Raw genomic sequence first — 57671 nt, 5'->3', positions numbered from 1 at the left:
TAAAAAAAAGTAGATTTACGTAACTCCAAATTGATTTGATTAGTCGCAATAGAATCTCCAACCTAACAATTAGGTTACCATAACAATGCATGGGTGATCGGGATTTGGAAAACCAATTGCAAATATGCGTGTTAATAATAAAAGAATCTAACCAAAAAAGTTCCAGTTATGAAAAAGTTAAACAAAAAAAGCTCCACTCAGCAACTTGATGAAGTTAAACAAGGCGATTTGATTAAAGACGATACAGGAAAAACAGGCGAAGTAGAAAATATTGAAATCTTAACCCGAAAAAAAGAAACACAATATTATTATAAGCTAAAGCACGATGGCACCATTCTGGTGATCAAGTAACAGGCAATTTTAAAGAACTTTTTATTCTAACAGAAAAATTATAGTCGCTGAGATTAAATAATGATATTTGCTGCAAAATATAAAGCATGCAAAATATAAAAAACATCATTTTCGATTATGGAAATGTAATTTTCGACATAGATTTTAAAATCGCACAAGCATCATTTCAAAAGCTTGGCATTACTGATATAGAAAATTTCTTTGCACATAAAGCACATAATCAACTGTTTGATGATTTTGAAACCGGTGCCATTTCGCCGGCAGAATTTCGTGCAGGAATAAGAAAAGCAGCCCATAAACCCGAGCTTACTGATGCAGAGATTGATGCTGCCTGGAACAGTTTATTAATTGGAACCATTCAGGAGAATCATGATATTTTACTAAAGGTGAAAGGGAAATACCGGACATTTTTGTTAAGCAATAATAATGAGATACACTACGATTGGATTATAAACTATCTCAAAACAACTTTCGAATTAAATAATTATGATGATTATTTCGAGAAAGCTTATTTTTCTCAGCACATGAAGTTGCGGAAGCCTAATACTAATATTTTTGAACAGGTTTTAAAAGATAATAACCTCAATCCTGCAGAGACTTTATTTATCGATGATAGTCCGCAGCACATTGAGGGCGCTAAAAAGGTTGGATTAAATACTTTGTTAATGACTGAAAAACCGGCTCAATTGGAATCTTTTTTAAAGGCTAACGGAATTATCTAAATGAGCGAAAAAAAGTTTAAATCACTTAAAGAATTTTATCCGTTCTACTTATCCAAACATACCAACACCACTTCCAGGGTATTGCATTTTATTGGTACGGGCCTGGTTGCATTAACTTTTTTCACAGGATTTTTATTTCACCAATGGCGCTTTTTCCTGGCTTTACCAATATTTGGTTTTGGCTTCGCATGGATTGGTCACTTCTTTTTTGAAAAGAATAAACCTACTACATTTCAATATCCGATTTACAGTTTGGCGAGTGATTTCCTTATGTTCTATGATCTGCTTAATGGAAAGCAATCCTTTGTAGTGAAGAAAGATTAACTCTCTAAAAGTTATATAACCTGGCTCACCCTGGCCCACACTCGTTTACAAAGCTCACGCTCCTTTGAAACGAGCGTGAAATATCCTATCGTCTGTGACGATGTTAAAATAATGATCAAATAATCCAAACGCTCATGCGCGTTTGGATTATTTGATCATTAGCCGGATTTAAATAAACTACAGCTTTCTTCTTTTCAATTCTCTTTCAATCAAGCCTAATTCACGTCCCGTTTGTCCGGCAACCGACGTATTTTCCTGTGCTCTTCTAAACAAGTATGGCATTACTGCTTTTATTGGCCCGTAAGGAACATATTTTGCTACATTGTAATTGGCATCTGCCAAATTGAAGCTCAGGTTATCGCTCATGCCAAGCAATTGTGCAAAGTAAACATGAGGATGATTATGCGCTACGTTTTTCTCATCTAAAAGATAAGTTAACAGGCGACTACTATCTTCATTATGTGTACCACAAACAATCGCAATTTCTTCAATATGATCTACACAATAGCGAAGAGATTCATTGTAATCGTGATCAGATGATTCTTTATCTGGCTGGATTGGAGATGGATAGCCCATTTCTGCGGCACGCCTACGCTCTTTTTCCATATATGCTCCACGTACCATTTTAACCCCTAAAATAAAGCCGGCCGCTTTGGCAATAAGGTGATCAGCCTTCATATCGGCCAGTTTATCATGGCGATACATCTGGTAAGTGTTATAAACAATGATACGTTCCTGATTAAATTTCCGCATCATATCTAAAGCCAGTTCATCAATAGTATTTTGAATCCAGGTTTCTTCGGCATCGATCATTATTGGAACACCCTTTTCAAACGCAGTTCTGCAAATCATTTCGCAACGCAATTTCACCTTATCAAATTCGGCCTGTTCAGCTGAAGATAACGTTTTCCTCGCATCCAGCTTTTCCAATAAGGCAAAACGTCCTATTCCCGTAATTTTGAAAACAGTAATGGGAATATTTTTATCACCATCAGCACGAAGGATAGTCAAAATAATCTCCTGACAAGTTGCATCAAAAACAGCTTCCTCCTCTTCACCCTCAACAGAGTAGTCTAATATTGTACCCACGCCGCCTTTTGCCAACTGGGCAATTGCATGATCACATTCCGCGATGGTTTCACCACCACAAAATTGCTGAAAAATAGTCGTTTTAATGGCGCCTTGGATAGGTAGGCCGATGTTTAAAAAGAAATTGGTAATCGGAGGGCCAACTTTCGTCAGAAAGTTACTGCCTATCATTTTAAAAAGCCAGAACGCTTTCTTTAATTCACCGTTAGTTTTCTGACGGAAAGCTACTTCCGTATTGTCGAAATTCGGCTGTTTACTCGGGGATAAATCCATTTTAAGCTATGTAATAAGTCAGTTGGATGCAAAATTATAAAAAGCATCGATTGTTAAAACTAAAAACATGTAAATAATCGTATTTTTGTACCAAAATGATACAATTCAAATTAGAGGGCGAGTTTATTCCATTAATCCAGTTGTTAAAAGCAACGGGATTAGTTGGTACCGGCGGAGATGCTCAGGCAGCCGTAATGGACGGATTAGTAAAATGCAATGGCGAAGTCGAATTTCGCAAGCGCTATAAAGTTAGGGTTGGAGATATCATCACATTTGGACAGGATAAAATCGAGATCATTTAATGGAAACTTTAACAAGCGCAGGCCATTCGGTTTATTTCGAAAGTAATTTTGAAGCCTTAAAAACACTAGTAGAAAGTGGTACATATAGTAAGGTTTTTATCCTTGCAGATGAAAATACCAGTGAAATCTGTTTACCTGTATTTCAATCTTTGATGGATGACTTTGGTGATTTTGATCTGATCGAGACATCTGCAGGGGAGGAAAATAAGAACATTGATTTTTGTATTGGCATTTGGAAAACCCTTTTGGATTTTGAAGCCGATCGTAAAAGTCTGATGATTAATCTTGGAGGCGGAGTCATCACCGATATGGGTGGTTTTATTGCTTCCACCTACAAACGCGGAATTGATTTTATCAACGTTCCTACTACCCTGCTCTCACAGGTTGATGCTTCAATTGGCGGAAAAACCGGAATCGATATCGACAATGTAAAGAATATGGTGGGCACCTTTACGCTCCCACAAATGGTTTTTATTGAAACTGAGTTTTTAAAAACTTTGCCTCAACGTGAGCTTTTATCCGGCTTTGCCGAAATGATTAAACATGGTTTAATTTACGATAAGGCCTACTATGAAAAGTTAAAAACCACCAGTTACTTAATGCCTGCGGCGGAGGATATTTACCGTTCTGTAGAAATTAAAAATGAAGTGGTTACAATTGATCCTCATGAAAAAAACCTTCGGAAGATTTTAAATTTTGGTCATACCATTGGTCATGCAATTGAAGGATATTCACTGGCAAATGACGAAAATCCACTTACCCACGGTGAAGCAATAGCTATTGGTTTTATTTGCGAGGCGGCCTTATCTATTAAAAACAGCGGGCTTGCTAAAGAGGAACTTAAAGATATCAGCAGCTATATCTTATCATTATACCCAAAATACGACATTAAACAAGAAAGTTTTGATGCGCTTTTGGAATTGATGAAAAGCGATAAAAAGAATGAAGATGGCAACATTTTATTTTCTTTACTGGAAACTACAGGTAAATGCACCTTTAACTGCCGTGTAAGTACCACAGATATTTTGAGCAGTTTAGATTATTATAACAGTTTATAAAATGACTTTTACCGGAAGTGATATTTCTGTAGGCGGATTGTTTGGTTTTGTAATCGTTTTAACCTTGGTTGAAATGTATTTTAGCTATGCACACGATAGAAAACTCTATACCAAACGCGATACGTGGACCAATATTTATCTGATGGTTACCGCGATCATAATTAACCTCGGCATGAAAACGGCAACTTTCTTCTTGCTTGAATATTGCTACCAATTCAGATTATTTCAAATTCCTAATATCTGGGTTTATTGGTTAGTTCTAATCCTTGCACAAGATTTTCTTTACTGGTTTTTACACACGGTGGGTCATTATGTGCGCTTCTTTTGGGCAATGCATGTTACGCATCACTCATCTGAACATTTCAATCTGACCACCGGTTTCCGTTCAACCGTTTTCGAACCTTTATATCGTGTTTTCTTTTACTTACCATTGGCATTTATGGGTTTCACAGCAATGGATATTCTTTTTGCGTATCTGGTTACACAGATTTATGGCAATCTGGTTCATACCCAATACAAAATTAATTTCCCAAAATGGTATGAATACGTTTTTGTTACACCTTCACACCACCGTGTGCATCACGCGAGTAACGTTCGCTACTTAGATAAAAATATGGGTATGGTTTTGATTCTTTGGGATAGGTGGTTTGGCACCTTTCAGGAAGAACTTCCTGAAGACCAAATTAAATATGGCTTAACTACGCAACCGACAGATAACGGGCCAGTTAATATTATCTTCCATGAATTTATTGCGCTTAAAGCTGATGTAAAAAAAGCACCAACTTTTATGGATAAGGTGAAATATATTATCAATCCTCCGGGATGGAGCCATGATGGAAGCACCAAAATTGCAAAAATTATGCAGCAGGAATTACACGAGGCTGAAAAGACGGCAAAACAGAGTAACTTGTAAGAGTAATTTATGAAAGCATTTTTATTGTTAATCAGTCGGTGTTTGATAATTCCCACTAATTATAGCTGAAACCAATCTTTTTCACCAGGCAGCTGAAGCAACTGCGATGAATCGAAAGACTAACCCACCTGCATTTTATACTCCCTGCATTTCATAACCATCGCTTTCAAGCGAGGGGAACCAATCTTAGATGCTAAGCAAGGCTGAAGCAACCTGCGATGATCGAAAAACTAACCCACCTGCTTTTTATACTCCACGCATTTCATAACCGTCGCTTTCAAGCGAGGGCTACCAACCTTTCCCACTAATCAAGGCTAAAACCAATCTTTCCACCAGGCAGCTGAAGCAACCTGCGATGATCGAAAAAACTAACCCACCTGCTTTTTATACTCCACGCATTTCATAACCGTCGCTTTCAAGCGAAGGGAACCAAACATTCATGCTAATCAACACTAAAACCAATCTTTCCACCAGGCAGCTGAAGCAACCTGCGATGATCGAAAAAACTAACCCACCTGCATTTTAAACTCCACGCATTTCATAACCCTCGCTTTCAAGCGAGGGGACCAATCTAGATGCTAATCAAGGCTAAAGCCAATCTTTTCACCAGGCAGCTGAAGCAACCTGCGATGAATCGAAAAACCTAACCCACCTGCATTTTATACTCCACGCATTTCATAACCGTCGCTTTCAAGCGAGGGCCGCCAACCTTTCCCACTAATTAAAGCTAAAGCCAATCTTTTCACCAGGCAGCTGAAGCAACCTGCGATGAATCGAAAAACTAACCCACCTGCATTTTATACTCCACGCATTTCATAACCGTCGCTTTCAAGCGACGGTCACCAACTCCAAAACAATCCATTTAGACCTTTCATACCAATTGTCAGAACGGTCTAAATCAAAGAAAATTAAATTTTATTAAAAATAATTTCACTTTCCTATTGACAAATTAAATTTTGTTATTACATTTGGCTCATTCAAAAGGAAAAATGAAATTATTCAACACATATTACTTTGGTTACTTTTACTATTTTAGTAAGAGCCGGGGCTAATATGCAAAAAGATATATAACAATATTAAATGTATAAGAAAGTCCCGGCAAACAGCCGGGACTTTTTTGTTTTACGCAAAAATGGAAACGACAAAACGAGTAGCAATTCAGGGTATTAAAGCATCTTTTCATGAAGAGGCAGCTTACAAGTTCTTTGGTAAAGACATCGAAACGGTAGAATGCAATTCATTTAAAGAAACTTGCGACAAGCTAGAGAAAAATGATGCCGACTTCGTGGTGATGGCTATTGAAAATTCTATCGCAGGAAGTTTGCTTCCCAATTACACGCTGATTCGCGATTATGGTTTTTCAGTAGTTGGAGAGGTTTACCTCGCTATTCAGCTGCACTTAATGGCCTTACCAGGTGTGAAATTTGACGACATTAAAATCGTCACTTCCCACCCTATTGCGATCCGCCAGTGTATCGATTTCTTTTACGATTATCCGAACATAAAAATTGTAGAAAGCAATGATACAGCAGCATGTGCCAAACGGATTCAGGAAGAAAAACTGACTGATACAATGGCTATCGCAAACGCTTTAGCTGCAGAACTTTACGGTTTAAACATTCTAGAACGCCGGGTAGAGTCAAACAAAAAAAACTACACCCGTTTTCTCATCCTTAAAAAAGACAAAACGGATGAGGGAAAGAAAATAAACAAAGCTTCGATCTGTTTCCAGGTTGGCCACAAAGCCGGTTCATTGGCAACAGTGTTAAACATCTTCGCAGAACAAGAGGTAAGCTTAACAAAAATACAATCTATGCCGGTGTTAGGAAAACGAAACGAATATTACTTTTATGTCGATTTAGAATGGCCAAGCACAGAAAAGTATGATAAAGCAATCAGAAAGGCTTTAAAATACACATCGAACTTTAACATCCTCGGCGAATATCAAAAGAACGATAAAGTGTAAATAAACCAGGAGTCCTAAGTCAGGAGTCCGGTGAAATATTAAAACTTAAATAACTTATAATTAAAATATAAATCGGACATAAGACTTCCGGACTAAAACAGCCCCATATCATGAAACTTAATTTAAACATCCAACCCTTAAACACCTGGTTAAACGTTAACAACGAACCACTTATCATCTCCGGACCATGCAGTGCAGAAACTGAAGAGCAATTATTAACCACAGCACATTTATTAGCTGCAACTGGTAAAGTATCGGTTTTAAGAGCCGGCATCTGGAAACCTCGTACCCGTCCGGGAGAGTTTGAAGGCATTGGAAGTATTGGTTTAGAATGGCTAAAACGCGCAAAGGCAGAAACAGGATTACCTACCGCTGTTGAAGTTGCCAATGCAAAACACGTTGAAGAGGCTTTAGCTGCAGGTGTTGATATCCTTTGGATTGGTGCACGTTCTACAGTAAACCCTTTCACAGTACAAGAAATTGCTGATGCTTTAAAAGGTCATGATATCCCAGTATTAATCAAAAACCCGGTTAACCCAGATTTACAATTATGGATTGGTGCCATCGAAAGGATCAACGGCGCTGGTATTACTAAAATTGGTGCAATTCACCGTGGCTTCTCCTCATTTGAGAAAAGCTCTTTCCGTAACGAACCTATGTGGGAATTAGCGATTCAATTGAAAACATTATGCCCTGATTTGCCAATCATTAACGATCCAAGTCACATTTGTGGTAATCGTGAATTAATCCCATACATCTCACAAAAAGCATTAGATTTAGACATGCAAGGGTTAATGATCGAATCTCATGTAGATCCATCAGTTGCCTGGACAGATGCAAAACAACAAGTTACTCCGGCAGCCTTATCAGAATTGGTTGACCGTTTAACTGTTCGTGAGCCGGAAGCACCAAACGAAGCTTTCGCCGATAAATTAGCTGATTTGCGTAAATCCATAGATAAAATTGATGATATCTTATTGCAAAAATTAGGCGAACGTATGGCTATCGTGGAGAAAATCGGAGAGTTTAAACGCGACAATCAGGTTACCATTCTACAAGTTAACCGTTGGGATTCGATTATCAAAAAAGGTCATGCCTTTGCAAAAGCATTAAAGTTAGATTTAAATTTTACAGAGAAATTTTTAGAATTGGTTCATGGTGAATCTATCCGCAAACAAACGGAGATTATGAATGCTGGTAAAGCTGAAAAAGGAATTGCAGCGGAGCAACATACCGAGATAAAAGCTTAAAGACTAAAGCTAAAAGCAAAGTCTAAACCCCCACGTCATTGCGAGGTACAAAGCAATCTTAACACGATAGCAAGGCATCAATGGCAAATAAAAAATATTGATGTTGTTTTTATTTTACGCATTGTCATTCTGAGCTTGACGAAGAACTTGCACCATTTGTTTCGACAAGTTCAGAATGACAACTTATTAAATAACCCATTAAGAATAAACCACAATAAAGATGTCTAAAAATGCCTTAGTTTCTTTTAAAGGAACCAAGAATATAAATACGGAAATCCAATTAACCGGCTCGAAAAGCGAATGCAACAGAGCGCTGATTATAAGCGCTTTAAGTAAAAAATTAGTTCAGGTGAAAAATTTATCGAATGCTGCTGATACGGTAACACTTGATGGTATTTTAAATAAGCTGGGAGTTGAGAGCAATGAGTTGGGAGAAGACTCCAAACTGAAAACTGCAAGTTCCGAATTAGTCGATGTTGGTCCTGCCGGAACCGCCATGCGTTTCCTATCCGCTTACCTTTCGGCGAAAAACGGAAATTTCTTGTTGACTGGAACGGAAAGAATGAAACAACGCCCGATTGGAATTTTAGCGGAAGCTTTGAAAACAATTGGTGCCGATATTTCTTATGCAGAATCTGAAGGTTTTCCACCACTCAACATTACCGGACCATTCAATCAAAAAACGGCAGAAGTTAAAATCAAAGGTGATATCAGCAGTCAGTATATTTCAGCATTGCTGATGATTGCGCCTACGCTTCCGCAAGGATTAACTTTAGAAATCGAAGGGGAATTGACTTCTAAACCATATGTTGATATGACTTTAGATATGTTAGCAGAAGTGGGCATTCAACATTCATGGAATGGAAATACGATCACTATAGAACCACAACCTTTCGAAGCAGGTACATTGGTAGTTGAACCAGACTGGAGTGCTGCATCATATTGGTATAGCATCGCTGCTTTAGCTGAAGAGGCTGAAATCGCTTTACCAGCGCTAAAAGATAAGAGCTTGCAAGGCGATAGCCAGATTCAGAAGATTATGAAAATCTTCGGAATTGCAACAAATAAAACCGAGACAGGAATCTCCATCAGTAATCTGGGCTTGTCCTTAGATACCAATCAAGTTTTAGATTTAAAAACTTGTCCTGACTTAGCACAAACCATTGTTGTGATTGCTGCTGCTTTAGGCAAAAACATGTCATTTACAGGCTTAGAAACTTTAAAAATCAAAGAAACCGACCGCATTGCGGCTTTACAAAATGAACTGGCTAAAATTGGTGTTACCTTAACAGAAGATAATTTAGTCTATACTTTAAATACGGATGAACTTCATTTCCCTGAAAAAGTAACGATTAACACCTACGAGGATCACCGTATGGCCATGGCTTTCGCACCACTTGCCTTATTAATTAATGAAGTGGAAATTGAAGATATGCAGGTAGTCGAAAAATCTTATCCATTCTTTTGGGAAGATTTGAAGAAAGCGGGTTTTGAGGTAAGCGTTAAGTAGTATCAAGTAGCGAGAATCAAGTATCAAGTTTGGATGTAAAACATCTTCAATCATTCAAAATTCATCATTTAATTAATAATTTCAGTAGCGAGAATCAAATATCAAGTTTGGGTGTAGAAACATATTCAATCATTCAAATTCATCATTCAATCAATAATTTTCAGTAGCGAGAATCAAGTATCAAGTTTGGGTGTAGAAACATATTCAATCATTCAAAATTCATCATTCAATCATTAAAATATGGCAGGCAACTCATTCGGACAACTTTTTCGCATTACCACTTTTGGCGAATCTCATGGCGTAGCCATCGGCGTAATTATAGATGGCTGTCCGGCGCAATTGGATATCGACATGGATTTCATCCAGTCAGAATTGGATAAACGGAAACCAGGTCAGTCAAAAATTACTACTCAAAGAAAAGAAAGCGATACGGTTCAGATTTTATCTGGCATTTTTGAAGGGAAAAGTACCGGAACACCTATCGCCTTGCTTATTCCTAACGAAGACCAACGTTCAAAAGATTATGGTCATAATGTGGATGTATATCGCCCGAGTCATGCTGATTATGTGTATGATGCAAAATATGGCATCCGCGATCATCGTGGCGGCGGACGCTCATCTGCCCGCGAAACGGCTGCCCGTGTTGCAGCCGGTGCAATTGCAAAATTATTTTTGAAACAACAAGGCATTGAAATTTTTGCTCATGTTACTTCAGTTGGAACCATTGAAGCACCAAATTTAGAAAGTAACGATTTATCCGCTTTGCTAAATATCAGGGAAGAAAATATTGTTCGTTGTGCTGACCCTGCCACAGCACACGAAATGATTGAATTTATCGATTCCATAAGAAAAGACGGTGATACGGTTGGCGGGAAAATTGGCTGTGTAATTAAAGGTTGCCCGGCAGGTTTAGGTGAACCAGTTTTCGATAAATTACATGCAGATTTAGGCAAAGCAATGTTAAGCATCAATGCGGTTCATGGCTTTGAATATGGTTCCGGCTTTGCAGGAAGTGAACTAAGAGGATCACAACATAACGATATTCCTCAACCAAAAGCAGCCGATGCGAAAGTTTTTAAAACTACAACAAACTTTGCTGGCGGCATTTTAGGCGGCATTTCTAATGGAATGGATATCACTTTTAAAGTGGCATTTAAACCTGTTGCTACCATTATGCACAATCAGCAAACTATAAACGCAGCCGGAGAGGCATCTGAAATTAAAGGAAAAGGTCGCCATGATCCTTGTGTGGTACCAAGAGCCGTAGTGATTGTAGAAGCCATGGCAGCTTTGGTTTTAGCAGATCAATTTTTAAGAAATAAAGTGAGTGTAGTTTAGAAAATTTCGTTTTTTAGATTTGTCGAAGGTTATTTATTAACTTTCGACAAGTTAAAACCCTACCTGAATCATAATCAGGAAATTGCAATGCCTTATTAATTAGAAACACGACGAAATTTTCTATAAATTCGTGTTTTTAAATTATGAAATTCCTTCCCATCTTATTTTTATTTTTCAGTCTTTCTTCATTTGCGCAATCTTATTCAGTGCAAATTGCCAGGCACCGCGAAAGCTATAAACAAGACTTCATTAAAGAAAGTTATGCTCCGTTAAAGGAAGGCGACTTGCAGCATTTGCATTTTTACGATGCCGATAGTGCTTACAGGGTAACGGCAAATGTAGAAATTCTTCAGAATCAGCAGGTTTTTAAAATGCCCACTTATGATGGCACAAGTAAAGAATTTTATCGCTTTGCGAAAGTTACTTTTTCATTAAACGGAACCGCAATAACCATGATACTTTATAAGAGCATTGCTCTGGCAAGTAATCCCGCCTATAAAGACCTGCTTTTCCTTCCGTTTACTGATGAAACAAATACTAAAGCAACCTACGGTGGCGGAAGATATATTGATCTAAGTGCTAAAGAAATTAAAGACCAGAAAATAGAAATAGATTTTAATAAAGCATATAATCCATATTGTGCCTACAGCGATGGCTATCGCTGCCCCGTTCCACCAGAAGAAAATGATCTTCAACTTGAAGTGAAAGCCGGAGAAAAATTATACACCGGAGAAAAGAAGCATAAGCAATAATCAATATGCATCTTTTCTAATGATCAGTGTGTATTTTGAGTTCGCTCAAAAACAAAACGCAGTTAAATCTTTATTATAATAATTAAATAAATCTACCCAAATGCCATATAAATGCCTGGTTATTGATGATAATGAGATTGAAAGAGATGCCTTGGAAATGCATCTTTTAAAAATTTCAACTTTAGAAATTGTGGCAGTTTGCAAAGACGGAATCGAAGCCGCCGATGTGCTATCAAAAACTGAAATTGATATTGTATTCTCTGATATTGATATGCCCGAACTCTCAGGAATTGCCTTATTGAAAAGTTTCAAAAACCATCCGCTGTTCGTATTTATTACAGCGCATAGTGAATATGCTGTAGAAAGTTATGAAGTTGATGCGATTGATTTTGTGGTGAAACCCGCAACTTTCCCCAGAATTTTAAAGGCAGCAAACAAGGCGATAGAATACCTTGACCTTAAAAAGAAAGTGAGTACCGTAACTGAGCAAGTTCATGAAGTATCTACCAGTGATGACGATCATTTTTTCTTCAAAGAGACTAAAGGAATTTCCAAACTTAAATATAATGATGTTATTTATATAGAAAGCCTGGGTGATTTTTCCAAGCTATTTACGGTGAATGATATGCATATTATTCTGGTGAGTTTGAAAAATCTGGAAAAACAGCTGCCGAAAAAATCTTTTGCCAGGGTGCATAAGCAATACATCATTAACATCAATCATATCGTAACGCTGACCAATCACGAAGTACACATGGATCAAAATTTTATTGTGCCGATCAGTGCATCTAACCGTCAGGAGTTATTGGAAAGTGCTATCGATAAAAAGATTTTATCCAGATTTGTAAAAAATTAAATAACTAAACCTATTTATCTAATTTTCAGCACAATTCTTTCGGTAAGCTAATGGTAAATTTAGTTCCCAGAGGATGGTTTTTATCGGCATTGATTTTCCCATCCATAAGGCCGACGAAAGTTCTGCACAATAATAACCCAAGTCCTGTTCCCTTCTCTCTTTCTGTACCTGGCGTACTAATCGCAGTACTACTATAATCTAAATTATTAAAGTGTGCCAATTGGTCATCACTCAGGCCAATTCCATTATCAATAACCGCAATCTGGAGTTCCTTTTCCAGGCATTTCTCAGAGATCGTAATCAAACCGTTTCTCGGCGTAAACTTGGTTGCATTACTGATTAAATTGCGAATAATGAGCGAAAGCATGTTTGCATCTGCATAGCAAACTGTGTTTTCAGCAATGTTGTTTTTAACAGTTATCTGCTTCGCTTGTGCATGGTGATGAACTGAATTGATCACTTCATTTACCAGTTGATGTACATTTAGCGACTCTTTATAAGGATTGAAGCCTTGCATCTGACTTGCCGCCCAGTTCAGCAGATTTTCCATCATCGAGGAAGTATAGGTCAGGTTATTCTTCAAAGTTGCAGCATACCTTGTTAACTTTTCCTGCTCAATGTTTCCACCTTCCAGTAACTGGATGAAAGAGATCAGCGCATTAACCGGTGTCCTCATATCATGGCTCACTACACTGAAAATTTTATCTTTTACGCTATTCAATTGCTCTAATTCAGCTTTCTGAACATTGATTACCCGATTTAAACTTTTTGTTTTTCGTTGATTAAAATAGATCACACTTGCGATCAACAAAACGAACGCAATGCCGATGGTCAGGTAAACTTTAATTCGCCAATCGATCCTAATCTGTTGTTCCTGTTTAGATATTTGCTTATCACGTAGAGAGGTTTCGTACTTGTCCTGAAGTTTCGCCTGCTCAAATTTACTGGCTTGCATTTGCTGCCCAATCTCCAGCCCTAATTGTTTTTTCAAAAACGTAAGTCGCTGCAAACTCTTTTCCTGATCACTTAAGGCCAGTTCCTGCTTTTTTAAATACAACTGCTGTTGCTGTTGTTTTGCTAAAAGAACTTGCTTTTGAAGCTCAACATCCGTTATTTTTTGCTTATAAAGATAGTCTTTCTCCTTTAAGCCAAAGTCTAGCTGCATCTGCCTGCGGGTAATCTCCTTTTCTTTTTCTTCGTTAAAAATCTGGTCTTTTAAAATTACGTATTGCTTATAGAAACTAAGCGATTTATCATAATCCTTTAATGCCTCATATGTATCGCTTAATCCATGTGCCGCATTTTTTTTCCCATCTAAAAGATTAGATTCAAGTGCAATTTTGTAACTATCGGTAAAAAGAAGTAACGCATTTTTGTAATCGCCCTGCTTCTGATAGAATTTACCCAAAGCGTACAAGCAATCTACATAGCTTGATTGATCATCAAGATCTTTGCCAATCTGAGTGGCTTTTTGATAGGCTGCCAAAGCCAAATCATTTTGACCCATTTCGTTATAAATGTCTCCCAAACACTTCCGTACGGATGAAGTGATATTCCGGTCGTCTAAGAATTCAGCTATTTTTAAAGATTTTTGATAATGTTGCAAGGCTTGGTTTAACCGATCGCCGGGCGCAACATCCATCTTTTCTAATTCCGCGAGATTGGCTTCAAAATATGCTGATCCTATAAGTTCCTCTACCACTGCAACACCCCTCGACTTCGGATTTTCGCCGGCAAATATTTTAAGTGCCATCTGTAAATAAATCAGCGACTGGCTCTGGTTCCCCAGATCCTGATAGATGCTCGAAAGGTTAGTGTAACAACTTGCAATGCTGGGATAGTCTCCAAGTTGTTCATAAATTGCAATTGCCTTTTGATTAACTTCGAGGCATTTGGCATAATCCGGAAGGGTTGAATATAAAGCACCTAAATTCAGGTACATTCCGGCAATCATAGCCGAATTTTTGGCGATGTCGAAATCTGCAATCGCCAGATAATAATTTTCTTCTGCCTGGAGAATTGCCGTTTTACCATGAAAATAGCTGGCACGCCGAGAGAAAACATAAGCAGAAAAGTTTCTTAACTTAAGTTTTTGTGCGAGTGTGACTACCTGATTGGAATATTCTTCAAATTTCGCGATATTTCTTTGTTTCAGGTATTCCCTGTAAACTTTCTCAAGAATTACAACCTTTGCAGAATCATTTTGGGTGTGTGCCTGGTTGAGGATTAATAAGCTATCGAGCTTCCTGAATTTGGTATGATTCTGCGCGAAACTATCAATGCAAAAAAACAGAAATAATAGAAATGTGAAAAAGACAAACTTCCCTTTGATTCCTGTGATAAATCGCATTAAAGGCACAAGATTTTCCAAGACTTAACGATATTGGAAATGATGAAGTTCATAGCAGGCAATAATATAGCCTGAACGCCATTGATAGCGACTAACTGATACATACAAAAATGGGATAATAGTAGATAACGCTACTAAGATATTCATTTTACGATCAATTAAGTTATTAATTTTTAACCACAATGATCCCGTTTTTACTGAAGCTTACAATTTTGTTAAAACAGACTTAAAAAATGGGTGGGAATTTCGCTGGATGAGTCTCATGCATCATCCCATAAATGGTTTCAATAATATCATCTACAGATGGCTTGCTGAAATAATCACCGTCAGAACCGAACGGAGGACGATGAGGTTTAGCAGAAAGGGTTTTAGGCTTACCATCCAAAGTAAAATAACCGTTTTGATCTTCCAAAACTTTCTGCAGGATATAGGCTGATGCTCCTCCCGGAACGTCTTCATCTACGACCAATAGCTTATTGGTTTTGGCTAACGAACTGGCACAAACCTTATTCACATCAAAAGGTAACAGCGTTTGTGGATCTACGATTTCTACAGAGATGCCAAAATTTGCCAGTTCTTCTGCTGCTTCCTGCACCAATCTTAAGGTTGATCCATAAGAAACAACTGTAATATCTGAACCTTCTTCCAGCACTTCTGCTTTACCTAAAGGAACGGTAAAGTCGCCAACATTATTAGGAAGTTTCTCCTTCAGGCGGTAACCGTTTAAACATTCAATTACTACGGCCGGTTCATCCGCTCTGAACAAGGTATTGTACATCCCCGCTGCCTGGGTCATATTTCTGGGAACACATAAATGCATACCTCTCAGAGACCCTAACAACATACTGATCGGCGAACCTGAATGCCAAACGCCTTCTAAACGATGTCCGCGGGTTCTCACAATCACCGGTGCTTTCTGAATGCCTTTGGTCCTGTAAGACAGAGAAGCCAAATCATCGCTTAGCACATTTAACGCAAAGATCAAATAATCAAGGTATTGTATTTCAGCAATTGGTTTTAACCCCCTCATGGCCAGGCCTATCCCCTGCCCCATAATGGTCATTTCTCTGATTCCCGTATCGGTTACCCGGAGTTCACCAAATCTTGCCTGTAAGCCTGCGAAGCCCTGGTTAACATCACCAATATTTCCTAAATCTTCACCAAAAGCAACCAGGCGTTGATCTCTGGCAAAGTTTTCATTAAAACAGGCATTTAATACTTCTCTCCCATCAACCATTTTAGAGAGATCGTCATATTCGGCATCAACTACAGCGATTTTATCCGGACTTTCTACTCCATTGGTATGAAGCTTAGAATTATATCGATCAAAACTTAATTCTTCCTGATCCTTGTACCAGGTAAGCAAATCGTTTCGCTCCTGGCTGTTGAATTTTGCCGAAAGGCGAATGGCTTTCCGGGCAGCACTGAAGACCTCCCGGCGTTGCGCATCGGCCGTGGCCGAAAGTTGAGCAGCTATTTTCGCCAGTTCTGGCTGATGTTGAGCTAAAGCACTAATTAAATCGATCACCTTTTTTTGCTCTGGCTTGATGCTATCCAGAAATTCATTCCAGGCTTCTTTCTGTGCGTTACGCACAAATACCTTTGCTTTTTTCTCTGTATCTGCAATTTCCTCTTCTGTAGCAATGGCAGATTCCAACATCCACTCCCTCATTTTCAGCAGGCAATCGTATTCGCTTTCCCAGGTTAACCGGTCTTTAGATTTATACCTTTCGTGAGAGCCGGAGGTAGAATGCCCCTGAGGTTGGGTAAGTTCTGTTACATGAATAAAAACCGGAACATGCTCTTCCCTGCAAATGTGAATGGCTTTTTCATAAACTTCGCAAAGGGCAGGATAATCCCAGCCTTTTACTTTATAAATTTCATATCCAGGCTGATCTTTATCCCGCTGGAAACCTTTTAAAACTTCAGAAATATCTTCTTTTGTCGTTTGATATTTTGCTGGTACAGAAATGCCGTAAGCATCGTCCCAAATGGATATTGCCATAGGGATTTGCAATACGCCAGCGGCATTAATCGCCTCAAAAAAAACACCTTCGGATGTGGAAGCATTTCCAATAGTACCGAAAGCAACTTCATTCCCGTTAACAGAGAAATTCTTTAAATAATCGAGTTCTTTGTTATTTCTGAATAATTTTGATGCGTAAGCCAGGCCAACCAAACGAGCCATTTGCCCGCCCGTTGGTGAAATATCAGAGGAGCAGTTCTTAATCTGTGTTAAATCGTTCCAGCTTCCATCTTCATTTACCGATTTTGTAGCAAAATGGCAATTCATTTGTCTGCCCCCGGAGAAAGGATCTGCACCGTTTGTAGGGTTTGCATATAGTTGTGCAAAGAATTCTTTGATGGTTGAGATACCCGTAGCGAAAGCAAAGGTCTGATCCCGGTAATACCCTGATCGCCAGTCGCCTTTTTTAAATGCTTTAGCCATGGCAACCTGAGGAACCTCTTTACCATCACCAAAAATGCCAAATTTAGCCTTTCCCGTTAACACTTCCCTGCGGCCTAAAACGCTAGCTTGTCTGCTCTCATAGGCTATTTTATAATCATTCATTACGATCGTTTTGAAATCGTTGAATGTTAATTCAGAATCGTCAATAGAATTGGTTATAAATTTTTCATTCTGCATCATAATCAAATATTGGTTGTGGCAAATATATGCAAAATTAAAAGTTTGACTTTATCTTCAATTGTAAAATTATATATGGACAAATAAAATATAATTGGAATAGTTTTTGTTTTAAAATGAAATTGTTAAATTTGTTTTAAGAATTTAAGAAAAATAATTTCGCATATAACATGAAAAAGATCTTAGTATTATTCGCCTTCGTTTTGGGTTTCGGCCTGGTTGCCAATGCGCAATCAAAACCAGCAGATTTTAAATTTGAGTCGGAGACTCATGATTTCGGTAAAATTCCGATGGGTAAGCCAGTAACGTTCGATTTTAAATATACAAACGTTGGTGAGGAGCCTTTAATTATTACCAAAGCTGAAGCAAGTTGTGGTTGTACAGTTCCAAAATATACTTCTACCCCGCTTAAAAAAGGCGAAACTGGTGTAATCTCTGTAACTTTTAATGCAGCTGCCGGTCCATCTGCATTCTCTAAAGCAGTAACTTTAACTTCGAATGCAAAAACTCCTGTTAAAGTTCTTTATATTAAAGGAGAAACTGTAGCAGCAACATCAAAATAATTTCGATAAATAATATTTTTAAAGTCCCGATAATCATCGGGACTTTTTTATTTTTGTACCATGCCAAAGATTTCACAAAAGGGCGTGCAGATGCCTGCATCACCAATTAGAAAGTTAACTCCATACGCTGATCAAGCGAAAAAAGATGGTAAAAAAGTTTATCATTTAAATATCGGTCAGCCAGATATTGAAACTCCGGAAGGAATGCTCAACGCCATTAAAAATATAGACTTTAATGTTTGGGCCTATACCCCATCTGAAGGTACATTGGCCTACCGCCTTAAACTTGCAGAATACTATAATAAATTAGGTTACAACATTACCCCGGAAGATATCCTGGTAACTGTTGGTGGTTCGGAAGCCATTACCATTGCCATGCAAACCTGCGTGAACGAAGGTGATGAGATTATCATTCCAGAACCTTTTTATGCCAACTATAACGGGTTCGCCTGCATGAGTAATGTAGTGGTTAAGCCGATTTTATCGGTAATTGAAAATGGATTTGCACTTCCCCCAATCGCTGAATTTGAAAAGCTGATTACAGATAAAACAAAGGCGATTATCATTTGTAATCCAAATAACCCCACAGGTTACCTGTATTCACGAGCGGAATTAGAGGCTTTGAAAACGCTTTGCAAAAAATACGATTTGTTTTTATTTTCAGATGAAGCTTACCGTGAATTCTGCTATGATGGTCGTGAGTTTATTTCGCCAATGCACTTAGATGGCCTGGAAGAAAATGTAGTGATTATGGACACTGTTTCTAAACGCTATAGCGCTTGTGGCGCCAGGTTAGGTTGTTTAATCACTAAAAATAAGGAGGTAATTGCTTCAGGGTTGAAATTTGCACAGGCGAGGTTAAGCCCTGGAATGGTGGAACAGATTGCGGGTGCTGCTGCTGTTGATACACCAGACAGTTATTTTGAACAGGTAAATACAGAATATACATTACGACGTGATACTTTAGTAGGACGGTTGAATAACATTGAAGGCGTTTTCTGCCCCAATCCTGGTGGTGCATTTTATGTGGTTGCTAAATTCCCGATCGACGATTCCGACCGCTTCTGCCAGTGGATTTTAGAAGATTTTGCGCATGAGAACCAAACGGTAATGATGGCTCCCGCTACTGGATTTTACTCCACTAAAGGCTCGGGTAAACAAGAAGTTAGGATGGCTTATGTATTGAATACAAGTGATCTAAATGCGGCCATGGATTGTTTAGAAATTGCTTTGAAGGAATATCCCGGAAGAACAAAATAGCATCCGGTTGGCAGTTCTCAGTTGGAATTTCCCATTTAAATTTGATAGTTTTCAGTTTGACATTCTTTAATTTAAGATGCCAAATATTAGTTCACAGCTATTATTTGGCATTTTTTTTGTACATTTGTCGTTCAGTTTTACTCGATACTCGATACTCGATACTCGATACTCGATACTCGATACTCGATACTCGATACTTAAAACTAAAACTGGGGCCGTTCTTGGATTTGACAGGGTGGCGAAGGTTATGTTAGCATGCAGTGCGTTGTTCGGAGAGCACTTAAAGTGAACGATCACATTTTAGTTGGCGAAAACACTTACGCCTTAGCTGCTTAGTTTAGAACTAAATAGCTTTTGTCCCTCTAACTGTTGCATTGTTGGGTTAGAAACCGGGGCATCGAAACAACAAAGCTGGCTTCAAGTAGATACGACTTGAAGTGAGATAAAGTATCTAAGGTTATAAACAAGGTCGGTTTTCAGCCCGTTTATAGTTCGAAAATTAATTGAAAAATAAGCATGTAGAAGATATAATTTATCTCACAACTGGACAAGGGTTCGACTCCCTTCGGCTCCACAAAATCAGCATCAATAGCCTGCAAATCAATAATTTGCAGGCTATTTTTTTTTAGATTTTAAGGCTTTTTTACCTGAATATCAACTATACTATATAAAATAACTAAAGAATCAAGTACATAGATTTTAGTCCGGGAATCATCATTATTATTGAACACACTTATTGGAGAAATTTCAACTTCAGCTTTAAACATTATATTAGCGGTTAATTATCTTTATAGCATCAATTCATTACTTACAGATGAAGCAGCTCATTCTGGCGATAACTATACTCTTTTTTAGAATTTCATTTGCAAATGCTCAGGATTTTGTGTTTTCGCCAATTGATGTGATGCAAGGATTGAGCGACAATCAGATTCGTTATATTCTACAATTGCCCGATGGAAGAATGGTTTTTAAAACAAGCGGTAATATCAATATTTATGATGGCGCTCGCTTTAGATATATTCACCAAGGCATTCAAAGTATATATCCTTTAGGTACCTATAAGGGTCACTATCGTATTTATCAAAGCGATGATGCGAGGCTTTGGATAAAAGACGATCACAAATTAATGTGTGTTGACCTCCGTACGGAGAAATACATCACGAATTTGAATTTATATTTCAAGAAAAAAGGTTTCAAACGATCTGTTGACGACATTTTTCTGGATGCCAGGCAACGTTTATGGATACTTGCAGCCAATAGGCTTTCGACGATCGACCAACGTATATCACTTCAAATACCAGCCACCGAAGGAGAACTTCAGGATTTAACATCTGAAAAAGACAGTCTGTATCTTTTCTATAATACGGGTAAAGTGGTATGCTATGATCTCAAAAGCAAAAAAAAACTTTACAGCGCTGCAGCTTATCCAGCAGATCAACAAAAAGTTTTCAAGAGCACCTCATTGGTTGTAAAAGCAAAAGATGGATTTTATCAACTCCGGAATGGCAGCATGGGTGGGTGTTTCTTCTTTGATATTCAGAAAAGGGGCTGGAAGAAAATCATGGAAACCCACTATGCGCTTAACACCCTGGTAGTAGATACTAACGGAAGAGTAGCCATTAGTTCTGCTAAAGGCATTTGGATTATTGATGGCTATGGACGTGAGCAGCGCTACTTTCCAACATTGAAAAAAGCAGACGGAGGCACTTTGAATACAGAAGTGAGTACAATATTTTATGATAAGCAGGGTGGTTTGTGGCTGGGAACTTTAAACCAGGGTCTGTTTTACTATCATCAAACAAGATATTTGTTTACCAATATTGGCAGGCAATATTTTTCAACATCTTTAACCAGTGATGTTATTGTGCAAGCATTTGCACAAGACGATGCAGGATATATTTATATTCAAAGCCAATCGGGGATATATCAATATCATCCGGCTCATAAAAATGGTATTAAACTAAAACCTGTTGATTTTCACGCTATACCAGGAGTAATATTAGATCAGCTCAATCAAAATCATTCTGCTTCGTCTTTTTTTGGTGATAACCAAACCTCGAAACTCACTGATATTCGCGGCTGGGTTTGGACGGGTACTTATGACGGACTAAAAGTCTTTGATCCAGTCAGCCGTAAAGAAAGAATTTTCTATGCCAGGGACGGGTTATCTAATAACTTTATAAAAGCTATTCTTCAGGATCGCTTCCATAATATTTGGGTAACTACAAGTTATGGAATAAATAAGGTGCAGATTGATCCAAGAAATGCACAAATACACTTTACCAGTTTCCGGTCTGATGCCGGAACATTGGATGGTGAATATACTAACGGTGCAGCTTTCGAATCAACCGACGGTACACTCTATTTCGGAGGGATCAACGGCTTTAGCGTTTTGAACTTTAATTCTGTTAAACCCAACAAGCAGCCCCTGAAAGCAATATTGATAAATCTTTTTTTAAGAGGAGAAAAGATCGAAACAGGAAACAAATACGATAAACGCATCATTTTGAAAGAAAGTACACCCTACACCAAATCCATCGAACTTTCTTATGATCAAAATTTCGTTTCGTTCGAGTTTTCTGCCCTAAACTATCAAAATCCAACCCAAACCTATTACCGGTACCAGCTGGAAGGCATCGATAGAGGCTGGAAAGAAACATCAAGCGGGCAGGAAAATGAAAGGTTAACTACGGCTGGTATTCTCGAAGCATCTTATACGAACCTTCCTCCCGGCAATTACAAACTTAGGGTGATGGCTTCAAACAATCGAATTTGGGATGGACCTGTTACCGAAATATACCTAAGTATTCTTCCTCCGTGGTGGAAAACAAATACGTCCTACATCATGTTTACTACCTTAGGTATTTTTATAGTTCTAACTGTTATATCCATCTATGTAAAATTAACTACAAAAAAACTCAGCCAAAATCACCGGGAACAAATTTTATTACTCAGAATCCGGAATTTGGTTGAACAGCAAAATATCCTGCAGACGGAAAAAGGAAGTGATCACGTTCAGCCACGTCCAGGTATTATACTTGAAGAAGACACCAATTACCATAACAAGGCTGAGGCCATATTTCTGGCAAGAGCAATGGAACAGGTTGAAAAAAATCTTGAAGTGCCAAACTATTCTGTAGTGCAGCTTAGCCGCGATCTTAACATGGACCGAACCGGCCTATATCGTAAATTAATTACCTTACTGGATAAATCTCCGTCGCTATTTATTCGGAATATCAGGCTTGAAAAAGCGGCATCTTTGCTACTTGACGGAACGTTCAGCATTTCTGAAATTACTGAAAAAGTAGGTTTTAGCAGTGCCAGTTATTTCAGCAAATGTTTTCAGGAAGTATACGGCTGCAAACCTTCAGAATACGCAGAAAAAGCAAAAAAATCAACCTGATTGCTATTTGTTTCAACGTGATTATTATCTATCTGAAGTTGCTCTGGCGTATTTTTGCGTACTTCAATATCATAATTATGACATTTCACAATAGAACCATGTTGATGTTCGCCATTGCATTATTAATGGTATCCGCCAGGGGAAGCGCACAAGTAGTCCAGCAAACCAAACAGGGATTAAAATTTTCAGCGCAGAAATTGGATATTCAAATCGAATTTTATTCTAACAATATTATTCGGATATTCAAAACCCCTGCTGGCATCCCCTATACTAAAAAAAGTCTTTCGGTAGTTAAAACTGCACAGCCTACGGTGGTGACCTTTTCAAAAAAAGGAAAAAATAGCCTGGTGAAGAGCAGTGAGGTACAAGTGGAGGTAAATCCTGAAACGGGCGGCATTATTTTCTATGATTCATCAGGTAATCTATTACTCAAAGATAAAGATTACGGAACTCAATTTTCGTTGGTAGAGGATGCAGGAACTAACTTGTACAAAGTGAGAAATGGTTTTTTACTAGATAAAAAGGAAGCGATTTATGGCATAGGACAAGTATTGGATAATAAGTTTAATCGCCGCAATTCTTCTCATCACATGCAAAATGAAAACATGTCTACCTATTCACCTTATTTTCAATCCATTAAAGGGTATGCCGTATTCTGGGACAATTATTCCATCTCAGAATTTAAAGATAATCCGCAGGAATTATCTTTTGAAGGATTGGGACATTGTTCTGATTATTATTTTATGTATGGAAAGCATGCAGATGGTGTGATCTCGCAAGTGCGTGACCTTACCGGAAAAGCGCCAATGTTGCCTTTGTGGGCTTATGGTTTTTTCCAGAGTAAAGAACGCTACCATACACAAGACGAAAGTTTAAGCGTGCTAAAAAAGTACCGTGAACTGAAAGTGCCTTTGGATGTTGTTATACAGGATTGGCGCTACTGGCCGGAATATAACAAATCTGATAGTGCGTGGAATTCGCAGCTTTTTGATGCAGAAAGATTTCCTGATCCAAAAAAGTGGGTTAATGAGATACATCAGCTTAATGCAAAACTATTAATTGTAACCTGGCCGGGATTTGGACCAAAAACTGAACAGCGCAAAGAATTCGACAGCAAAAAAATGATCATCAATTTTGATACCTGGCCTCCAAATAGCGGAGCAAGGCCTTACGACGTATTTAACCCAGAAGCGCTGGATATTTACTGGCGTTATCTAAACAAAGGCATTTTTAGCTATATTGGAAATGATGGCTGGTGGCTGGATTCAACTGAGCCCGACCATATAAACATCAAAAAGACAGACTTTAATCTCCCCACTTATTTAGGCAGCTACGGCAGTGTAAAAAATGCATATAGTTTAATGCATAATAAGGGCATTGCAACTCATCAACGCGCGGTGAACGACAATAAACGTGGCGTAATTTTAACCAGGTCTGGCTTTATTGGTCAACAACGCTATGGCTCCAATACCTGGAGCGGCGATGTAGGTTCAACATGGGATATGCTTGAAAAACAGATTCCTGCTGCACTGAATTACACCTTAATGGGAATTCCAAACTGGAACAGCGATATTGGTGGTTTTTTCGCAGGGAGATGGAAAGATGGCGGAGGTAATAAGAACCCAGAGTTTCAGGAGTTATATGTCCGTTGGATGCAGTTCGGAACTTTTAGTCCGATGATGCGCTCCCATGGAACAGATCTTCCCCGTGAAATCTGGAACTTTGGCGATCGTGGAACCTGGTGTTTCGATGCACAAGAAAAATTCATTAATTTACGATACAAACTCCTCCCCTACATTTACAGTACCTCCTGGGATGTAAGCCATAATGACGGTACATTCATGCGTCCTTTGATGATGGATTTTGCCAAAGACGCTAAAACGCACGAAATAGGAAACGAGTATCTGTTCGGACGTTCAATTTTAGTTGCCCCGGTTACAAAATATAAAGCAAAGACATGGCCGGTTTACTTGCCAGAGGGATCTAATTGGTATAACTTCTGGACTAACGAATACCTCCAGGGTGGACAAGTAGCAATTACAGAAACGCCGATAGATATTGTTCCGCTTTTTGTAAAATCGGGATCCATCATTCCGTTTGGTCCGAAAGTACAATATTCAACAGAAAAAAGGTGGGATAATCTTGAAATACGCGTTTACCCGGGAACAGATGGAGAATTTGTGCTTTACGAGGATGAGAACGATAACTATAACTACGAAAAAGGCAAATATTCTACCATAACTTTTAAATGGGACGACAGGCTTAAAACGCTTCACATCCAAGCGCGGGAAGGAAACTTTTCAGGTATGCTGACAACCAGAAAATTTAATATTAATGTAATTAACCCGAACCAAAAGCTAAAAGATAAGCATGTAAACCCTACAAAAGAAATTTCTTATAACGGAAAAAAAATAGAGCTGAAATTTTAATTAGATATTGAAAACGCCTTTAGTATCATTATCGAACGACTGCAAAAATTTAGTCAATTACTTACTCTAATGAACAAGATATCTGGTTCGTATCCGGATGATTAGGAAGAACAACTTATCGATTGGTTAGATAAAGTCAAGCAACTAAGTAAAGATTGAAACGAAAAACGGTTGGTAAGAAAGCTTCAAAGGAGCGAGTAATCCAATCGGAACCAATAATTTAAAAGAAAATTAGTAATGAGCTGATTAAATATTTGCCGAATCCTGCTTTTTTCGAGTCTTATCAATTTGTATATTTATCGATGAAAAAAATAGTTCTCATCGTATTTTCTTTGTTATTGTTTAGTCAGACTTATGCGCAAAAGGCCAAAGTAACATCCATAATAAATTTTACAGGCAATATTGGCGGTTATCCGATAGAGATGAAGCTTAATCTAAACAATTATAACGATAGCATTTCTGGTGAATACTATTATATTAAAAGCGGACGCGATAATCGTATTTATTTAGAAGGAACATTAAAAGATGGCGAATTACGCCTTACCGAACGTACACACAATGCTAAAAAGGGCAGATTAGATAATACAGGATATTTCAGAATGGCTTATGTTGCGCAAACTTCATTAGCCGGTACCTGGGGCACAAAAACACCAAATGCAGAAAACGCATTGACTGTAAAACTAAAGTGCCGGGAAAATTTAACGGCTTTCAATCCGTTAGGCTTTGAGTTTATTATGGTTAAAAACAAAGCCAATTATGAGAATATAACAGAAAGTGCTTCGAAATATGATAACCTGCTTTCTGTACGCATCAATGTAAATAAAAGTGCTCGTTGGTCGCTTGGCGAATTCGATAAATATGATTTGGTTAAGGATGAAATAGAATTGGAAGATGTTAATTTTGATGGTTTCCTGGATATCAAAATACCCATTTACTATCCAGACAGGGCTAAAAACGATTACAACTTCATTTATTTCCTCCACGATATAAAATCTAGAGGCTTCCTTAAAAACAAAACCTTAAACGAATTGGGCGTTTTATTCTTTAATCCAATTAAAAAGGAGGTTTATAAATATGATGCCGATGGTAGCGGAAACGAGGGAACAACTTATTATAAATGGCAAAATGGAAGGCTCCTCCGCACTAAAGAAGAAAAGGTTTACGAAAACGATGAATATACGCATTACGATGAATATAAAATTGAAAATGGACAATCGGTAAAAGTTAAGAGCTATAAAAAGAAAAGCTAATTTGAAACCTAGAAAACTTTTAAGTCAACGCCATCCCATACTCTATTTCTTAGCCGTTTGGACAAGACGATTAAAACGTATAACGGAGTGGTACACGGATGGCAAAAAATATGCAAAAACCCGTTCTATAAATAAACTATCCAACAGGATAAAAAAACATCAATCCGTCTTATTGAAAAAGCTGGGCGATAATAATGCACAACTTCAAATCAACAAGGTTACCAATTTAAAAATCGCAGTTAAAAACATTGATGGCATTTTGATTAAACCAGGCGAAACTTTTTCCTTTTGCAAACTGGTTGGTTTGCCCACTAAAAATAAAGGTTATTTACCCGGAATGGAATTGTCATTTGGCGAAGCCAGGGCAGGTATTGGCGGTGGAATTTGTCAGATTTCTAATCTGATACATTGGTTGGTAATTCATAGTCCGCTAACAGTTACAGAACGTTATCACCATTCTTTCGATCCATTTCCAGATGATGGTCGGGTTTTGCCATTCGGAAGCGGGGCAACAGTTTTTTATAATTATCGGGATTATCAGTTTACCAACCATACCGAACAGACTTTTCAGGTTAATTTGTGGTTTACAGAAAAATGTTTGGAAGGTGAATTGCGCATCAATGAAGAACTTGATTACACTTATCATGTAATAGAAAAAGATCATCAGTTTCTGAAAATAGACCATCAGTTTTATCGAAAAAATGAAATATGGCGGGAGAAAATCCTCAAGTTCGAAGGTGGAAGGGTAATAGAAACTGAATTGCTAACCAGAAACTTTGCAAGAGTAACCTATGAACCGGAAAATTATATTGAAGGATAGTTGTACTTCACAGATGGTGATAACGCTGCCGGGACGTGTTATTGTTTGGTTACTTTGACCGCTAACGAGGATGGAGAAAAAATGAAGACCACTATTGTGGCTGTTACCGGGATGATTACATACGGGAGAAAAACCGATGGCAATTTCGATGAGAATTTTGAAAACAGGTAATTAATTTAAACATAGGGCGCTTATAAAATGTCCCTATGTTTTTGTCTTCAGATTATCTTAAAGCGTTCTCGATTCTACAATAAGAAAATGGGCAATACGTTCTTTAATGTGCCATTTTTCATTTTGAAAAATATATTGGTCATCATATTTCACACTGTAATCCGTTAAAATATCTTTGCCTTCAATTTCTCTGATCATTTTTATCTGACTGTAAGATACACCGGAAGCAGTTTCGCCATCAATTTTCACCGTGTGTTGTCCGTTTAAGGTAAAATACGTTTTTACTTTTGACGCATGATCATTGAATTCTTTTTCCATCGTCTCTCGTCCCGAAATATTGCTCACTAAATTTCCGCCCATATAAACCTTATATGTCACATCGGGAGTGAATAAATCCATAACGTCGGATATTTTCCATTCGTCACTTAGGTAAGCGTAATCATCAATCAGGTTTCTTAATTCTTTTTTTGTTTTTAAAATTTCGAGTGTCATAATGTTGCCTTTTAATTAATTTAAAAAATTACTTTCTGTAATTATTGTTGGACAAAATTATATTATATTTGCTTACCTTTTATTAGTCGTTACCTAAAGGTTATCTACTAACATAAAACGCAATTATGATAGAATCAAAAGAAAATCAGTTAGATAATAAGGCATTTACCGAAGATTGTCATAAGGTTTTGATGGCAGTTTCTGATGCATTATATGCTATTGGAGGAAAATGGAAACTAATGATTATCATCGCAATGGCAAGAGGAAATAAGCGGTTTACAGAAATCCAACGTCAAGTTAGCGGAATTTCTGCAAGAGTACTTTCTAGCGAATTGAAGGAGCTGGAAATGAATGGTTTTATCATCAAAAAAGTAGAAAGCGGTTATCCTGTTAGCATTGAATACGAACTATTACCGTACAGCGATACTTTAGAAGAAGTTGTGGGAGCAATGACGAAATGGGGAATGCAGCATCGTGAAAAAGTGAAAGCTGAGATGGGTTCAGAAAAATTAAAAAATCAATAATTAAGCAATGAAAACCTTCTTGATTTTTATCAAGAAGGTTTCTATCCTTTAAATCAAATCTGTTTTCAAATATTCAATCTTATCATCTTTAAAAGTAAAATCAAAACTTCCTCCGATTTTACATGACTCTTAATTGTTTGCCTTAAGTTATTTTCCATGTTTATTGTTTGAATAATAATTTGCGTTGGATATTTAGTTAACTATTCAGAAATGGATAATCAGTGTAGCCTTGTTCTCCCCCACCAAACATGGTTGCCTTGTCCGGTTCGTTAAGTGTTGCACCTTTTTCAAAGCGTTCTGGCAAATCGGGATTTGCTAAAAACAGTGTACCAAAGGAGACTAGCCCCGCTATACCTTTTTCAAGTTCTGCTTCGGCAGAAGCTTTATCATAGCCTGCATTGGCAATAACCGTTTGCTGGATCATGCTGCCGAACAATGCGATTTCATCATCCGCAGGATAGTGAGCAGGCGAAGGGAAGTACGGGCTGCGCTTCATTAATTCTACATAGGTAAAATCCAATTTGTTCAGCTCTTCAACCAGGTAGGTGTAGGTATCAACAGGGTTATCCACCACCATATCGCCATACGGATGAAATGGTGAAATTTTAATCCCTACTTTATCCCCGCCAACTGTGCTGATCAGTTCTTGCATTACCTCCAGTACAAAACGCACTTTGTTGGGAACGCTGCCACCATATTCATCTGTTCTTTGGTTCGCACTTTCTGCCAGGAACTGACTCGGTAAATAACCATTTGCAGCATGAAGTTCTACCCCATCAAAACCCGCTTCAATGGCATTTTTGGCAGCCTGTCCATAGTCTTTTACAGTTTGCTGTATTTCGGCAATTGTAATCTCACGGGGAGTTTCGTAATCCTTTAAGCCCTGGGAAGTGAAATGCTGCATGCCTCGTATAGCTATAGGTGAAGGCGCAAGAGGCAATTTATCATTCCGGTCAATGGAATGCCCTGCACGGCCTGTGTGCCAGAGCTGGGCGATAATGACACCTCCGTTATCGTGTACCGATTTGGTAACTTTTTTCCATGCCTCGATTTGCTCGGCCGTGTAAATGCCAGGCGTAAGTGGGCTACCGGTTGCTTCCTCACTTATTCTGATGGCTTCGGTAAAGATCAGACCGGCACTCACTCTTTGCGTATAGTATTGAACGGTTAAATCGCCAACGATTCCGTTAATGTCTGCACGGCTTCTTGTCATGGCAGACATGGCCATTTTGTTCTTCAATGCCAGATTTCCTAACTGTATTTTTGCTAATAATTTCATGATATTTATAATTTTTTGCTCCGTTTTGTATGATATAAAGATGCCTCTATAACAGATGAGAAACTTGTATCAAACCACTGTTTTTTTTAAGATTAGGATGAATTAATTCTACCTGGCTGGATAATGTTTAAACAGCCAATGGATTTTATCCTTATTGGTTATTGTAGAGGGGCAGGTAAACCTCAGTTACAAAATCTTCTGCTGTTGTAGGTGTAGTAGTTGAATCATCTCTTTTTTGATAATTCATCATGCCGGATTTGATGGCAACCGCCATACCTAACAGATTATCTACAAAGTCTTCTGCAAAACCATTGCCTAAGAACACTTGTTTTGCCTGCGCTACGGGAATTTGTACATAAGGTAATTCAGGGTTGCCGATCGCTTTGCCAATGATATTGGTGAATTCTCTGTAGGTATAATCCCTGGGACCCATTACCGCATGGACACTTTTACCCGTAAAATCAAGATTTGATAAATGTGCTGCTGCAACTTTAGCTACATCCTGCGTAGCAACCATTGGTATAGCATGATCACCGTCTGCTGCTGTTCCGTTGAGTCCCTTGTTTTTAACGAGCCCGATAATTCTTAAGAAGTTTTCCATGAAGTAAGCCGAACGGATATGTAACACATTTACATCCTTTAGTTGATTTAACCTTACTTCCTGTTCACCGGTGCCACCCATCATGCCATTGCCTTCGTGCATATGAGAGCCAACACTGCTCATATTTACAATGTATTTAATGCCCGACTTTTCAATGGCTTCGATTAAGGTGCTTGTTACCTCCCGTTGATAAGCCCTGGTGTTTTCTGCTTTTACGTTATCAGGTAATAAAATAAAGGCGCTATCGGCAGTTGCAAAGGCATTTATCAGCGTTTCCATATCGGTGATATCTCCTGCGATGATCTCTGCACCCATGCTGCGGTATTTTTCTAACTTTTCGGTGTGTCTCGCTATTAACGTCACCTGATGCCCGTCATTGATAAGATTTTCAGAAATTTTGCTGCCAATAGTTCCAGTGGCTCCGAGTACTACTATTTTCTTTTTCATTTTGTTATTTTTAAATTGTTGTCAATTAATTACTATACAAAGATGTTCTGATTTTAAAAGTGAAACTTGTATCAGATCACTGTTCTCATAGTGGTTGCAGCTGATATCAGTGGAGATTACCGCTGTACATTCCGCCGTCAAAATGAACGGCGTTTGTTTGGGTAATGAACAGCACAATATCAGTTGTTTCAGTTGCCCGGAAGGTTGGATTTTCCATTTCAACCAGCACACTTTCCCCGGTAACAAGCGCCATAGTTTCATTGACGCTTATTTTTCCGTTAAATACATAAAACAGGAAGACCGCATTTTCTGATGGCGCTTCGGGTAGGGTGATTTCTGCGTCCTTTTCTAATCGCAGATCCATCAACCAGGTATTGCTTCTTATTTGCAGCGGGTAATCGTCGCCTTTTCCCGCCATTTTTCGCCAATGGTTGTCACTGTAAGTTTCAGGCAATTGATAAAACTGAACTTGTGGAACCAAACCAGCTGTTTCCGGCCTGATGAATATCTGTAGTCCTTCTAAAACACCACCTTCTTCTAACACTTTTTCTTCGTGATAAAAGTTTACCCCTGCATTCATCACCATCAGTCTCCGGTTTGAGATGGTGTCTGTATGCTTTTCAGAGTCCAGATGTTTGACTTTGCCGCTTCTTAAGTAGGTAATGATCTCATCATTCCTGTGCGGATGCATTGGGATCAGCGTTCCTGGTGTGATCCGGGCGTGGTCTATTCTTCCGATTGTGGAAAAACCAGTATCGTCCAATTCAGGTCGGATGAGTCCTGGATATAAAATTTGTATTCCAAAGCCGCCATGCTGTTTACCATATTTTATGGTATTTTCTATTTTCGTTAACATGATTTTCGATTATATAAATGATTAGGAGTAGCAAAGAATGTTAAGCAACACTTTTCGGAAATTTTAATTAATTTCTACGACAACTTTTCCGATGTATCCGCCCTGCTCAGCATAGTCGTATGCTTCCTTGTATTGGGCAAATGGAAATACTTTGTTGACTTCAATCTGTAAGCCATTCTTTACCGCACTTAGCAAAACGTCTGTGTATTTGGTAGACGGACTTGACAGTACTATGATGTGCTTTTTAGACGTAAATAAATTGCTAAAAAACGAGATGGGAATTTCGATTGGCTTCGGTGTCGGGTTTAGAAACCTGGCTTTGGGCTTCATTACTTGCTTGGCTGTTTTATAACCCATTTTGCCTGATAAATCAATAACGATGTCATAAGTGGCTTTTTGAGAAAGCACATCTTCTTTTGTATAATCTATCACGGAATTTGCGCCCCATTTTTTTGCAAATTCTGCTCCCTTTGTGCTGGCAACTGCTGTTACCTGAGCACCCCGTTGTTTTAATAATTGAAGTAAAAACATACCGAAACCTCCGGTAGCGCCATTTACCAAAATGTTAGTTTGCGAACCGATGTTACCCATTTTCTCTAATGCCGTAACGGCTGCAGTTCCAACTACAGGAATTGAGGCAGCTTGGGCAAAGCTGATGTTAGCAGGCTTTTTCCAGACCAAGGAAGAGGTTATGGCAACATATTCGGCTGATGCACCTTCCTTCATCATGTTTTTTACTACTCCAAAAACTTCATCTCCTTTTTTTATGCCGATTACAGAAGTCCCGATTTCTTCAATAATACCCGCAAAGTCTGCACCTGTCAACTTTGGGAATTTTGAGCCAGACATTAGGGTCATTTCTCCTTTCCTTATTTTCCAATCCATGGGATTAATAGAAAATGCTTTTACTCTGACCAGTACCTGATCTGCTTTAATGGTAGGTTTTGTTTGTTCAACAGTTTGTAAAACAGCTGTGGTTCCGAATTCTTGATATGCTATTGCTTTCATGATATTAATTTTTAATTGTTTAAATTGATATCACAAAGTTGCGAACAAGCTCACCAGCAAACTTGTATCAAATCACTATTATGCCTTGGGACTTGATTTTTAATGAAAGCCCGATATTTGGCATTTTAAGATAGGACATGCTATAAATGATAAAGGCACCTACAATTGAGGTGCCTTTAGTAATCTAACGGTTTGTTTAACTAAAAACAAATTAGATAAACAAGATTAATAAATCTGGATCAGATCGCTATTGTGTTTTAAGGCCTTAGGAGGCATTCCAAACATTTCGTACATATATTTATTAAATTGTGGAAGGTCATAAAAACCGGTGTCGTAGGCAATATCAGTAAGGCTTCTGTCTTTGTCCGAAAGTGTGAGATAAATAGCCTGGCGCAACCTGGTCCATAATAAATATTTAGATAAGCTGCTTCCGGTTTGTTCCTTAAAAAGGGACGCTAAACGAGATGGAGAAAGAAAAACAATGTCGGCAAATGTTTGTGGTGTGATATCTGACTGGAAGTAATTAGCTTTAATGTATTCAACTATTTTGGTAACTCTTTCATCATATTCAATTGACGGTAAATTATGCAGTAAGGCATCAACTATTTTGATAATATCTAAACTGTCACGGGGTGTCTGAAAGAAGGAATTTGTTTCCGGTGGTGTATCGAAAACAATATACTCTTGATCTTCTTTAAATCTGCTTGCCAGTTCCAAACCAATAGTGGAATAGGGTTCTATGTTTAAAACATTCAACGTTCCATTTTCAGCCACGCAAAAATGTGTAACATGAGGTTTTATTAAAAAACCATGGATGCCCTCGTGAAGTACTCCGCTGATGGTTGAATTAAATGGAGTGTCGTTCGACAGTACGATCTGATAAGCCGAATGGTGATGAATTTCTACTGTGAGGTTGCGAGCCTTAAGTGCAAGAATGAACGGGTTATTGATCGGTTTTTTCATATAACATAAATTTTAGCGATGTCAATTGTTGGAAATTTACAAAATTACTGCTCATTATTTCACTATTCAGACTTTACATCATTGTGTGATATCAGCCGACTTAACTTGAGGATAATATAACGTGGCTAACAGTCTAAGAATGGAACTTGAGTTTGTCAATGGCTTTATCAACTTTTCTATTCTCCCCATAGATAATAATTCCTGCCAAATCCAATTCAGAGTCTATGTGTTGGGCGATCTCTGTTAAATTTCCTTCCTCGTTTTTTGTTGCGAAAAGTCCTTTTGTATAAACACCAATATGCAACTCCCTATCCGTTGCCCTGTTGAACGCCCTTTTTATCTGCTCGTCTGTATCGGCTGCGTAAATCAACACCGGATGCTTAAGAAAGGGTAAGTATTGCGTACCAGATGCACTAACAAGTGGCGCACCATGTGTTTCGGGAAATGCTATTGCGACTGAACCTGCCAGGAAAGCGGTAACATTTAATTTTTGCCAGTGGGCCAGATCGTTTAATATCACAACGGCTATCTTATTTTCATACATCTTGATGATTTATTTTATTAACTATATTCTATTATTATCCCTCTTACTAATATCACAGTCCATTTGAATGTTGCACCTTTCATAAGGAGTGGAATGGCCTACAACTTTTTGAAATCCAAGTTTATGATAAAGATTAATCGCCGGCTTTAATATGGTGTTACTTTCCAGGTATATCTTTTTCCCGCCCAGTTTTCTGGCCCTGTCGAGCGCTGCCTGGCCAAGCAGCCAGCCGATATTCTTACCTTGAGCGAAAGGGGAAACGGCCATTTTAGCAAGTTCAAATTCATATTCGCCATCGTTCATTCTGATCAGTGCGCAAACTCCAACAGGTTGATCCTGATATAGGGCGACAAGAATATCCCCTCCTTTTTTCATGATGTAGCCTTCCGGATCATCCAATGACCTATAGTCTGCCTCCTCCATCTTAAAATATGAGGAGATCCATTCTTCATTCAGCGACCTGAATGCCGCTGCATATTGCGGTTCATAGTCCACAATTTGCACATCCCTACTTTCCCGGTGCTTTTTTTCTTCAGTCACTCTACGTAATAGAGATTTTTGTTCGAGCAGGAATTCCCACTCTTCTATGGCCTTCCAAAGGTCATGTGTTGCCTGAGAGTTGACCGCTTCAATAGCCTGCTCCAAATCGGTATATTGATCCTGGATTTTTTCTGCATAGCCAATTCCTCTTTCAGAAAGGCTCACCATGTTTCGCCTTCCGTCAGCGGCATCTTTTTTCTCGATAACAATCCCCGATTTAATCATTTCGCTTACAATTTTGCTCACAGAAGGATGAGAATGTCCAATTTCAGCAGCGATTCCTGTTATGGTCTTTTCTTCACCGTGAGACAGGGAATAGAACACCGGAAACCATTTTGGCTGCATTTCTATGCCGTATAGTTTATAAATGCCCGCAGCATTGTAAGTAATTTTTTCGGTAAGCATTCTTAGCCTGCTCCCTATGGCTTTTATGCCCACCTTATTAAAAAATTGATTATTCATTAATTACGTAATTGGTTACGCAAATATATAATCATTAATTTAAATCATACAATAGTTAAAATATTTTAACAAAAAATGTCATTAAAAGGGAAGATGCAATTTGCTTAGAAGTAATCTTTGACCGTTTAATTTCAGATTATCTTTAGAACTGGTTCAGATCAGGAATGAGCAGCAATAATTAGGCTGCCGGTCATCGGAAGTAACCGGTAGCATCTTTTACAGGTGGAACGAAAGCTGAAACCGTTAATATTCCGATTATTTATCACATGAGTATCTGGTCGATATTGATCCTGTTCATATCCTCCTAGTTGTCCAACACGGATGAACAGAAAAACTACCTTTTTTGCGATCATAGGAACGAAAAGGTTGACTTTCAGCTGAAAGCCCTATCTGAAGTTATCAATTGATAAAAAACAGCTGGAGATAGGCGGAATAATCGGTAACAGAATGTCCGATTAGTCTAAAGTATTTGCTGTTGTGTAGCAGTCATGATCAGTTCAGCAACATTTTTCACACCAAATTTCTGGATCAGGTTTTTACGGTGCGTATCAATGGTAAGCGGGCTCAGAAATAATTCCTGGCCGATCACCTGACTGGTTTTACCTGCTGCGATTAGGGCCAGTATTTCCTTTTCCCGGCGAGTAAGGCGCGGCATATCCTGTATGTGATTTTTAGAGGGCCGGCTGATAATTTCCATTACCTCTTTACTGTAGCAGATGTTGCCTTTCACGGCTTCTGAGATGCAATGCCGTAATTCATCAACCGAACTGTTTTTAAGCAAATAACCGCTCGCTCCGTTTTGAATCGTCTGCATAATAATACTCCTTTCGGTATGGTTGCTTAAGATGAGGACGACAGTTGCAATCGATATATCTTTTATTTGTTGACACAGCTCAATGCCATTAATATCGGGCAAAGTAATATCGAGGAGAATAAGGTCAACTTGATTGGTGCTGATGTAAGACAAAATAGCCGAGCCATTACAGAAACCGCCAACAAGTTGCAGGTTTTCCTCATTCTGAAGCAGAACCTTTAATCCTTCGATCACAATTGGATGATCGTCAACTATAGCGGTTAATAATTTAGCCATCGACGTTTGTATTAAGTTCTATATTAATGGTAGTTCCCTCGCTGATCACAGATTTTAGCTCGAACTTTCCTTTTAAAAACATGATCCTGTTTTTCAGGTTATCTAAGCCCATACCTTTCTTGTTTTCCAGTACGGCGGTGTCAAAACCGTGGCCGTCATCCTCAAAGGTGATAAAAAAGACATAGTTATTCTGGCTGCATTGCAGCATGAGGTTCTTTGCGCGGGCATGTTTAACTGCATTGGACATCAGTTCCTGTACGATCCGATATATGTTTAACTGTATGCTCAAAGGAATGTTTTTCTCGATATTTAAGGGCTGGAAGTCTATATGCAAACCGTCACGCATGTAAAATTCACAAAGATCTTTCAAAGCTATCTCCAGGCCAAACTTCAGCAACGTTTCGGGCAACAGGTTACGGGCGATACGTCTTAACTCGCTAACGGAACTATCCAGTTGGCCAATGATTCGATGCAGGTCTTTATCTTCTGCTATACCTGCATTCGTGTTCGACCAGCCTGACAAACCAATTTTCACGCCGGCCAGCATGCCGCCCAGGCCATCATGCAGGTCGCGGGCAACGCGTTCCCGTTCATGCTCTTCGCCATCCAGCATCGCCTGCGTCACTTTTAATTGCTGCTTTTGTTCCAGGTCACGGAGTTGTTGCCGGTAGTTGATCTCCTTTTGGGCAGACAGCTTTTTGTTATTTTTAGCATTAAGGACAGCCAATCCGAGCATAATGAGCAACGATAAACACCCAATACCCAGTAACCAGTTGTACAAATGCTCATTTTTTGCTTTTAACGCAGCCTGTTTGTTCTGCGCCTGTAAGGCAGCGATCTTTTGCTGGTTTTGTGCCGTTCGGTATTTAGTTTCCAGTTCGTTGATCTTAACTGTGCTTTGGCTTTTATTGATGCTATCTGTTAGGGTCTGATACTTGGTCAGCCAGGAATAAGCTTCTTTATAATCGTTCAGGTTTTTGCTGGTTTTAGCCAGTTCGGCATAGATAGCCGCCCTGTCATTAACGGTTGCCATGAGCGTTCCATCCTTAACAATATCCAGCAATATTACCCTGGCTTTGTTGTAAGCCTTTTGCCGAACATAAACCTCGTATTTTCTAAAAAAAAATTGCTGGTACAACTGCTTTTGATTGTACTTCTTAGCTAAAACAGTTCCCTTATCGGCACTTGCCAGAGCCTGATCAAATGCTTCAATGGTTGTATAGTATAAAGCTTCGTTATAATAATACAAAGGATAATTAACAGATTCGGGATATGGCATTAACAATAATTTTGCCTTTTGTAGTAGAGGCTTTCCTTGTTCGGGTTTTTCATCATAACAATAAATGCTTACGCCACTTAGGTACGCAAACAAGAGATTGGTCGAATGCGGGTCTTCGTTATGCAGCAGTTCGATTGCCTTTTGATTATATAAGGCTGCCTTAGCGAACTGGTAATTGTTCATCAGCAGCGTAGCGAGCTGGGTATAAAAATGCGCAAACATCACTTTATCGCCCGCTTTTTCAGCAAGGGGCAGTGCTTTTTCAAGAATGATATGAGTTACAAACTCGTATCCTTTACTATTCTTATTCATTAAAGCATAATTGAACCAGGCTGCTGCACGCCTGCCATACGCTTTTGGTGTATGAAACGCCGATAATGCCTCCTCCGCTTTTTTAAATGCTACAGCCGCTTTGACCGTGTTCCAGTTAAAATAGTACTGCCCTTCATAAAAATGCGAGAGGGCGCTGAAATACGGATATTTGGCGGCGAGCTTTTTACCTTGCAGTAAATAAATCTTGCTTTTTACCGTGTCCTTAAATTTCCAGTATTCTACCAACTGAAAACTGGCACTCGCTTTTGCACTGTCAGGGTTATTTGTGTGCAGAACCTTATCCAAGCTGTCCAGGTGCCGCTTTTCATTTAGCGGGATTTGTTGCTGCGCAAAAACACGCAAGGCCATGAGCAGGCAAATTGGGATCAGATATATTTTCTTCATTGAAACTAAAATACGTTTATCAGCAACAGGCGAAATAGTCCGGCAAGTAATTTCAAATATCCGCCTAAAAATTTAAAGTACCTAAAGTCTTGATACTTATCACATTAAAATACCTAAAAATCAGTAGAAAAAAAACCACCGATCAGGGGATTTTATATTCAATAACCAAGGGATAGTTTTGCTTTCTATATATCAATAATCAAAATAAACTATGAAAAAGATCATGATCATTTGTGCAGGCCTGATATTATTCAGCTTCACAACGACCCGGGCACAAGCTATTCTGGACAAAATTGACAGGGCAACCGACAAAGCAGATCGGGTTGGCCGTACAACAGACCGTACAAAAAGCACCGGTGACAAAATAATGGGATTATTCGGTAAAAAGAAAGATGGTAACACCTCAGCTGCTAAAACGACGGTGAAACTTATCGGCGTTGACTTTACAACGCTAAAAAATCTGAATGAGAAACTTCAAACTGTTAAAGGTATTGAAAGCACTAAAATGAAATTCAGTGCTTCAGGATCTTTGATCACGATATACCATGCAGGCTCTACTTCCGATATTCTCAAAGCCTTGCAAAAAGCGTCTCCTGATGTATTCGCTGAAAAAAATATCGACGGTATGGACGATGGCGAGATCTCTGTTAAACTTAAATAAATCTTCATCAATGCATGGTGGAACGGCTTGTACACCAAAAATCTGCTGAGGCAGGAGCAAATCAAGCTTCAGCAGATGTTTAATCAATCAATTTCAATTACGACGAAAAAGACAAAATCCAGCGTGCTTTATGGTTGCATGGCCATACTTGTTCTGGTGATGCTCGGGTTATCTGCCTGTAGTAAGAATGGCGGAGAAGCTACCGGAGACGACAAAAAATACCTTACCTGTAAGCTAAACGGTAAGTATTGTGAGTTTAATTACGGTGTGAATGCCAATGATAAACCTACTACCGATACCGTACATTTCGTGGTGATCGGCGGATGGGAAAAGCGAGATATGATCAAAGGATTCGGCATCGATCTGACACTTCCGGACGGAGCAAAGGAAAAGATATACACTGTTTCTGGAACCACGGCCCTATCGCTGCATGGTAAATATTATATACAGAACATGAAAGATGGAAAGATCGTGAGTACCTCTGGTTACAACGGTGGCACCAGTGAAGGTACAAATTTCACGGTAACTATTACCAGCTTATCTGACTTGGGCATAAAAGGGACATTTTGCGGTAAACTGAAATTGGTTGGTGGTGACGATTACGTTACCGAAGGGAAATTTTCAGCACCTTATAATTGATTTTTTTCATTAACCTTTAATCTCTTTCATTATGAAAAAATACTTTTTTATCATCGGACTGTTTATGATTTTTAGCAGTCTTTCTATATTTCAGGCGTCAGCGCAAAATATAGATTTTAACGAAGATTTCTCTAAGTACGAAATTGGCGCAACCCCAAGCAGTATTAAAACAAACGGCGCGGCGACAATTGCACGCCCTGCCGGTCAACAGGGTAAATGGTTATTACTTCAGGATAACATAACCTATAAACTTAACAGCTCTGTTTCTCTTCCTATGAGCTTTACTTTTGAGTTTGATATATTGGCCCAGGCAGAGCAAATTAAGGATATATCACCAATTTCTTTTGGTTTTGTGAAAGATAATGCTGCCCGTGAGTATATCAGCAATGGCGGGGCGTTTGTTCAGCTGCATTATTATGATGCGGACGCTGTTAATATTGGTAACTACGATGTAAGTAAGGAGGAAGCAAACACCAAGTTTGATCTTTCGGCAACAGCTAATCGTCCACTGCATGTCAAGCTTGTAGTGAGCGGCAATCAAATGGCGGTGTATCTGGATAACACCAAACTGGCAGACACTATGCTGTTTCAGCCCCAGGCAGCCAGATATTTTTATATCAGTGGTCCGTTTGAAACTAAACAAGATGCAAAAGTATACGTCAGCAATTTTAAAATTGCTGGTTCGTAATCAATTTCAATACAGCATGAAAGTAAGGCTTAAGCTTTAAACAGAAGATGACTAATCCTAAAGGAGGTGCTTCATTGCGCCAGTAATATCATCTCCCTTTCGTTAGTATCCCCGCTGAATTTAACCCTCTAAAATGATTTCCATCAGAAGATATAAAATATCATCAAGAATACTAGAAACGGGTAATTGCAAATGTTTTATCTATGGCTTCCCATTTTTGATCGCCTTTTCAAATGCCTGTATTAAGCTAAGAAAAATCAATTTTTTAACCATAATTCAATCTATCTGCTATCTAAAATGAAAAAGCAATTATTAATGATGTTCTTCTTTGTAGCAATTTGCGTTGCGGCGCAAGCTCAGTCTAAATCAAAACGTAAGATTTCCCCAAATACTAACAGGGTATTGAAAACCACGGCTAAAGCTTACAGCAAAGGCGATAATCTGCTGAATATAGGTGTTGGTATCGGTAGTCCGTTCTTTGGTTCTGGTTATTCGTCATCATTACCGGTAAATCCAGGTATCTCTTATGAAAAAGGGATTACCAACGAAATCAGTATAGGCGGGCAAGCAGCCTACGCCTCCTCTAAATACAATGTTGACTTACCAGGGGCAAACTACAGCTTTAAAGAAAATGCATTTTACATTGGTGCCCGCGGTTCATACCACTTTAATGAACTGCTTGAACTCGACCCTGAATTTGATGTTTATGGCGGCGCCAGCCTTGGCTATGTAGTTGCCAGTGTGAGCGATAACCAGGGCTTTAACGGCACTACAGGCAGCGGCATTGGTTTCGGCCTGTTTGCGGGTGGCAAGTATTATTTCTCAAATAATACCGGCCTGTTTGCAGAACTGGGTTATCAGAGCCTTGCGGTGCTCAATGTAGGTGTCACTTTTAAACTTTAACCTCCAAACTAAAAAACTTATGAAAACATTACACAAATTACCTTTGCTGCTACTCTTGCTTTCGCTGATGATAACGGCGTGCAAAAAAGAAAAAAAAGATGATAATACCCCTACCGGGCCACTGGGTATCAATTACCCGCAGGATAACGCGATCTACTTAATGATAAAGGAAACCGGTTGATGTTTAGCATAATCACGTTAGCCCTGTATATAATTCATTCTTAGCTATTTTACGGTAACCAGGTTAGGTATAAGCGCGTCATAAACTAAAATCAAAAAATAAAAAAGATCACATTAAAACGCTATGACGCCAAAAATGATGGTTGACTTTTTCAAAAGTAGTGTAACAAAAATATAAACATCTTCTAAAAAAATATGAAAACTTTTATCAAATGGATGAAACGGATAGGCTTATGTTTAATTACATTAGTAGTATTATTACTCATAGTTGGATTTGTTTTTGAATGGAAATCCCGAAATGATGCCGAAAAAATCAATCCAGACGGAAACTTTGTAGAAGTTGAAAATCATCGCCTTCATTATTATAAAAAAGGAAATGGAGGGCCAACTGTTGTATTTGAAACCGCTTTTGATCCGGCCGGACACCTGCAATGGTATAATATTCAACAAGAATTACCAACCTCTTATACAAGTGTTTCATACGATAGATCAGGAATTTTATGGAGTGATAGAGGTAAAAACCCAAAATCAGGTGAGGAAATTGCTAAAGAATTACATCTTTTACTGGAAAAGGCTAACGCCCCAAAACCGTACATTCTTGTAGGGCATTCATTCGGAGGAACACTTAACCGATTTTTTGTCAACAAATATCCTAAAGATGTTTCAGGTGTCATATTTGTTGATAGTCAATGCCCCGATGATGAAAAATATTTATCGCCTGAACTATTCAAAATGGCAAATCAGGGGTTACCAGGTGGTCTTTTAAAATTCGCTAATACTTTTGGACTCGCTAGATTAATGTTCAAAAGTATGTTTCCAAATGGTAAACAATACGAATATCAAAATTCAATAATGCCCGCTTTACTTTACAAAAGTGCTGATGCTGTGTTGGAAGAGCAAGATCATATGAGTTCCATCAAAAACAAGCATCAAAAATAAAATCTTTTGGCTCTATTCCTCTTTATATATTAACGGCAGCGGATGAAAAACGCTATGATTCTTTAATCAAAGACGAAAAATTAAAAAAGGAAATGATAACTGCCTGGAATAAAATGCAAAATGATTTTTTACGTCTTTCAACTGACAGCAAACAAATCTTTGTATCAAACAGTGGTCATTATATCAACCAGGAACAGCCAAAAATTATTGAAAACGCAATCAACGATATGGTGAATAAAATATCAAACCCCCAATAATTACTACAGAAAACGGGGGGAGCGGGTTCAGTGCTTAAAGTCATTGTAAAGTTTTAGGCAACTTTAGGCCATTGCCCTGAAGATTACTTGAAAAATCAACAGTATAATTTAAGTTAAATAACTAGCGAGCTGCCCGGGTCACTTTGTCACACGAGAACCAAATCCTTCTGTTATATCTAACCTAAAGGAAGTCATGCGTCTTTTCCTTGACCGGTATTAAATAAACGGCAGCCAGATCTTTTTGTCCTTTCTTGAGCCCATCTTCAAATAAAGTTGTGACAGGTTGGAGGTTTGTGAGTGTCTAAAAATCCGGCAATTAACAAGATTTTTTTTCCATATCTCTTTTTATAAAAAATAATCAAAAGAAAAGATTTCAAAATACAGAAAGTATTGTTAGCGGAAGACTTATCACCTGATTGTTTTTTTATCATACTAGACTTAGGTGCTTAAACACTTTTATCTTTTTTATGTTCAGCGCCATTAAGCCCTGATAACGGTAATTATCTGCAAAATGCATAATAGACCATTTTACTGTAACCAGTTTAGTTTTCAGCGCGTCATAAGCCTAAAAGTCAAAAAATGATAAAAAAAGATCACATTAGAACGCTATTAATCCTTTCTCTAATTATTTGTAGCTCATTTAATAACCTCTTTGCGCAAAACCTGGAAACGAAGATTGACAGTGCGATAAAAACAGTGTTTAATGACCCTACCGGTCCCGGAGTCGTATTCATGGTCGCTAAAAAAGGAAAAATCATTTATCAAAAAGCTTTTGGTAAAGCTAATCTGGAATTGGATGCCAACCTGCACACCGACAATGTTTTTGAACTGGGTTCGATGACCAAGCAATTTACAGCTGTGGCGGTACTGATGTTGGAGGAACAGGGCAAATTAAATGTAAATGATCCCGTTTCCAAATACATTCCGGACTACCCGTCAGGAGACAAGATAACCATTCATCATTTGTTGACGCATACATCGGGAATCAAAGATTTCACAAAAATGAAATCGCTATCAGACATTTCTCAAAAGGATATGACACCAAAAATGATGGTCGACTATTTCAAAAATGAACCGCTTGACTTCGCTCCTGGTGAGAAGTTTGAATACGATAATTCCGGCTATGTGCTGTTGGGGTACATCATAGAATTAGTATCCGGAGAAACCTACGAAGACTTCATTACAGGGCACATTTTCAAAAAAGTTGGGATGGATCAATCTTTGTATGCGAGTGATAGAAAGGTGATCCGAAAAAGGGCTTATGGCTATCATAAAAAATCTTACGGTTATGTGAACAAGACCGTAATCAGTTTTAGTGTACCCTTCTCCTCAGGCTCACTAATGTCTACAATGGGCGATATGCTGAAATGGCAAAATGCGTTAAACCATAACGTGCTTCTTAATGGCGCGGAAACTAAAAAGGCGTTTAGCAAATATCAATTAAATGACGGGAAAGAATTTACCTATGGTTATGGCTGGCATATCAAAGATATAAATGGCACCCCAACAAGGGAACATGGCGGCAGCATCTTCGGATTTAAGACCATGGGTGTTTATATACCGGAAGAGGACATTTATGTGCTGGGTTTAAGTAACTGCGACTGTAATTCACCGACGAAAGTAACAGGAGACATAGCGGCGTTGACGTTGAAAATGTTCTCCAAATAAAAGACCGTAAATAATTGAAATGCGTGTAAACCCATAATAGGCATTAATAAAATTAGCTTTCACAAAGCTCCGATAAAGCCTTTGTCCGTAATAGCATGGGAAAGCTTTAACCAAGCAAATCGGCAAAATTTATATAATTTCTGTTCTACTCAGCGCACTTACTGGCTTTTATATTGCTTTTTATGCAACGGGAGGTATTGCTGCAGCTTTGGGTTTCATGAGCCTAAGCATAATATGGTTTTATACAACTTTGATGGGATATCTCAATATCATGAAAGGGAAATGGATTCAACATCAAAAGATGATGATTTATAGCTATGCCTCCTGCTTTGCCGCAGTTACCTTACGGCTTTGGCTACCCATTTTAAATATAGTAGTCGGCAATTTTGAAACTGCATATCTTATTGTAGCCTGGTGGTGCCGGATACCTAATTTAATTATAGCATATTTTATGAATAAAAAAACTGACTATGCAGGACCTTCAACAGAAACATACGCATAATTATTAACTCACTCCGTTGAAGAGTTTACCTGGCACACTGCTCGTAACTGGAAGCTGGTAAAGCGCTTCTCGGGATAATCCTTTCTTCCTTGAATATTTTAAGCATTTCCTTAGCTTTACAAAAGCAAAATGAATGTTTATTAGAGCTCTTAAACCGGTACGAACATTGGTTAAATTGCAGGTCGATCAATATTTTGATTGACCATCTTAAACTTTTTACTGCTAACTAATATACTATTACGATGAACGAGCTTGAAAGCCATATCCATCAGCATTTTGGAATTAGTCTGGATGACTGCCAACGGGTGAGCGGATTATTCAGACCCGAGACCCTGGAAAAGGGAAGCTACTTTTTACGAACAGGTAAGTTCTGCAACAAGCTTAGTTTTATTGAAAGCGGCATGATCAGGGTATACGTTAACTTGCCCGAAAAAGAAGTTACCCAATGGATAGGCACAGCCGGGTATTTTATCACGGATATTCAAGGTTTCATGTTTCGTAACCCCTCACGCTTCAATATACAGGCACTGACAGACACACGTTTATTTACAATAGACTACGAAGGATATCTTACAATGGGAAAATTAATACCCAAATGGCATGAATTTGAAAAACTGTTCATGAGTAAATGTTTCGTAATGTTAGAGAATCGCATTTTCGATCTAATCTCTATGCCAGCCGAAGAACGTTATCAGAAATTGTTCGATCAGAACCGTGAACTCTTTAACCAGGTACCCCTGCAATACCTGGCCTCCATGCTGGGCATGACACCAGAGACCTTCAGCCGGATTCGAAGAAAACTGCTTTCTTGATTTTTGTCAAGAGGAGACCTTCGGTTTAACGCCTATGTTTGCCTAACAAAAAATCATTGTTATGAAACCGAAAAAAGTGATGGACTTCGCCATTAAAATCGAAGAAGCTGCAATAACTATAGTTTTTATTTATTTTTTATCTGAATACAACCTCGGTTTGCCTGTTTGGGTTTGGGTACTCCTATTTTTTAGTCCTGACCTTTCTATGCTGGGCTACCTCGTGAATTCTCGTATAGGCGCCTTTACCTACAACTTATTCCATCATCGTGCAATAGCGTTAACCCTGGTGGCTATCGGCTTTTTTATGCACATAGATATACTGATTACTAGCGGGATCCTGTTGGTAGCCCACTCATCGTTTGACCGCATGCTGGGTTATGGCCTAAAGTTTCCAGATGATTTTAAGCATACCCACTTGGGCTGGATGGGGGAAAATGAGTCCCTTAAGTAGTTATAGGCCATTATAGATGCATAAAAGAAGCCCGCTTGGTGTGGATCATGTTTAAAAAACCGGTCTTATTAAATATCAACTTCGACAAGCTGTTTACCTGGAACGACGTATTTTCTATGCATCACGCCCCAATCGATCATGGTGTCAATCACATTAGTCAGGTGTTTTCCGGATTCGGTTAATCTATATTCGATCAGAACAGGAGTCTGATTGAATACTTTGCGTTCAACAATACCATTAATTTCCAATTCTTTCAGTTCCTTCGACAACATACGGGGGGTGATCTTTTCTGTCCTGTCCAGCAAATCTTTAAAGCGAACCACGTCGCGTAAAAGTGACGCGATGATAGGAAGTTTCCATTTACCATTAATAACATTCAGTGTGTCTGTTAAAGCCAATACGTAGCTTCTTGGACAGCGCTCATTCTTTTCACTTTCGATCAACTCTTTAAATTTACTCATCAGGTTTGCTTTATTAGTATACAAAAGTATAGCACTATTTCTTAAATACAAAATATACTTTATATATCTTTAATTGTAGTATTGCCAAACATTAAAATATTAAAGATGATTTTAGTTACAGGTGCTACAGGTCAGTTTGGTGGTAATGCCATTGACCATTTGTTAAAAAAAGGGATTAGCCCTTCAGAAATTTCTGTTTTGGTTAGAAATGCAGGTAAAGTGACGGCTTTGGAAGACAAAGGGGTTCGGATACGCGTTGGAGATTATAACAATTATGATTCACTGATCAAGGCGTTCAAGGGTGTGGATAAATTGATGCTGGTATCCAGTAATGACAAGCAGGCGGTTGAAAACAGGACCGCTCAACACATCAATGCAATCAAAGCTGCAAAGGAAGCTGGTGTTAAACACATTATTTATACATCGTTTATCAGAAAATCAGGTTATAAAAACTCCGCCATTGCTGCATTTCAAGAATCGCATGTGCAGTCAGAGGATTATTTGAAAAGCAGCGGAATTGACTATACCATCCTTCAAAATGGAATTTACCTGGAAATGATTCCAATATTTGCCGGCGATAAGGTAGCAGAAAAAGGCGTTATTTTCTTCCCGGCCAAAGATGGAAAAGCCAGCTATGTGCTGCGTGAGGAACTGGCAGAAGCCGCATCCTATGTGTTAACCACAGCGGGCCATGAAAACAAGGTTTACCAGCTAACCAATATCAGTTCCGTTTCTTTTGGTGACATCACTACTGCATTATCTACTGCAACCGGGAAGGATGTTTCTTATCAATCCCCGTCGGTCGAGGTATTCAAATCAACTTTAAAAGGCTTGGGGATACCGGATTTGTATATTGGAATGTTCACCATGTGGGCCGTAGCGCTGTCACAAGGCGAAATGGATGTGGAGGAGGATACTTTGGAAAAATTCTTAGGAAGAAAACCACTCACAGTTAAGCAGTTTATTGACCGTGTTTATGCATAAAGCAATGCGGCCCCATCTTGGAGGTGCAAACAACAATTACGGATTCACAGAGAACAATAGCAGCGTAATTTAACCCAGTTATAAAGGACTATAACTCTTGTAATTCATCAAAGCATAAAATGTGGTCTGATATTGTTCACATTTTATGTCTTTGGTATTGCCAATCCCGCAACGGCTTTCCATTTCAGGCTTTGTAATCGTACGCTGGTTTTCTTCTAAACCCACGGCCTTTCCCTATATGGAGATGACTGCCGTGTTATTTCGCGGCCATCCCTTGCTGATAATTTTATTGCGAATCCTGATGATTCCAAATGATTAATCAAACGGCACTATAGATCTGATCATCTTTTCAAAACTTAAAACTGGAAAGGAATGTTCAAGTTAAAAAAACGGATATGAAATATAGAACTTTACAATTTGCCTTGATTGCACTTATGGCCTCCGCCGGGCAGGCGCAGGCGCAACGTGGACTTCCACCAAAAGAAGTTACGCGATCGGTATCGGTAACAAAATATGCCCAGATAATGGAATTTAAGCCGGAGATGGTTAGCTTACTTAAAACCCCTCCCGGCTGGCAGGTAAGTCTCGCCGCATCAGGGCTTGGGAAACCCAGAATGCTTTATACCAGTGCAGCTGGCAATGTTTACGTTACCCGCAGAGACGGTGGTGACGTTTTGCTGCTGGAAGATAAAAACAAGGATGGGAAATTCGAAAACCTGGTAACTGTAGTTGCAGAATTTAAAGGCGTGCACGGAATCACTATGAAAGACAACTGGATGTACCTCTGCAATAGCAATGAAGTACGTCGTTATCCGGTTAAACCAGATGGAACACTTAATATTTACGGAAAAGAGACACTGATCAAAGACCTTCCTGATGGCGGTCAGCACCCCAACCGTACCATGGATTTTGGGCCTGACGGGATGCTTTACATTAGCGTAGGATCTTTATGCAACGATTGTAAGGAAAGTGACAAGGAAACCGCTGTTATTTTGCAGGTTGATCCAAATAACTGGAGCAGAAAAATATATGCCAGTGGCCTTAGAAATACGATAGGCTTCGACTGGCACCCACAAACCAGGGAGCTTTGGGGCATAGATAATGGAGGAGATGCAAAGGGAAATGAGTGGCCGCCCGAAGAAGTTAACCACATTACAATGGGCGCAGATTATGGATTTCCCTATGCTTACGGAAAGCGGGAAATAGATAAGAGCCGTGAAGATCCGGCTGGAAACACTAAGGAAGAAGTGGTCAAAAATACCCAGCCTTCAGTTCTGGAACTAACGGCTCACATGGCCCCTATTGGCTTTACTTTTTTTCGCGGCGCAAGTAACATTCCCGCAGACTGGTCGGGAGACGGCCTTGTTGCCTGGCATGGTTCCTGGAATGCGGATAAACCGGTTGGTTTCAAAGTTCAGCGCATTCATTTTGAAAACGGTATGGCCGTAAAGGCTGAAGATTTTCTTACTGGTTTTCTACAGGGCGATTCCCGATTTGGAAGGCCTGCCGGGATTACGGTAACAAAACAAGGTATTATTTATATATCAGATGATGCTTCAGGAAATATTTATGCAGTTAAAAAAACAAACTAAGATGAAAAAGATAAGTTATTTAGCGCTCGGGATTATCGGTATAGCCGGCATTGCAGCCATGAAACCGGAACCTACACCAAGAATAGAATTCGAGGCCGCCGAGGCCTATCCGGAAGGGATCGTTTATGACAAGATACAAGATCTTTACTATGTTTCTTCGGCAAGGCTGGGTAGTATCGGTAAGGTCAGTCCGCAAGGGAGCTATAGCATTCTTCACGCAGACAGCACATTCAAATCAACTTACGGGCTTAAAATCCATCCTGACGGAAAAAGGCTTTTTGCCTGTGTAGGCGATGCAAATTACAGTAAGTATACCAATCCGGCCACCAGAACAAAGATGGCAAGGCTCATTAGTGTTGATCTGTCAAATGGAAAAAAACTTTCTGATGTTGATCTATCGGGCTTACTTCCGGGAAAACACTTCCCAAATGATCTCGCTTTCGACCCGCAGCAAAATGCATACGTGACCGATAGCTTTGCAGGGGCCATTTACAAAGTTGGGAATGACGGAAAAGCAAGTGTTTTTGTAAAAGATGATTTATTTAAAACTGAGGGCGTAGGTCTTAATGGAATAGTGTACCATCCAGCGGGGTATTTAATAGTTGACATCAGTGCCAAAGGGCAACTTTATAAAATTGATTTAAAAACGAAAAATATCAGCAAAATCGAAACCGACCAATTTTTCCTTGGCGCAGACGGCTTGCTGCTAACGGATAACAACACGCTGAATATGGTGGTTAACGGTGGCAGTGATAAAATTTATCAGCTAAGTTCTTCGGATAACTGGAAAAGTGCAAAAGTATCCGCATCAACGCTGTCAAATGACCGCTTCACCTACCCTTCCACCGCAACAATGAATGGAAAGGATATATGGGTAATGAATGCCCAGTTCAACCAACTACTTGACAGCAACGCAGTACCTGTGAAAAAATTCGCGATTCAGAGGGTAATCTATAAACCTGTAAAACCATAAACAATTTAACTAACACTACAAAAAGGGCAGGTGCGATCACCTGCCCTATAGTTGATTTCAAAAAAGAGGTTCTTCTATATGAGCTTTGGCATATGCGGCACGAATCTCACCAGATAAAAACCGGCTCTGGAAATCCGCAGATTTTCCATATTTGGTTGGATAGGTATGATTAGTATAGTTCCATTTAATAATCAAATCTAAAAATAATCCTATAAAATTAATTGAATAAACTCTGCCGGGTCATTTTAATAACCATTGCTGCTATTCACTTTTGTTTCCACTAAAAAACTCGATCATTGTATTTAATGCATTTTGATTGTGCATTTTTTCGCCATTTTCCAGCGATTCTTTTGCTGCCAGAGCAGCCCGGTGCTGCATATTTCTTTCATAAAACGAAATCGCCTCTTTAATAGATTGATGTTGGTTATTAGCTAAACATTCGCTCAGTTCCAACGCATCTAACATTGCCATATTTACACCCTCCCCGGCAAATGGTGGCATTACGTGGGCTGCATCACCAATAATGGTCAGGTTAGGGAGGGCGTTCCAAGCCTGGTTTAAAGGCATACAATTTACAGGCCGTGGAATAAAGGGTGTAGCCGCATTTTCGAACAACTCATGCCAGGCATCACTCCACTCTGCATATGCTGTTTTAAACCAACTTAGCATTTGTGTGGGATTAGAAAAATCTAAACCACTTTTCGCTGCCCAGTTTTCTTCTGCTTTGAAACTTGCATAAAACCCAACCTCTCCATTTGCTTTTTGTCCCATCAAAATATTTTTTTCATTTCCAAAAGCCATTATTTTTCCACCACGAAGTATTGCAGAAATTTGCGGCACATATTTTTCAGCTTCATGTACATTACCTTCAAGCATGGTAATACCCGAATAAAATGTTTTAATGTCGGTGAGGTAAGGCCTGATCTTTGAATTGGCTCCATCTGCTCCTATCACGAGGTCTGCATAGCTACTTTTTCCACCTTTAAAATGTAATAGCCACCCCTCTCCTTGTTTCTCCATTGATAGAAAGTGACTATCCCAGACTATACTAGCTGACTGCAATGAGTCCAATAATATTTTCCTTAATGCTCCCCTATCTATTTCTGGCCGGAATTGTTCATTCTCAAAATATTGAATTTCATTATTTTCATGATCGCTAAAAATTACCTCCGCCCTTTCATTGGTAATCGTAGTTTTGTCGGCGCCAGGCATATAATTTTTTTTGAAATCGTCCAACAGACCTGCCCTTTTTAAGGCTGCCAATCCAGCATTTTCGTGCAAATCGAGAGGTGATCCTTGTACCCTTGCGTTTTTATCTACATCCCGCTCATACACTTTCACATTCAGGTTTTTGAGTTGTAAGAGTCTTGCCAGGATTAATCCACCCGGACCACCACCTACAATGGCTATTTTTTTATTTTTCAACAACATTCTTTTAATTTTATGAAGCAAAATTACTTCTCTTCATAAACCAAAAATTGTAAAAAACGGTCGTTTTTGTTTCGGTATAACTCCTTTGGTGAAACGCCGGAAAATTGTTTAATTTCTTTTATAAAATGAGACTGATCTGTAAAATTAAGCTGTGGATTTAGCTTCCCTTTTTTAATATGAGGAAGCGAGGCTTGAAAACGGAGTATTTTGCAATATGCTTTTACTGACAGGCCAAATTGCTGATTAAAATAACGATTGATTTGCCGCTGGCTCCAAAACACTTTCCCGGAAAGTTCCTGGATTGAAATTTCACCATTTGAAGAAAAAATCAACTGGAATAACTTTTTCTTGCGTTCATCAATTTCTTGCGGTAAAAGGGAATAAATTTTCGCTGACATTTTTTCGCAAAAACTTTTGAAGTTATTTAAGTCTTCAATGTTAAAATCCCAGAAATTATCCGGCAATAATTTCCCTTTATTGATTATTTCTGCCACAGACTGCCCCAGGAGATATTCAACAGCAAGTGGATTAAAGCTTACTGAATACATGTTTGTAACTTCCTGGCTCGTGTACTTTGGTTTAGTTTCTAAACCCAGTAGTGCAATACGGAGTAGATTGCCTTCCGTTTTGGAAAAAATCAAATCAATTCTTCCATTAGGAATGATTACGGCCTCCTGTTGAATTGAGAAATTTTGCAAAGAAGAAAAACAGTATACAAAATCAATAAGAGCTTGATCAGGTTCAATCAGTTGAAAATTTAACATCTCTTTCATTTTACTATTGTAAAATAACAGTGCATAAATGACCCATTTAGCTCAAATATACAAAACTATATCAGTCTCTAAATTGATCAAATCACTTTATATCAATGGAGGTGTACGGCAAAGCGCAAAATAAATGTCTCAAAAAGAAGGATATGTTATAGGCAAAATTGTTGGTAAATAATAGACACTATCCAATTGAATGTACACAGATAGATAAACTCATCAAACAGCTTAGTGTATATATATCTTAGGAATAATGCGTATTTAACTGATTAGCAAAGCAAGGAAGCTTAAAACGAACGTTAATTATGATACGGTACAAGATGAGGGTTCCTTGATCTTTCCTCAAGAAACCCTTAATATCTCCATATGTACTTCGTCAAATCTATTAATTTAGCTCTACATCAACCAAAACAGGGAAATGATCTGACGGATATTTACCAAAATAAGTATCGGTTAAAATTCCCCATCTGGTTGGCAAGAACTGTTTAGAAGTAAAAACATGATCAATCACCGCCTTCCCTCTTGGAGTTTTAAAGGCATTTGCGGAAGAATTGTTGGCATAAGGAAATTTGACTCTTGTAAATGCATCAGTTATCTGACCAGAGGCGGCAAGGGTCTGGTACCATTCACTTTCACGGTTACCATTAAGATCACCCGTTAAAAGTACCGGAGAGGAACCGGCAATTTCCTTGATTTTTTTCAGCATTAATATACTACTTTCATGGCGGGCAACTTTACCCTGATGATCGTAGTGAACATTAAAGGTATAAAACTGCTTTTTCGTCTTGATGTCCGCTAAATAAACCCATGAGCAAATCCGGTTACAGCAGGTTGCATCCCAGCCTTTGCCCGGTTTATCCGGTGTTTCAGATAACCAAAAATCGCCGCTTTTTATAAGTTTGAAACGATCTTTCTTATAAAGAATGGCTGAATGTTCACCTCCATCCTTTCCATCATCCCGGCCTTTACCATAGCATGCATATTCAGGTAATGCTGCACTAATATCAACCAGCTGATTCTTCAAAGCTTCCTGCAAGCCCAAAACATCAAATTCATGAAAACGAATAAGACTGGATACAATCGGCGCACGATCTACCCACATGTTACCTGTATCGTTTGCATTAGCATAGCGTATATTGAAAGTTCCGATGGTAATCTTTTGTGCATTTGCTCCAATTGCTGCTAAAAACAACATCGCCAGAACAAAATATTTTCTTAGTTTCATATTTATATTATTTGAATTTGACATTATTCCCAGCCAGGATTCTGTTTAAGATTAGGATTACGCTGAAGATCATTTAATGGAATAGGATAATAATAATTTCTTTCATTCCATTTTCTTGGAATTTCCTTCATCCAGGTTAACTCACCAGAACTGCCATTTTTCAGTAATTGTGAGTTTATATTATTACCAACTGTCGCCGAAACATCAACATATGTTACACCAGCAGCGCCAGGATTTGGCCTTGTTCCCTGATAAAAAGCAACGTCCAGAATACCATCCTCGTTTAAGTCCATGGGCGTATTCAATGCCGGAACATAAAAACCATTCCACTCTTGCTCCATTAGCGTACCACGTTTCCATCTTAGCAAATCAGCAAAACGAAGTCCTTCCAGGCTTAACTCAATACCACGCTCTCTTCTGATCTCTAATAAGGCAGCATCACTTATTCCAGGAAAATAATTTGTGGTCAAATAAGGATCAGCAACAGTTGGTTTTAAACTCAGGCCTCCGGTAATACCAGCTCTAGACCTTAAAGCACCTACTGACAATGCCCAATCTGCATCTGTTAACGTACCCAGCTCAGCCTTAGCTTCAGCATAGTTTAATAAAACCTCAGCATATCGGAATAAGGCAATTGAGTTGGTATTTAAAGCTCCTGCATCAAAATAAACATCATCCAACGTCCATTTAATTGGTTGATAACCTGTAAAAGTATAAGAGAAAACCGGAGGCGCAGGAACTTGTTGACCACCACTGATACGTTTATAATCACCCAGACGAATGGTTTGTTTCAGTCTCAAATCCCTATTTTTAACCTCGTCTTTGAATACCATCGTTCTGTATACAGGATCATTGGTAAATGGCGTTCCATCTAATTTTAAATAGGTATTAATGAAGGTACGCGTAAAACTGGCCTTTGCGCCATAGGTTCCACTTGTCCACCACCAGTTTGCCTCGTTCAAAACTCCAAGATTAATATCGGCAACTGCGGCTTGCAAAACTTCACCAGCGACCGGTGCATTACTGGTAAAAACCTGCCTGTACGAAACGCCTGGTCCTCCTGCAGTATTAAGGGAATAACCACCTTGTTTAATCACCGCATCTGCAGCAGATGCCGCCTCTTCCAGCCATCTGTTTGCTGTACCACCCAGATTTAATTCAGTATGATATTTTCTAAAGGTGCCTTCAAATAAGCAAATCCTGGATTTATAAGCATGGGCTACCCACTTGGTAATTGTGGTTCTACTGGCATCATTAGTGGACTGAATATTAGCACAGGCAAAGTTGATATCAGCCAGGACAGAATCCATAACCAATGCCCTACTATCACGACCAGCATTTAAAGTTGGATCATCAATATCCTGTGCTTTTCCAATCCAGGGTACATCTCCGAACCGCTTTACCTTCTCCATATAAAAATAAGCCCGGAAATAGCGGGCTATGCCCAAATAATTATTGCGTACCGAAGCGGGTACGGCAGGATCATTGCAATTTTGAATAAAGTAATTAATGTTACGCAAATCTTCCCAACTCCAGCCAGAACTGTTGCTAGCGCCATAACCACCCTCACGAATAAAATCCTGAACGGAGCGCACGGCCAGATAATCTGACATGGCATCCATGCTGGTTGAGTTTTTTGGCAAAAAGTCCATTCCATAAAAGGAATTAGTGTAAAGCTTTAATCCGTTTTCGGTACCAAAAACAGCTTGTCTTGTGGCTGTAGATTCAGGTTTCTGATCTAACTTTTTGCAAGCTGCCAAAGATAGACAAGCCAGTACCGCCCATATATATTGTTTTTTCATGTTAATCTAATTATCTGTTTGTCAAAGGTTAAAATCCAACGTTCAAGCCAAGAGAGAAACTCTTCATCAAAGGATAATTATAACCGTCCCCATTTTTGCTATCTGCATTTAAATCCTGATCTGATGGCACTGCATTTTCTACATCAATTGTATTTTTCACAATTTTATACATTGGTGAATAGGTAAATAAGTTTTCACCGGAGAAAAATACCTTCGCAGTGCGAGCACCAATTTTGTTCATCCATTTGGCAGGCAAAGTGTATCCAACCTGAATATTTTTCATACGTAAATAAGCAACATCCTGTAGGTAACGGGTTTGTGCTACACCCAATGTTCGATTTGTATTATTAGACGCAGCTCTTGACATGGTTCGTGGAAAATAAGCATCAGTGTTAGTCGGAGTCCACATGTTACCTAAATGAAATGTTGGGATATTGTTGTACGGCCTGTTGTATTGCCCCCAAAACATTTCTGTTTCTGTACTTGGATACCATTGTTGTTTTCCAACTCCCTGAAGAAAAACAGCAAACGAGAAACTGTGCCAGTTTGCGCCCAGATTAATTCCATACAGATAGCGGGGTGCAGAATTTCCGATGATTCTTCTATCACCTGATTTGCCTGCTTTATTTTCTCCAACATTGATCAGCCCATCTCCATTCAAATCTTTCAATTTGATATCACCCGGAAACCATTGACCTGTAGGCGATGCCCGCATTTGAGGATCTTGTTTGGCATGAGCAGCAATATCGGCTGCATCAATAAAAAAGCCCTCGGTTTCATAGCCCCATATCTCGCCCAATGTTTGTCCTTCGTAGTAATCGCTTAACAACTTATCAGGATTATTATACTTATCTATTTTAGTCTTGCTATCAGACAAAGTTAATCGAACATTGTAGCTGAATGGCTTATCGGCATTTCCAAACTTATCATTCCAGGTTAAAGAAAGTTCCCAGCCACGGGTAGTTAAATCAGCATAATTACCTTTTGGAACCGTAGCGCCAAATACAGCTGGTGGGGTGAGCCCCAAAGTAAACATATCAGTCGTTTTACGAATGTAGGCATCTCCGGTAAAGCTCAATCGCCCTGAAAGCATGGTTAAATCAAGACCAAAATTTGATGTTGTGGAAGTTTCCCAGGTTAAACCATTTGGAAGCACTGCAGGATTGCGGGTAGTTTGTGGACGGACACCATTTAGAATTACCCCAGACTGACTAACATTGAATATCTCCTGAAAAGCATAGGAATCGATATTACCGTTTCCAAGTGAACCATAAGAAGCCCTCAGCTTTAAATCGGAAATGAGTTTATCGGATACATTCCAGAAAGATTCTTTATTAACTCTCCAACCTGCCGAAACGGATGGAAAAAATCCATAACGCTGATCTGAAGGGAACTTAGATGAGCCATCATATCGGGCGTTAACTTCTACCAGATAGCGATCTTTGAAGGAATAATTTAATCGGGAGAATCCTCCTAGAATAGCCCATTGTTCATACCCTCCTCCTGTTGTAATAGACTGCCCCAAAGCGAGATTAAGGTCTGTCGCATCTTCAAAGATTATTCCATTTCTTTGTACAGCTACCCTATTATAAGTGGATTGCTCATAATTATAGCCTGCCATAGCCTTGAGGTAGTGATCCGTTCCAAAGCGATTCTCAAACTCTGCATAAATATTTGTGGCCAAATAGTTGGTTTCCCGCAAATCGAATAATAAATCATTGGTTGTTGTGCCTACAAAAGCGGTTACCCCCCTGGTACTGCTATAAGGAACCTGCACTCTTCTCTGCTCCCGATCGTTATTGGTATTCCGGAAAGTGAAATCTACATTCACCCTAAACTTGTTATTGAAAAAGTTACTTCTTAAACCTGTAATGTTTCTGAAAACAGAACGCTTTGTATCAATTCCATTTTTACCATAAATAAAATCGCCGACTGTGTATGCAGATGCAAATGTTAACGAGCCATCAGGATTATATATTGGCATCGTAGGTTTCCCCTCATCAGCAATATTTCTCCATATGCCGCCTCCCTCGCCCACATTAATCGGATTATGGTAATTCATGATTGAGTAGTCTGCATTATTTTCGATACTCAGCCAGGGAAATACTTGAACCGACCCCCTGGCCCGGATATTTTTCATATCGTAATCATCACTATTATGTCTAAACAAACCATCTTGTTCTAAAAACCGTCCTGACACTAAAAATGATGCTTTATCACTACCGCCACTAACGGAAAGGTTATTTTCAAATGCTGCTGTATTTTTCTTGTACAATTCCGCATAATAATCCGTACTGCCGTAATAAGTGTATTCTCCGGTTGTCGGGTTTACCTCGA

50 protein-coding genes and 1 other RNA gene (1 of these 51 only partly in view) are annotated in these 57671 nt (G+C 38.8%); 32 read left to right on the top strand and 19 right to left on the bottom strand.

Annotation, left to right across the window (positions count from 1 at the left end; translation table 11 throughout):
- Positions 1–168: 168 nt before the first annotated feature.
- The 3 genes from GJU39_RS06885 (at position 169) to GJU39_RS06875 (ending at position 1397) form a co-directional block, all read left to right on the top strand.
- Entirely contained in the window at positions 169–351 is a 183-nt protein-coding gene (locus GJU39_RS06885) for a hypothetical protein (protein WP_154279976.1), read from the top strand.
- A gap of 86 nt (positions 352–437) precedes the next feature.
- Positions 438–1073 (top strand): HAD family hydrolase, encoded by a 636-nt coding sequence (locus GJU39_RS06880; RefSeq protein ID WP_154279975.1) that lies wholly within the window; start codon positions 438–440, stop codon positions 1071–1073.
- Positions 1074–1397, top strand: a complete 324-nt coding sequence (locus GJU39_RS06875; protein WP_154279973.1) for a DUF962 domain-containing protein — start codon at positions 1074–1076, stop codon at positions 1395–1397.
- Between the two features lie 177 nt (positions 1398–1574).
- Here GJU39_RS06875 and GJU39_RS06870 read toward each other — a convergent pair whose 3' ends face one another.
- Positions 1575–2759, bottom strand: coding sequence for a proline dehydrogenase family protein (locus GJU39_RS06870; RefSeq protein WP_154279972.1), 1185 nt, complete (start codon positions 2757–2759; stop codon positions 1575–1577).
- 95 nt (positions 2760–2854) lie between these two features.
- Between GJU39_RS06870 and GJU39_RS06865 the strand changes: the two genes are divergently transcribed.
- The 9 genes from GJU39_RS06865 to GJU39_RS06825 all read left to right on the top strand — a co-directional run bounded on the left by GJU39_RS06865 (position 2855) and on the right by GJU39_RS06825 (position 12704).
- Positions 2855–3061: an RNA-binding S4 domain-containing protein gene (locus GJU39_RS06865; protein WP_154279971.1), complete on the top strand. Its 207-nt coding sequence runs from the start codon at positions 2855–2857 to the stop codon at positions 3059–3061.
- Complete coding sequence (gene aroB, locus GJU39_RS06860; protein ID WP_154279970.1) at positions 3061–4119, top strand: 3-dehydroquinate synthase; 1059 nt, start codon at positions 3061–3063, stop codon at positions 4117–4119. The genes GJU39_RS06865 and aroB overlap by 1 nt, the downstream gene beginning before the upstream one ends.
- A gap of 1 nt (position 4120) precedes the next feature.
- Entirely contained in the window at positions 4121–5032 is a 912-nt protein-coding gene (locus tag GJU39_RS06855; RefSeq protein WP_154279969.1) for a sterol desaturase family protein, read from the top strand.
- Between the two features lie 1132 nt (positions 5033–6164).
- Positions 6165–6998, top strand: a complete 834-nt coding sequence (locus GJU39_RS06850) for a prephenate dehydratase (RefSeq protein WP_154279967.1) — start codon at positions 6165–6167, stop codon at positions 6996–6998.
- Between the two features lie 110 nt (positions 6999–7108).
- On the top strand, positions 7109–8248 hold the full coding sequence (locus tag GJU39_RS06845; RefSeq protein WP_154279965.1) for a chorismate mutase: 1140 nt from the start codon (positions 7109–7111) through the stop codon (positions 8246–8248).
- Between the two features lie 220 nt (positions 8249–8468).
- Positions 8469–9758: a 3-phosphoshikimate 1-carboxyvinyltransferase gene (gene aroA, locus GJU39_RS06840; RefSeq protein WP_154279963.1), complete on the top strand. Its 1290-nt coding sequence runs from the start codon at positions 8469–8471 to the stop codon at positions 9756–9758.
- 240 nt (positions 9759–9998) lie between these two features.
- Positions 9999–11096, top strand: a complete 1098-nt coding sequence (aroC, locus tag GJU39_RS06835; RefSeq protein WP_154279961.1) for a chorismate synthase — start codon at positions 9999–10001, stop codon at positions 11094–11096.
- Positions 11097–11239: 143 nt separating this feature from the next.
- Positions 11240–11848 carry a DUF1684 domain-containing protein gene (locus tag GJU39_RS06830; protein WP_154279959.1) on the top strand — a complete coding sequence of 203 codons (609 nt, stop codon included), beginning with the start codon at positions 11240–11242 and terminating at the stop codon, positions 11846–11848.
- Between the two features lie 100 nt (positions 11849–11948).
- Entirely contained in the window at positions 11949–12704 is a 756-nt protein-coding gene (locus GJU39_RS06825; RefSeq protein WP_154279958.1) for a LytR/AlgR family response regulator transcription factor, read from the top strand.
- Positions 12705–12729: 25 nt separating this feature from the next.
- On the opposite strand, the gene GJU39_RS06820 is transcribed toward GJU39_RS06825, so the two are convergent.
- Positions 12730–15054: a tetratricopeptide repeat-containing sensor histidine kinase gene (locus GJU39_RS06820; protein WP_154279956.1), complete on the bottom strand. Its 2325-nt coding sequence runs from the start codon at positions 15052–15054 to the stop codon at positions 12730–12732.
- A 226-nt stretch (positions 15055–15280) separates the two neighbouring features.
- Positions 15281–17704 carry an alpha-ketoacid dehydrogenase subunit alpha/beta gene (locus tag GJU39_RS06815; protein WP_154279954.1) on the bottom strand — a complete coding sequence of 808 codons (2424 nt, stop codon included), beginning with the start codon at positions 17702–17704 and terminating at the stop codon, positions 15281–15283.
- A gap of 167 nt (positions 17705–17871) precedes the next feature.
- On the opposite strand from GJU39_RS06815, the gene GJU39_RS06810 reads away from it, so the two are divergent.
- The 7 genes from GJU39_RS06810 to GJU39_RS06780 all read left to right on the top strand — a co-directional run bounded on the left by GJU39_RS06810 (position 17872) and on the right by GJU39_RS06780 (position 27426).
- Positions 17872–18264: a DUF1573 domain-containing protein gene (locus GJU39_RS06810; protein ID WP_154279952.1), complete on the top strand. Its 393-nt coding sequence runs from the start codon at positions 17872–17874 to the stop codon at positions 18262–18264.
- 60 nt (positions 18265–18324) lie between these two features.
- Positions 18325–19524, top strand: coding sequence for a pyridoxal phosphate-dependent aminotransferase (locus tag GJU39_RS06805; protein ID WP_154279950.1), 1200 nt, complete (start codon positions 18325–18327; stop codon positions 19522–19524).
- Between the two features lie 211 nt (positions 19525–19735).
- Positions 19736–20101, top strand: a transfer-messenger RNA (tmRNA) gene (ssrA, locus tag GJU39_RS06800).
- Positions 20102–20338: 237 nt separating this feature from the next.
- Entirely contained in the window at positions 20339–22927 is a 2589-nt protein-coding gene (locus GJU39_RS06795; protein ID WP_154279948.1) for a helix-turn-helix domain-containing protein, read from the top strand.
- 77 nt (positions 22928–23004) lie between these two features.
- Positions 23005–25356, top strand: coding sequence for a glycoside hydrolase family 31 protein (locus GJU39_RS06790; protein ID WP_209437600.1), 2352 nt, complete (start codon positions 23005–23007; stop codon positions 25354–25356).
- Between the two features lie 302 nt (positions 25357–25658).
- A complete protein-coding gene (locus GJU39_RS06785; RefSeq protein ID WP_154279946.1) occupies positions 25659–26606 on the top strand; it encodes an XAC2610-related protein in 948 nt (315 codons plus the stop codon).
- Position 26607: 1 nt separating this feature from the next.
- Entirely contained in the window at positions 26608–27426 is an 819-nt protein-coding gene (locus GJU39_RS06780; RefSeq protein WP_154279945.1) for a VanW family protein, read from the top strand.
- A 228-nt stretch (positions 27427–27654) separates the two neighbouring features.
- On the opposite strand, the gene GJU39_RS06775 is transcribed toward GJU39_RS06780, so the two are convergent.
- Positions 27655–28089, bottom strand: coding sequence for a nuclear transport factor 2 family protein (locus tag GJU39_RS06775; RefSeq protein ID WP_154279944.1), 435 nt, complete (start codon positions 28087–28089; stop codon positions 27655–27657).
- A 125-nt stretch (positions 28090–28214) separates the two neighbouring features.
- Between GJU39_RS06775 and GJU39_RS06770 the strand changes: the two genes are divergently transcribed.
- Positions 28215–28613 (top strand): winged helix-turn-helix transcriptional regulator, encoded by a 399-nt coding sequence (locus GJU39_RS06770; RefSeq protein WP_154279943.1) that lies wholly within the window; start codon positions 28215–28217, stop codon positions 28611–28613.
- Positions 28614–28809: 196 nt separating this feature from the next.
- Here the strand turns inward: GJU39_RS06770 and GJU39_RS06765 are convergent, their stop codons facing one another.
- The 9 genes from GJU39_RS06765 to GJU39_RS06725 all read right to left on the bottom strand — a co-directional run bounded on the left by GJU39_RS06765 (position 28810) and on the right by GJU39_RS06725 (position 38399).
- Positions 28810–29892, bottom strand: coding sequence for an alkene reductase (locus tag GJU39_RS06765; protein ID WP_154279942.1), 1083 nt, complete (start codon positions 29890–29892; stop codon positions 28810–28812).
- Positions 29893–30043: 151 nt separating this feature from the next.
- Positions 30044–30940 carry an SDR family NAD(P)-dependent oxidoreductase gene (locus GJU39_RS06760; protein ID WP_154279941.1) on the bottom strand — a complete coding sequence of 299 codons (897 nt, stop codon included), beginning with the start codon at positions 30938–30940 and terminating at the stop codon, positions 30044–30046.
- A gap of 106 nt (positions 30941–31046) precedes the next feature.
- Entirely contained in the window at positions 31047–31796 is a 750-nt protein-coding gene (locus GJU39_RS06755) for a pirin family protein (protein ID WP_154279939.1), read from the bottom strand.
- Positions 31797–31859: 63 nt separating this feature from the next.
- Positions 31860–32804 carry an NAD(P)-dependent alcohol dehydrogenase gene (locus tag GJU39_RS06750; RefSeq protein WP_154279938.1) on the bottom strand — a complete coding sequence of 315 codons (945 nt, stop codon included), beginning with the start codon at positions 32802–32804 and terminating at the stop codon, positions 31860–31862.
- 225 nt (positions 32805–33029) lie between these two features.
- Positions 33030–33767 carry a helix-turn-helix domain-containing protein gene (locus GJU39_RS06745; protein ID WP_154279937.1) on the bottom strand — a complete coding sequence of 246 codons (738 nt, stop codon included), beginning with the start codon at positions 33765–33767 and terminating at the stop codon, positions 33030–33032.
- 133 nt (positions 33768–33900) lie between these two features.
- The gene (locus tag GJU39_RS06740) at positions 33901–34311 is read right to left on the bottom strand and encodes a DUF2000 domain-containing protein (RefSeq protein WP_154279936.1); all 411 of its coding nucleotides are present in this window, start codon (positions 34309–34311) and stop codon (positions 33901–33903) included.
- Between the two features lie 21 nt (positions 34312–34332).
- Positions 34333–35313 (bottom strand): bifunctional helix-turn-helix transcriptional regulator/GNAT family N-acetyltransferase, encoded by a 981-nt coding sequence (locus GJU39_RS06735; RefSeq protein WP_154279935.1) that lies wholly within the window; start codon positions 35311–35313, stop codon positions 34333–34335.
- 460 nt (positions 35314–35773) lie between these two features.
- Positions 35774–36403 (bottom strand): response regulator, encoded by a 630-nt coding sequence (locus GJU39_RS06730; protein WP_154279933.1) that lies wholly within the window; start codon positions 36401–36403, stop codon positions 35774–35776.
- Positions 36396–38399 (bottom strand): tetratricopeptide repeat-containing sensor histidine kinase, encoded by a 2004-nt coding sequence (locus GJU39_RS06725; protein WP_154279931.1) that lies wholly within the window; start codon positions 38397–38399, stop codon positions 36396–36398. The genes GJU39_RS06730 and GJU39_RS06725 overlap by 8 nt, the downstream gene beginning before the upstream one ends.
- Before the next feature lie 211 nt (positions 38400–38610).
- Between GJU39_RS06725 and GJU39_RS06720 the strand changes: the two genes are divergently transcribed.
- The 9 genes from GJU39_RS06720 (at position 38611) to GJU39_RS06680 (ending at position 46099) form a co-directional block, all read left to right on the top strand.
- The gene (locus GJU39_RS06720; protein ID WP_154279929.1) at positions 38611–39060 is read left to right on the top strand and encodes a hypothetical protein; all 450 of its coding nucleotides are present in this window, start codon (positions 38611–38613) and stop codon (positions 39058–39060) included.
- Between the two features lie 75 nt (positions 39061–39135).
- Complete coding sequence (locus tag GJU39_RS06715; protein WP_245227705.1) at positions 39136–39699, top strand: hypothetical protein; 564 nt, start codon at positions 39136–39138, stop codon at positions 39697–39699.
- A gap of 31 nt (positions 39700–39730) precedes the next feature.
- Positions 39731–40387: a hypothetical protein gene (locus tag GJU39_RS06710; protein ID WP_154279927.1), complete on the top strand. Its 657-nt coding sequence runs from the start codon at positions 39731–39733 to the stop codon at positions 40385–40387.
- 297 nt (positions 40388–40684) lie between these two features.
- Positions 40685–41290: an outer membrane beta-barrel protein gene (locus GJU39_RS06705; protein WP_154279926.1), complete on the top strand. Its 606-nt coding sequence runs from the start codon at positions 40685–40687 to the stop codon at positions 41288–41290.
- Between the two features lie 375 nt (positions 41291–41665).
- Positions 41666–42409, top strand: coding sequence for an alpha/beta fold hydrolase (locus tag GJU39_RS06700; protein ID WP_154279925.1), 744 nt, complete (start codon positions 41666–41668; stop codon positions 42407–42409).
- Positions 42410–43245: 836 nt separating this feature from the next.
- On the top strand, positions 43246–44334 hold the full coding sequence (locus GJU39_RS06695) for a serine hydrolase domain-containing protein (protein ID WP_154279924.1): 1089 nt from the start codon (positions 43246–43248) through the stop codon (positions 44332–44334).
- A 118-nt stretch (positions 44335–44452) separates the two neighbouring features.
- Positions 44453–44836, top strand: a complete 384-nt coding sequence (locus GJU39_RS06690) for a DUF2306 domain-containing protein (RefSeq protein WP_342448184.1) — start codon at positions 44453–44455, stop codon at positions 44834–44836.
- Between the two features lie 242 nt (positions 44837–45078).
- Positions 45079–45648, top strand: coding sequence for a Crp/Fnr family transcriptional regulator (locus GJU39_RS06685; RefSeq protein WP_154279923.1), 570 nt, complete (start codon positions 45079–45081; stop codon positions 45646–45648).
- Positions 45649–45709: 61 nt separating this feature from the next.
- Positions 45710–46099: a DUF4260 domain-containing protein gene (locus GJU39_RS06680; RefSeq protein WP_154279922.1), complete on the top strand. Its 390-nt coding sequence runs from the start codon at positions 45710–45712 to the stop codon at positions 46097–46099.
- Positions 46100–46167: 68 nt separating this feature from the next.
- Here the strand turns inward: GJU39_RS06680 and GJU39_RS06675 are convergent, their stop codons facing one another.
- A complete protein-coding gene (locus GJU39_RS06675) occupies positions 46168–46611 on the bottom strand; it encodes a winged helix-turn-helix transcriptional regulator (protein ID WP_209437599.1) in 444 nt (147 codons plus the stop codon).
- 54 nt (positions 46612–46665) lie between these two features.
- Between GJU39_RS06675 and GJU39_RS06670 the strand changes: the two genes are divergently transcribed.
- From GJU39_RS06670 to GJU39_RS06660, 3 genes are all read left to right on the top strand, one after another.
- Complete coding sequence (locus GJU39_RS06670) at positions 46666–47544, top strand: SDR family oxidoreductase (RefSeq protein ID WP_154279921.1); 879 nt, start codon at positions 46666–46668, stop codon at positions 47542–47544.
- 395 nt (positions 47545–47939) lie between these two features.
- Positions 47940–49136 (top strand): PQQ-dependent sugar dehydrogenase, encoded by a 1197-nt coding sequence (locus GJU39_RS06665; protein ID WP_154279920.1) that lies wholly within the window; start codon positions 47940–47942, stop codon positions 49134–49136.
- 1 nt (position 49137) lies between these two features.
- A complete protein-coding gene (locus tag GJU39_RS06660) occupies positions 49138–50109 on the top strand; it encodes a beta-propeller domain-containing protein (RefSeq protein WP_154279919.1) in 972 nt (323 codons plus the stop codon).
- A 261-nt stretch (positions 50110–50370) separates the two neighbouring features.
- Here GJU39_RS06660 and GJU39_RS06655 read toward each other — a convergent pair whose 3' ends face one another.
- The 5 genes from GJU39_RS06655 to GJU39_RS06635 form a co-directional block, all read right to left on the bottom strand.
- Complete coding sequence (locus GJU39_RS06655; protein ID WP_154279918.1) at positions 50371–51540, bottom strand: FAD-dependent oxidoreductase; 1170 nt, start codon at positions 51538–51540, stop codon at positions 50371–50373.
- Between the two features lie 23 nt (positions 51541–51563).
- Positions 51564–52313, bottom strand: coding sequence for a helix-turn-helix domain-containing protein (locus GJU39_RS06650; protein ID WP_154279917.1), 750 nt, complete (start codon positions 52311–52313; stop codon positions 51564–51566).
- A gap of 379 nt (positions 52314–52692) precedes the next feature.
- Complete coding sequence (locus GJU39_RS06645) at positions 52693–53532, bottom strand: endonuclease/exonuclease/phosphatase family protein (RefSeq protein ID WP_154279916.1); 840 nt, start codon at positions 53530–53532, stop codon at positions 52693–52695.
- A 23-nt stretch (positions 53533–53555) separates the two neighbouring features.
- A complete protein-coding gene (locus GJU39_RS06640) occupies positions 53556–55334 on the bottom strand; it encodes a RagB/SusD family nutrient uptake outer membrane protein (protein WP_154279915.1) in 1779 nt (592 codons plus the stop codon).
- 28 nt (positions 55335–55362) lie between these two features.
- Positions 55363–57671: the 3' portion of a SusC/RagA family TonB-linked outer membrane protein gene (locus GJU39_RS06635; protein ID WP_154279914.1), read on the bottom strand. The gene runs 1000 nt beyond the window's last position; only the last 2309 of its 3309 coding nucleotides appear in the window; its start codon lies off the right edge, out of view; it ends in the stop codon at positions 55363–55365.

It is taken from the genome of Pedobacter petrophilus, from assembly GCF_009674725.1.
Taxonomy (GTDB): Bacteria; Bacteroidota; Bacteroidia; order Sphingobacteriales; family Sphingobacteriaceae; genus Pedobacter; species Pedobacter petrophilus.
Note: the sequence above shows the minus strand (reverse complement) of the source record. Positions and strands in the feature narration are given on the sequence as shown.

What these genes read in the sequence shown, in the direction of transcription:
- GJU39_RS06885 (WP_154279976.1), top strand. Translation starts at nt 169, where the DNA reads ATGAAAAAGTTAAACAAAAAAAGCTCCACTCAGCAACTTGATGAAGTT.
- GJU39_RS06880 (WP_154279975.1), top strand. Translation starts at nt 438, where the DNA reads ATGCAAAATATAAAAAACATCATTTTCGATTATGGAAATGTAATTTTC.
- GJU39_RS06875 (WP_154279973.1), top strand. Translation starts at nt 1,074, where the DNA reads ATGAGCGAAAAAAAGTTTAAATCACTTAAAGAATTTTATCCGTTCTAC.
- GJU39_RS06870 (WP_154279972.1), bottom strand. Translation starts at nt 2,759, where the DNA reads ATGGATTTATCCCCGAGTAAACAGCCGAATTTCGACAATACGGAAGTA.
- GJU39_RS06865 (WP_154279971.1), top strand. Translation starts at nt 2,855, where the DNA reads ATGATACAATTCAAATTAGAGGGCGAGTTTATTCCATTAATCCAGTTG.
- aroB (WP_154279970.1), top strand. Translation starts at nt 3,061, where the DNA reads ATGGAAACTTTAACAAGCGCAGGCCATTCGGTTTATTTCGAAAGTAAT.
- GJU39_RS06855 (WP_154279969.1), top strand. Translation starts at nt 4,121, where the DNA reads ATGACTTTTACCGGAAGTGATATTTCTGTAGGCGGATTGTTTGGTTTT.
- GJU39_RS06850 (WP_154279967.1), top strand. Translation starts at nt 6,165, where the DNA reads ATGGAAACGACAAAACGAGTAGCAATTCAGGGTATTAAAGCATCTTTT.
- GJU39_RS06845 (WP_154279965.1), top strand. Translation starts at nt 7,109, where the DNA reads ATGAAACTTAATTTAAACATCCAACCCTTAAACACCTGGTTAAACGTT.
- aroA (WP_154279963.1), top strand. Translation starts at nt 8,469, where the DNA reads ATGTCTAAAAATGCCTTAGTTTCTTTTAAAGGAACCAAGAATATAAAT.
- aroC (WP_154279961.1), top strand. Translation starts at nt 9,999, where the DNA reads ATGGCAGGCAACTCATTCGGACAACTTTTTCGCATTACCACTTTTGGC.
- GJU39_RS06830 (WP_154279959.1), top strand. Translation starts at nt 11,240, where the DNA reads ATGAAATTCCTTCCCATCTTATTTTTATTTTTCAGTCTTTCTTCATTT.
- GJU39_RS06825 (WP_154279958.1), top strand. Translation starts at nt 11,949, where the DNA reads ATGCCATATAAATGCCTGGTTATTGATGATAATGAGATTGAAAGAGAT.
- GJU39_RS06820 (WP_154279956.1), bottom strand. Translation starts at nt 15,054, where the DNA reads ATGCGATTTATCACAGGAATCAAAGGGAAGTTTGTCTTTTTCACATTT.
- GJU39_RS06815 (WP_154279954.1), bottom strand. Translation starts at nt 17,704, where the DNA reads ATGATGCAGAATGAAAAATTTATAACCAATTCTATTGACGATTCTGAA.
- GJU39_RS06810 (WP_154279952.1), top strand. Translation starts at nt 17,872, where the DNA reads ATGAAAAAGATCTTAGTATTATTCGCCTTCGTTTTGGGTTTCGGCCTG.
- GJU39_RS06805 (WP_154279950.1), top strand. Translation starts at nt 18,325, where the DNA reads ATGCCAAAGATTTCACAAAAGGGCGTGCAGATGCCTGCATCACCAATT.
- GJU39_RS06795 (WP_154279948.1), top strand. Translation starts at nt 20,339, where the DNA reads ATGAAGCAGCTCATTCTGGCGATAACTATACTCTTTTTTAGAATTTCA.
- GJU39_RS06790 (WP_209437600.1), top strand. Translation starts at nt 23,005, where the DNA reads ATGACATTTCACAATAGAACCATGTTGATGTTCGCCATTGCATTATTA.
- GJU39_RS06785 (WP_154279946.1), top strand. Translation starts at nt 25,659, where the DNA reads ATGAAAAAAATAGTTCTCATCGTATTTTCTTTGTTATTGTTTAGTCAG.
- GJU39_RS06775 (WP_154279944.1), bottom strand. Translation starts at nt 28,089, where the DNA reads ATGACACTCGAAATTTTAAAAACAAAAAAAGAATTAAGAAACCTGATT.
- GJU39_RS06770 (WP_154279943.1), top strand. Translation starts at nt 28,215, where the DNA reads ATGATAGAATCAAAAGAAAATCAGTTAGATAATAAGGCATTTACCGAA.
- GJU39_RS06765 (WP_154279942.1), bottom strand. Translation starts at nt 29,892, where the DNA reads ATGAAATTATTAGCAAAAATACAGTTAGGAAATCTGGCATTGAAGAAC.
- GJU39_RS06760 (WP_154279941.1), bottom strand. Translation starts at nt 30,940, where the DNA reads ATGAAAAAGAAAATAGTAGTACTCGGAGCCACTGGAACTATTGGCAGC.
- GJU39_RS06755 (WP_154279939.1), bottom strand. Translation starts at nt 31,796, where the DNA reads ATGTTAACGAAAATAGAAAATACCATAAAATATGGTAAACAGCATGGC.
- GJU39_RS06750 (WP_154279938.1), bottom strand. Translation starts at nt 32,804, where the DNA reads ATGAAAGCAATAGCATATCAAGAATTCGGAACCACAGCTGTTTTACAA.
- GJU39_RS06745 (WP_154279937.1), bottom strand. Translation starts at nt 33,767, where the DNA reads ATGAAAAAACCGATCAATAACCCGTTCATTCTTGCACTTAAGGCTCGC.
- GJU39_RS06740 (WP_154279936.1), bottom strand. Translation starts at nt 34,311, where the DNA reads ATGTATGAAAATAAGATAGCCGTTGTGATATTAAACGATCTGGCCCAC.
- GJU39_RS06735 (WP_154279935.1), bottom strand. Translation starts at nt 35,313, where the DNA reads ATGAATAATCAATTTTTTAATAAGGTGGGCATAAAAGCCATAGGGAGC.
- GJU39_RS06730 (WP_154279933.1), bottom strand. Translation starts at nt 36,403, where the DNA reads ATGGCTAAATTATTAACCGCTATAGTTGACGATCATCCAATTGTGATC.
- GJU39_RS06725 (WP_154279931.1), bottom strand. Translation starts at nt 38,399, where the DNA reads ATGAAGAAAATATATCTGATCCCAATTTGCCTGCTCATGGCCTTGCGT.
- GJU39_RS06720 (WP_154279929.1), top strand. Translation starts at nt 38,611, where the DNA reads ATGAAAAAGATCATGATCATTTGTGCAGGCCTGATATTATTCAGCTTC.
- GJU39_RS06715 (WP_245227705.1), top strand. Translation starts at nt 39,136, where the DNA reads ATGTTTAATCAATCAATTTCAATTACGACGAAAAAGACAAAATCCAGC.
- GJU39_RS06710 (WP_154279927.1), top strand. Translation starts at nt 39,731, where the DNA reads ATGAAAAAATACTTTTTTATCATCGGACTGTTTATGATTTTTAGCAGT.
- GJU39_RS06705 (WP_154279926.1), top strand. Translation starts at nt 40,685, where the DNA reads ATGAAAAAGCAATTATTAATGATGTTCTTCTTTGTAGCAATTTGCGTT.
- GJU39_RS06700 (WP_154279925.1), top strand. Translation starts at nt 41,666, where the DNA reads ATGAAAACTTTTATCAAATGGATGAAACGGATAGGCTTATGTTTAATT.
- GJU39_RS06695 (WP_154279924.1), top strand. Translation starts at nt 43,246, where the DNA reads ATGATAAAAAAAGATCACATTAGAACGCTATTAATCCTTTCTCTAATT.
- GJU39_RS06685 (WP_154279923.1), top strand. Translation starts at nt 45,079, where the DNA reads ATGAACGAGCTTGAAAGCCATATCCATCAGCATTTTGGAATTAGTCTG.
- GJU39_RS06680 (WP_154279922.1), top strand. Translation starts at nt 45,710, where the DNA reads ATGAAACCGAAAAAAGTGATGGACTTCGCCATTAAAATCGAAGAAGCT.
- GJU39_RS06670 (WP_154279921.1), top strand. Translation starts at nt 46,666, where the DNA reads ATGATTTTAGTTACAGGTGCTACAGGTCAGTTTGGTGGTAATGCCATT.
- GJU39_RS06665 (WP_154279920.1), top strand. Translation starts at nt 47,940, where the DNA reads ATGAAATATAGAACTTTACAATTTGCCTTGATTGCACTTATGGCCTCC.
- GJU39_RS06660 (WP_154279919.1), top strand. Translation starts at nt 49,138, where the DNA reads ATGAAAAAGATAAGTTATTTAGCGCTCGGGATTATCGGTATAGCCGGC.
- GJU39_RS06655 (WP_154279918.1), bottom strand. Translation starts at nt 51,540, where the DNA reads ATGTTGTTGAAAAATAAAAAAATAGCCATTGTAGGTGGTGGTCCGGGT.
- GJU39_RS06650 (WP_154279917.1), bottom strand. Translation starts at nt 52,313, where the DNA reads ATGAAAGAGATGTTAAATTTTCAACTGATTGAACCTGATCAAGCTCTT.
- GJU39_RS06645 (WP_154279916.1), bottom strand. Translation starts at nt 53,532, where the DNA reads ATGAAACTAAGAAAATATTTTGTTCTGGCGATGTTGTTTTTAGCAGCA.
- GJU39_RS06640 (WP_154279915.1), bottom strand. Translation starts at nt 55,334, where the DNA reads ATGAAAAAACAATATATATGGGCGGTACTGGCTTGTCTATCTTTGGCA.